Genomic DNA, 45,392 nt, shown 5'->3' on the forward strand with positions numbered 1-45,392 from the left:
ACGCGCAGGTTCATCATGATCAAACTGGCGATGCCGCCAGGTGCATACATCACCATGAACAAAAAGACCAGCCCCAAGTACAACAACCAAGCCTTGGTCAACTCGGACAGCAAGACAAAGGCAATGATCATCAGCACCGCACCGATGATGGGGCCAAAGAAAAACGTGGCCCCGCCCAAAAAGGTGAAGAGCAAATAGGCACCCGAGCGCGCGGCCCCCACCACTTCGGCTGTGACGATCTCAAAATTGAGCGCCGCCAAACCGCCTGCAATGCCCGCAAAAAAGCCCGAGATGATGAAGGCCATATAGCGCACCCGCTGGGTGTTGTAGCCAATGAACTCGACCCGCTCGGGGTTGTCGCGCACGGCATTCAAAATGCGTCCCAGTGGCGTTTGGGTGAAGGCGTACATCAAGGCCACACACACAAAGGTGTAAACGGCGATCAGGTAATACACCTGAATTTGGGGCGCATAAGTGATGCCAAAAAAGGACTCCCCCACCACGCGGTCGCCAGAGACGCCCGCCTCGCCCCCAAAAAACTCGGAAAACATCAGCGACATGGCGAACACCAACTCGGCCACGCCCAAAGTGATCATGGCAAACGTGGTGCCAGATTTGCGGGTGGTGACCCAGCCCAGCAAAATCGCAAAACCCATACCGGTCAAACCACCCACGATGGGCAGCAAGCTGACCGGGATGTGCAGCTTGCCAGCGCTCACGGCATTGAGTGCGTGGATGGCCATGTAAGAGCCCAGGCCCGTGTAGACCGCATGGCCAAAGCTGAGCATGCCGCCTTGCCCAAGCAAGATGTTGTAGGACAGACAAGCGATGATGGCAATGCCCATCTGCGCCAACATGGTGATCGACAGATTGTTGGTAAAAACCAGCGGTGAGATCGCCAGCACCAAAGCAAACAGGCTCCAGATGACCCAGCGACCGACGTTGTAGGGTTTGAATGTGTAAACAGCGGCCATGGTTTCAAGTCTCGCGAGTGCCCAAAAGACCCTTGGGTCGGAAAATCAAAATCAGCACCAAGAACAGGTACGGCAAGATGGGCGCAACCTGCGACAAGGTGAGCTTGGCAAACGAGTTGTCCTGGGTGGCGGCCGACAAGGCCCAGCCCATGTCTTTGGCCAAGGTGAGGAAGGAGTAGTCAATGGCCACCGCAAAGGTCTGGATCACACCGATCAAGATCGACGCCAAAAAGGCCCCAGACAAAGAGCCCATGCCGCCCACCACGACCACCACAAAAATCACCGAGCCCACGGTGGCGGCCATGGCCGGCTCGGTCACGAAAGTGCTGCCCCCAATCACGCCCGCCAAACCGGCCAAGCCGGTGCCAGCGCCAAACACCAGCATGAACACGCGGGGCACGTTGTGACCCAATGACTCGACCATTTCCGGATGGGTCAAAGCGGCTTGGATGACCAAGCCGATGCGGGTGCGGGTGAGCAAGAGCCACAAAGACAAGAGCATGAACAGCGCCACCAGCATCATGAAACCCCGGGTGGCGGGAAAGGTCGAGCACACCAAGCGAATGCTTGCGTCGGCTGCGCTGCACATCTCAGCAGGGGCTTTGCCCCAAACGAAACTCAGGCCGTCGACCGAATGGTTGATCAAGGTGAAGGCCGAACTGCGCAACACCTCGGGCGGCGGAAAATCCACTGCGGTGCGGCCCCATACCAGTTGGACCAGCTCCAACAACACATAGGACAAACCAAAGGTGACCAACAATTCGGGCACATGGCCAAAAGGGTGGACCTTGCGCAGCGTCAGGCGCTCAAACACGGCACCACAGGCCCCGACCAAAAGCGGGGCAATGAGCAGCGCGGGCCAAAAACCCACCCATTGTGATAGGGTGTAACCAAAATAGGCACCCACCATGTAAAAACTGGCGTGGGCAAAATTGAGCACGCCCATCATGCTGAAAATCAGCGTCAAACCGGAGCTGAGCATGAACAACAACAGCCCATAACTGAGGCCGTTGAGCATGGAGATGATGAAAAACTCCATAAAAACTTTCCAGACCCACCCAGGGCCTAACTGCATGACTGGTATTGGCTTGGTTAGCCAGCTCGGACACCACCACAGTGCAAGCACAAACCATTAAAAAAACCCGATGAACCTGCGGTTGATCGGGCCATGACCCTGCCACAGCTTACCCATCAGGCCCTCCCGAGCTGATGGGTGCAGGGGTTTAAGCAGGCCGCTTCATCTGGCAGCTGGTGGGGGTGCTGGAGATGTACGACGGATAGTCCTTGACCGGGGCCAAAGTCATGCCGGTGTTCTCTGGGCTGTAAGGGAACTTCTTGTCCGCCTTTTGCCAGACATTCATCCACAAAGGCTGCTGCAGTTGGTGATCGGTCTTGCGCATTTGCACCTCACCGTGGTAACTGTTGAAGGTCAAACCCGAGAGGGCCGCAGCCACTTTGACCGGGTCGGTCGACTTGGCCTTGGCCATTGCAGCGCCCAAAGCGCTGTAAATTGAAATCACCGAGCCGGTGTAGAAATCGTCGTTGAACTTGGTTTTGAATTCGGCCATCCATTTGCCCATCTCGCCACCCATGTTGTAGTGGTTGTACGAGATTTGAAACACGCGGCCTGCACCGCCTTGGCCCAGTGCAGTGGGCGTCCCGGTCACACCAGTGTAATAGGTGTAGAACTTGCCAGTGTAGCCGCCTTCGTTGGCGGCCTTGACCAGCAAAGCCAAGTCAGAGCCCCAGTTACCCGTGATCACGGTGTCGGCACCCGAGGCCTTGATCTTGGCGATGTAGGGGGCGAAATCACGCACCTGGGCCAAGGGGTGCAGGTCTTCACCCACAATCTTCACGTTCGGCATCTTGCGCGCGAAGTTTTCCTTGGCAAAACGCACCACTTGGTGGCCGTGCGAGTAGTTTTGGTTGAGCAGGTAGACATTCTTGATGTCTTTTTGGTCCTTCATGAACGTGGTCATGGCCTCCATCTTCATGGAGGTGTCAGCGTCAAAACGGAAGTGCCAGTAGCTGCACTTGCTGTTGGTGAAGTCGGGGTCCACTGCCGAGTGGTTTAAAAAGATGATTTCCTTGCCGGGGTTGCGCTCGTTGTGCTTGTTGACAGCCTCGATCAGGGCACCCGCAACAGATGAGCCATTGCCTTGGGTGATGTAGCGCACGCCTTGGTCCATGGCGGCCTTCAGGGCGTTCAGGCTTTCCGCAGGGCTCAGTTTGTTGTCAATGCCAATGACCTCGAACTTGACACCGGCTGGGTTGGTCTTGCTGAATTTTTCGGCAAAGAATTGGAAGCTCTTGAGCTGGTTGCTGCCCACGGGTGCCATCAGGCCCGACAGCGGGTCAATCCAGGCAATTTTGACGGTCTCGCCCTTTTGCGCGTAGGCGCCCAAAGAACAAGCGGCCAGTGCGGCGGCGGCAATCAAACGGGTGGTGGTTTTCATTCAAGGATCTCCAGCATAGTGAATTGGAACCTTATCAGCGTAACCGCTGAAATGGCGAATGGGCTCGGGGTTTGCACCTAAGGCGTATCACCCGTGCGACTTGGCGCAAGCAACTCTGTAGTGCGCGGGCGGGGTAGGCCTCACAAGCCGGGCAAGACGTAAGCGGCCAGCTGCTCGCGCAGACGGGTTTTGAGCATCTTGCCGGTGCCACCCAAAGGAATGGCGTCAACAAACACCACGTCATCCGGGATCTGCCACTTGGCGGTTTTACCTTCGTAAAAAGCCAGCAAGTCGTCTCGGCTGAGCTGTGCACCAGGCTTGGTGACCACGCACACAATGGGCCGCTCGTCCCACTTGGGGTGGCGCATGCCGATGCAGGCGGCCATCGCCACCGCCGGGTGCGCCATGGCGATGTTTTCAATGTCGATGGAGCTGATCCACTCGCCCCCCGACTTGATCACGTCCTTGCTGCGGTCGGTGATCTGCATGAAACCATCGGCGTCGATGGTGGCCACATCGCCGGTGGGGAACCAGCCATCCACCAAGGGGCTGCCACCTTCTTGTTTGTAATAAGAGGCAATCACCCAGGGGCCTTGCACCAACAGGTCGCCTGCCGACTGGCCATCGTGCGGCAGGCTCGTGCCTTGGGCATCGACGATCTTCATGTCGATGCCGAAAATGCAGCGGCCTTGCTTCATGCGCAGCTTCATCTGCTGTTCTGCGGGCAGGCTCAGGTGCTTGTTTTTCAGGGTGCACACAGTGCCTAAGGGGCTGAGCTCGGTCATGCCCCAGGCGTGCAACACATCCACCTTGTAGTTTTGCCGGAAGGCGTCGATCATGGCCGGCGGGCAGGCCGAGCCGCCAATCACGGTGCGGTTGAGGGTGCTGAACTTCAGGCCTGCAGGCATCATGTGGCCCAGCAACATTTGCCACACGGTGGGCACACCGGCGGCAAAGGTCACGCCTTCGGCTTCGATCAACTCGTACACCGATTTGCCGTCCAAGGCCGGGCCGGGAAACACCAATTTGGACCCGGCCATGGCCGCGCTGTAGGGAATGCCCCAGGCGTTGACGTGGAACATGGGCACCACCGGCAAGATGGCATCGCGCGCCGAAATGCACATGGAGTCAGGCAAGGCAGCCGCGTAAGCGTGCAGCACGGTGGAGCGGTGGCTGTACAAAGCGCCCTTGGGGTTGCCTGTGGTGCCGCTGGTGTAGCAAAGGCTGCAGGCGGTGTTTTCGTCGAGTTGTGGCCAGAGGTAGGTGTTGGCTTGCCGGCCCATCCAGGCCTCGTAACTGACCAAGTTGGGGATGCCGGTGTCGGCGGGCAGCTTGTCCGCATCGCACAGCGCCACATAGTGGGTGACTGTTTTGCAGTGCGCGTGCAGGGCTTGAACCAAGGGCAAAAACGTCATGTCAAAACACAGCACCTGGTCTTCGGCGTGGTTGGCGATCCAGGCCATTTGCTCAGGGTGCAGGCGGGGATTGAGGGTGTGCAACACGCGGCCCGAGCCGCTCACGCCAAAGTACAGCTCCAAGTGGCGGTAACCGTTCCAAGCCAAAGTGGCGATGCGCGCACCCTGCGGGATGTTTTGGCCATCCAGCGCGTTGGCCACCTGGCGCGAGCGGCGTGCCACCTGGGCCCAATCGCTGCGGTGGATGTCGCCCTCCACTCGGCGCGAGATGACCTCGCTGTCGCCGTGGTGCTTTTCGGCAAATTCGATCAAAGAAGAAATCAGCAGCGATGGCTGTTGCATCAGTCCCAGCATGGGGTGGTCTCCTGGTTGTAGGGGTGTCTCAAGCGGCACATTGTGCACCGCCAAGCGCTTGCCTTTGGCCCCTCCATCACCCACCCCTGGACATAAATCATTCAAAACCCCGTCAAACCCCGGGTGCTTGTCAAGGGCGTGACAATCAGCGCCATGCCCTTTGATCCATCCGCTGCCCCCTCCATCGTCCCAGACCCTCAGCTCAAGGACATGCCCCTGCTGGACTGGACCCACCGCCTGACCCAGTTGGGCCCCCGCTTTTACACCGCCTTGCAGCCCACACCCGTGGCCGCGCCCCGCTGGGCAGCCCGCAATGAACGCTTGCGCACCGAACTCGGTTGGCCTGAGGCGCTGTTCGACACCGCGCACTTGCAAGCCTTTGCAGGCAACGCACTGATGGCGGGCTCTGAGGCCTTGGCCACGGTGTACAGCGGTCACCAGTTTGGCCAATGGGCCGGCCAACTGGGCGATGGACGGGCCATTTGGCTGGGTGAGGCCCAATCCGCCCAAGGCCCGCAAGAGATACAACTCAAAGGCGCGGGCCGCACGCCCTACTCGCGCGGCGGCGACGGCCGCGCCGTGCTGCGCTCCAGCATCCGCGAGTACCTGTGCAGCGAAGCCATGCACGGTCTGGGCATTCCAACCACGCGGGCGCTGTGCCTGGTGGCCTCACCAGAGCCCGTGCGGCGCGAGACCCTGGAAAGCGCCGCCGTGGTGACCCGCGTGGCCCCCAGCTTTTTGCGCTTTGGTCACTTTGAGCATTTTTCGGCCCAAGGCGACGTGGCCAGCTTGCGCACCCTGGCCGACCACGTCATCGAGCACCACTTGCCCGAATGCTTGGCGCGCGCAGGCTTGTGGCAAGGCAATGTGTACGCAGCCTTGCTGGATGTGGTGCAAGAGCGCACCGCCCGACTGCTGGCCCAGTGGCAGGCCGTGGGCTTTTGCCACGGCGTGATGAACACCGACAACATGAGCCTGCTGGGCTTGACCATCGACTTCGGCCCTTTCCAATTTTTGGACGGCTTTGACCCCGGCCACATCTGCAACCACTCCGACCACCAAGGCCGCTATGCCTATGGCCGCCAGCCGAATGTGGCGTACTGGAATTTGTACTGCCTGGCCCAGGCCCTGGCGCCGTTGATTGACGACCAAGAGCTGACGCTGCAGGTGCTCGAAGGCTACAAGAGCCAGTTTCCGCGCTTTTTGGGAGATGCGATGCGGGCCAAACTGGGCCTGACCGGGGCATTGGCACCGGAGTCCGAGCGCGAGGCAGACTGGACCCTGGTCGAAGACCTGATGCAAATTTTGGCCTCTGAGCGCACAGATTACACCTTGTTTTGGCGTCGCTTTTCTCAGGCGGTGGCGGCCGGCAAGGCCAACATGGATCGCCACGCTTCGCTCGCGATGACGGATCCCGAATTGCCCGTCACTGCGAGCGAAGTTTCCGTCACTGCGAGCGAAGCTACCGTCACTGCGAGTGAATTTCCAGTCACTGCGAGCGAATTTCCCGTCACTGCGAGCGAGGCTACCGTCACTGCCAGCGAAGTTACCGTCACTGCGAGTGAATTTCCCGTCACTGCCAGCAAATTCCCCGTCACTGCGAGCGAAGCGTGGCAGTCCATGGACGACTTGTTCATCGACCGCGCCCGCTGGCAGGCCTGGTTGGCACGTTATGCCGAGCGCACCGACCTGGCCCAATGGCCTGCCATGGGCCAGCAGATGCTGCGCACCAATCCCAAGTTTGTGCTGCGCAACCACCTGGCCGAAACCGCGATTCGCCAGGCCCAAGCGGGCGATTTTTCTGAAATAGAGACCCTGTATAACTTGCTACAGTCACCTTTTGACGAGCATCCGGGCATGCAGGCCTATGCCGACTTGCCGCCCGACTGGGCGGGTCAACTTGAAATCAGCTGTTCATCATGAGCAAAATCACCAAAACCGACTCCGAATGGCGCGAACTGTTGGCTGCCAAAAACGCCGAACCTGTGGCCTATGCCGTCACCCGCCAAGCCGCCACCGAGCGCCCCTTCACCGGCAAATACGAAGGCCATTGGGCCCCGGGCCGTTACCGCTGCATCTGCTGCGCGGCTGAATTGTTCGCCTCGGACACCAAATTTGACGCCGGTTGTGGCTGGCCCAGCTTTTCACAGGCCTCGTCCGAAGGCGCGATCGAAGAGCGCGTGGACATCAGCCACGGCATGCGCCGGGTGGAGACCGTGTGCGCCCAGTGCGGCGCGCACTTGGGCCATGTGTTTGAAGACGGACCCGCGCCCACCGGCCTGCGTTACTGCATGAACTCCGCTTCGTTAGACTTCGAAGCTTCTTGACAGCCCAGGGCCGCTGGCTCCTCAGCGGCCAATCCACCTCATTCATGAAACTTATCCTCGACTTTTTCCCCATACTGCTGTTTTTTGGCGCTTACAAGATGGCCGACATCTACACCGCCACAGCGGTGCTGATGGGGGCCACCGTGCTGCAAACCGCCATCATTTACAAAATAGATGGCAAGCTGCAGACCCTGCACAAGATCACGCTGCTGCTGGTGGTGGGTTTTGGTGCCCTCACTTTGGTCCTGCAAGACGAACGCTTCATCAAATGGAAGCCCACGTTGCTTTACACGGGCTTGGCCATGGCTTTGGCGATTGCCCATTGGTGGATGAAAAAGAACTTTTTGCATCTGCTGTTGGGCCAACAATTGCAACTGCCCGCACCGGTTTGGAACCGGCTGAACCTCTCTTGGATGCTTTATTTCCTGTTCATGGCCAGCATCAATGCCTACGTAGCGCACTACTTCAGCACCGAAGCTTGGGTCAACTTCAAACTCTGGGGTTATGCGTTTCCCTTGGTGTTCATCTTGCTTCAAGGCATTTACGTCTCGCGCCACTTACCCAAAGACGATGACGCTGCTGCACAGGTCGATAAAAAATGAACACGGTTTCCTTGCCTTTGAGCGCGCAAATCCATGCCCGCCTGGTGGAACGTTTGCTGCCCACTGAGCTGCGTGTCACCGACGAAAGCGCCCAGCATGCCGGTCATGTGGGTGCCAACGACAGCGGCCTGGGCACCCACATGCGGGTATGCATAGCCTCTCCTTTGTTTGCAGGACTCGGTCGCGTTCAGCGCCACCGCCTTGTGTATGATGCGCTGCAAGATTTCATTGACCAAGGCTTGCACGCCTTGGCCATCGAGCTGATCTGAACCCGGGCTGCACCGCCGGTGGCAGCCCTTTTTTTAAACCTTAAATTTAATCCTGACCCCAAGTCATTGAGGAAAAAACGATGAAAAAACAAATGCTCAGCGCCGCTTTGGTGGCCCTGCTCGCAGCCCCCGTCCTGGCGCAAAACCTGGCTGTGGTCAATGGCAAGCCCGTGCCCTCTTCGCGTGTCAAAGCGCTGCAACAGCAAGTCGAGGCCTCGGGTCGTCCGGTCACGCCTGAAATTTTGGCGCAAATCAAAGAGCAGGTGATCGCCCGCGAAGTCTTCATGCAAGAAGCCAAAAAGCGCGGCCTCGACGCCTCTGACGACTTCAAAACCCAGATCGAATTGGCCCGTCAATCGATTTTGATCAACCAGCTGCGTACCGAATTTCAAAAGAAAAACCCGGTGACCGATGCCGAGATCAAAGCCGAGTACGATAAATTTGTAGCCGCCAATGGGGGCAAAGAATACCGTGCGCGCCACATCTTGGTTGAAAAGGAAGACGAGGCCAAAGCCCTGATTGCCGACATCAAAAAAGGCGGCAACTTTGAAGACTTGGCCAAAAAAGCCTCGAAAGATCCAGGCTCTGGTGCCAACGGCGGTGATTTGGATTGGGCGGCGGCAGACAGCTATGTGCCCGATTTTTCGAACGCCATGGTCAAGCTGGCCAAAGGTCAAATGACCGACGCGCCAGTCAAAAGCCAGTTTGGCTTTCACATCATTCGCATGGACGACGTGCGCGAAGCCCAGTTGCCCAAGCTGGACGAAGTCAAGCCGCAGATTTCTCAACAGCTTGAGCAGCAAAAACTCAGCACCTTCCAAGAAGGTCTGATCAAAAAAGCCAAGATCCAGTGATCTGCATCTGACCGCCTGAAAAAACGCGACCTCGGTCGCGTTTTTTCATGCATTTGCAATGTCTGAGCTTCACTCTGGCTGTGCAGCCACGGGCCGGGAATCAGAGGCGTTTGGCTTTGCCACATCACCCCAAACCGCTGACGCAAGCCCAGCGCTGCGTGTCTGCCAGAGTGAGCAACTTCGCAAGCTGGGATAATCCCAAGCCATGCAGCCTCACCAACTCGAACTCCTCGCCCCCGCCCGCACCTTCGACATCGGCATCGAAGCCATCAACCACGGGGCGGACGCGGTCTACATTGGCGGCCCCTCTTTTGGGGCACGGTCCACAGCCGACAACTCGGTGCAAGACATTGCCAAGCTGGTGCAACATGCCCACCGCTTTCACAGCCGCATTTTTGTCACGCTCAACACCATCTTGCGCGACGACGAACTGGAAGCAGCCCGCCAACTGGCCTGGCAGTTGTACGACGCCGGCGTGGACGCGCTGATCATCCAAGACATGGGCTTGCTGCAAATCGACATGCCACCGATACAGCTGCACGCCAGCACCCAAACCGACATCCGCACCCCCGAAAAAGCCAAGTTCCTGCAAGACGCAGGCTTGAGCCAAATTGTCTTGGCCCGCGAACTGACGCTGCCGCAAATCAGCGCCATCCGTGACGTGATCGACACCGAACGCACGGTGATTGAATTTTTTGTCCATGGCGCTTTGTGCGTGGCCTACAGCGGCCAATGCTTCATCAGCCATGCGCACACCGGGCGCAGCGCCAACCGGGGCGACTGCTCACAGGCTTGCCGCCTGCCCTACGAAGTCAAAGACGCACAAGGCCGCATCGTGGCACACGACAAACACGTGCTCAGCATGAAAGACAACAACCAAAGCGAGAACCTGCGCGCCTTGGTGGATGCGGGCATACGCAGCTTCAAGATCGAAGGCCGCTACAAAGACATGGCCTATGTGAAAAACATCACGGCCCACTACCGCAAGCTGATGGATGAAGTGCTTTCTGAGCGCCCCGAGTTGGCTGCCGCCTCGCACGGCCGCAGCACCTTCAGCTTCGAGCCCGATCCGAACCAGAACTTCAACCGCGAGTTCACCGACTACTTTGTGCAAGGCCGCAAAGAAGACATCGGCGCTTTCGACACGCCCAAAAACCCGGGCCAGCCGATTGGCTGGGTCAGCAAAATAACGCCCGAACACGTCGAGATCACCACCGACGACCCTGCCTGCGAGCTGCACAACGGCGACGGGCTTTGTTATTACGACCTGCAAAAGGAATTGGTGGGCCTGCAAATCAACCGCGCCGAGGCGCAAAAAGCCAAAGGGGTTTGGCACTTGTTCCCCAAAGACCCGATGGGCGGTTTCAAAGACCTGCGCCAAGGCGTGCAGGTCAACCGCAACCGCGACATGCGCTGGGTGCGCACGCTGGACAAAAAGTCGGCCGAGCGCCGCATGGGCGTCTGGATGCAGCTGGCCGAAATCCAAGGTGACCAGGGCGAAGGCCTGCAACTGACGCTGACCGACGAAGTCGGCCACACCGGCACAGCCCAAATGAACATCGCCTGGCAAGCGCCCAAAGACAGCCCCCAAGCCGAGGACAAACTCCAAACCGCCTTGGGCAAACTGGGCGACACCTTGTTTGAGGCCATCGACGTGCAACTGGCCCCGGGCCGCCCCTGGTTTGTGCCGCCCTCACAACTGAACGCCCTGCGCCGCGACGCCGTGCAGGCCCTCGAAGCGGCCCGTGCCGAAGGCCTGCACCGCTTGCCGCGTGCCGTGCCCATCGACCCGCCCGCGCCCTACCCCGAAGACACCTTGACGTATTTGGCCAACGTGTTCAACCAAAAGGCCCGCGACTTTTATGCGCAACACGGTGTCAAGGTCATCGATGCGGCCTACGAAAGCCAAGAGGAATTGGGCGAAGTCAGCCTGATGATCACCAAGCACTGCGTGCGCTTTAGCCTCAGCCTCTGCCCCAAACAGGCCAAAGGTGTGACCGGCGTTCAAGGCACCGTCAAAGCCGAGCCCATGCAACTCATCAACGGCAAAGAAAAACTCACCCTGCGTTTTGACTGCAAACCTTGCGAGATGCACGTGGTCGGCAAAATCAAAAAGGCTGTGCTCAACGCCGTGCCCGAAAGCCCGGTGCAGTTCTACAAATCACGGCCTGTGGTGGGTTTGCACTGAGGGCTGGGTATCAACTGCCCCACTCTTCGCCCAAGTTCTGGGCCTGCTCCAACACCAACTCCACTGCGTTATCGGCCTGATCGGGCGGGTATTTGTATTTCTTCAAAATCCGCTTGACCATCAAGCGAAGCTTGGCCCTCACACTTTCGCGCTCTGACCAATCCACCGTCAGGTTGTCGCGCAAGCTCTGCGTGAGCTCTTGCACGATTGTCTTCAGTGTTTCGTCTTGCAATTCGCGTATGGCTGGCTTGTTGTTGGCCAGTGCGTCGTAGAACTTCACCTCATCGTCGTGCAGGCCCAGCTGCTCGCCACAGCTGGCCGCCTCGCGGAACTTCTTGGCCATGGCGATCAGCTCTTCCATGACCTGCGCGGTTTCGATGCTGCGGTTTTGGTAACGGCGACATTGAGCGGCTTGTAGCCAACCGAGGCCAGCCAGCCCTGAGCTTCTTGTTCGAGTTGGTCTTCGATCACGAAATCAAGCCGCTTTACGCTCAGGGATCAATGCAGGCTGCTGTTTGGTTTTGGCTACTTTGATTTGGGTCTCCAGAATGTGCTTGAGTTCAGCAGGCACAAAGCGCTGCAACACATCGCGCATCAGCGGCTGGTAGCCCACGCCGTGAAACTCTGCAATGAGTTTGTAGTTGCGAATCAGGTCTTTGGGCAAACGGATCGAGATTGCCTGCAACTCCAGTGCATCTTCCAGAGCCTGTTCGTGGCTGGCATCGGCCAAACCTACAAATTCGACTTCGGCACCCAGTGTGCGGGCATCCCATGCTTGCTCTGTATCTTTGATCTTTTTGGTCATTTGAAATCTCCTTGGTTGCACAGCGCTTTAAGCAGCCATGCCAAAACGCTCATAGATCGCCAACTCCACATCGTTGGGTTCATAAGCTGTTTTGAGTATCACCTGAACACCTTTTTGTATATACGCAATTTTGAGCTTGCGATTCTGGTTCGTCAGGGCAATGAACCACAAAGTGGGTGGGTTGGTTTTGGTCAATGCTCTGTTGTCATAAAGCAATCGTCCCTCTCTGTTAGAAAAGCAATGTTCTACTTCTCGGATGGTCACTTGATGCTTCTTTAGCAGCTTGATTTTGATGGCCTCAGAAACGACCAGGTTCTTCATTTACGCCCCCTATTGTATATACATAACCAAACGCTCTGGTTGCAGCCTCACCCTATTGCCTGGCAGATTCAAAAGTGAAGTGCAACACCTGCCAATTCTGTAAGGTCCGCAGATGCAAATTACGCCATCCAAGCACTATCAACCTATTTCCGGCAGTTGAAGTCTCACCAATCGTCTGCAAGCTAGACTGGTAGCCAGTTTCAACGGATTTACAGAGGTCACCAAATGAGTGAAGCCAAAAGACGCCAACGCGCTGTCCAAACGCAAGCCCTTGAGGCCATGGCGGTGGGCACCAAGATGGCTTTGTTGAGCAGCGAGCCTTTGGCCACGGCCCAGACCACCGGCAATTCGCGGTTGGCTTGAACGCCTGAGACCTGCTGGGCGTTCAGGGCCAGGTCGTCGCCCAACACGCCTGCGGTTTTTTTGGCGGCCATTTTTGTCATGGCGGCCACATCGTCAGCCGCTGCGGCGCTTTGGCGCGCCGCCACTTTGGTCATGGTGGCCACATCGTCGAGCAAGGTGGCGATGTCGTCGATCAGGGTCAGCAAACTGGAGGCGGCCATTCGGTGTCTTTCTTCAAGCTGTTCAAAAGCGCGTCAGCGCAAGAGGTTTTGCAGGGCTTGGCCCTTGCCATCGCGGTAAACGTCGAAATCTCGGTCTATCGACACCACATGCCGAATGCCCAGGCGTTCGGCGGCTTCGGCCACTGAGGCGTCCGCCAAGTCCAGCGGCAAGTCGGCAAAGCGCTGGCAGATGGTCAGCACGCTGGTCAGGCTCCAACCGATGGGCGCATCGAGCTGCACCGCCCCGCGCTGCACCCATTGCAAAAAGTCCAGCGCCGCCGCGTTGTGGATGCGCCGGGCCAGCAAGGCGCAGACCTCGGTCAATACCGGCCAGGTGCTGTGCAAGCGCACTTGGGGGTGGGCCTGCAGCCAGGCCAAGGTGGGCGCATGCCATTTGTCGCTGCGGTTGAACAAGGCCAACAAGGGGCCGCTGTCGATGAGGGCGTCTTGCACCGGCAGATGACGCAAAAACTGGGCATGCGGTTCTTGCGCGCTCAAAGCCAGCGGGGGGGTGGCCAGATCGGCACTCATGTCCGTCGCCCCTTTTTGTCCTCCCAAGCGTCAAGCAACTGGCTTTTGCGGGTTTCGGCCAGATCCATCGGGCCGCTGAATCGCCCAAAAACGCCCTCGCCCAGTGCAAATGCCGATGTGGTGACCGCTGGCTGGGCGAGGTAAGCGGTGAGCGCATCGCGCATGACTTCGCTGATGCTGCGGCCTTCTTGGGCGCAACGCTGGCGCAAGGATTTTTCAAGGGGGTCTGGTAACTTGACGGTGGTGGTCATGCTGGCATCTCCGGGTAATAAAAATATTATTACCGATCAAACCTCGCATGTAAAGCGCTGCATCAGTCCAACCAGTCCCACGAATGAAGGCGATAAGCACCATCGGGTTGTCGCCACACCTTGGCTTTGGCTTGACGAGGTGTGCCATCCATCGTCACTTGGAGTTGCAGTTCAAAGTTGAGACCTGCCACGACTTGCTGGCGTGCCTGGGTCACGTCTTTGTAAAGTACCCGTGCCTTGTTTTGCACTGCAAAGGTCTGCACCGCAAAACGGGCGGCTTCTTGCACCTCGGGGCTGAAAGCATCGGTGGACGCCCAAGCACCCGGCAGGGGGGCGGTCGCTGGCAGGGGCACAGGCGGCTCGGGGCTGCAGGCGCTCAAAGAACCCAAAGCCAAAGCACAGGCCAAAGCCAAGCCAGGCAGGGTTTTCAAGCGCCCAATCATGCCCACCCGCTCAGCCCAAGGGCTTGAAAAGCTCTTTCAAGTCCGACTCGCCAAACAGCGGCTCTTTGCGCTGCACCGCGCCCGAATACATGTCTTGCGCCAGTTGCGCTTTGCGCGCTTGCAAGGCCAGCATGCGCTCTTCAATCGTGCCTTGGGCCACCAGTTTGAGCACCCACACGCTTTGGGTTTGGCCAATGCGGTGGGCCCGGTCGGTGGCTTGGTTTTCCACGGCGGGGTTCCACCACGGGTCGTAATGGATCACCGTGTCGGCCTGCGGCAGGTTCAGGCCCACGCCACCGGCTTTGAGGCTGATAAGGAAGAGCGGCACCTGCCCGCTGGTGAACTGGTCGATGATGGCGTCGCGGTTTTTGCTTTGGCCCGTCAGCTTGACCCAGGGAATGCCCAGACGCGGCAGCTCTTGCTCGATCAGGCTGAGCATTTGGGTGAACTGCGAGAACAGCAAAATCTTGCGCCCCTCGGCCACCATCTCGGGCAGCATGTCCAGCAGTTGCTCCAACTTGGCCGATTGCTTGACCTGACTGGCCGCGCCCAACTTGAGCAGGCGCGGGTCGCAGCACACTTGGCGCAGCTTGAGCAGTGCATCCAAAATGGTGATTTGCGACTTGGCCAAACCTTGCGCACTCAAAGCATCGCGCACGGTTTTTTCCATGCCCAAACGGATGGTTTCGTACAGGTCGGCCTGCTTGCCCTGCAGGGGCACGGGCATCAGGGTCTCGACCTTGGGCGGCAGTTCGCTGGCCACCACGTCCTTGGTGCGGCGCAGCATGAAGGGCGTGATGCGCTTGCGCAGCTGGTCCATCTTCTCGCTGTTGCCTTGACGTTCTATCGGGTTGCGAAACAACTCGCCAAAGCGCTTTTGGCTGCCCAAAAAGCCAGGCATCAAAAAGTGAAACAGGCTCCACAGCTCACCCAGGTGGTTTTCCATGGGCGTTCCCGACAGGCACAAGCGGTGCCGCGCCGGGATGTCGCCCACGGTTTGCGCTGCGTGGGTGGTGGCGTTTTTGATGTTTTGCGCTTCGTCCAGCACCAGGAGGTGCCAGTGGGTGGCCATCCACAATTCGCGGTCGCGGTGCAACAAAGAGTAAGGCGTGAGCACGATGTCAAAACCGCTCAGATCTTGGGCGCTGTCATGCCGCGTCAAACCGTGGTGGATGTGGGTGCTCAAACTCGGGCAAAAGCGCGCCGCTTCGCGTTGCCAATTGCCCAGCAGGCTCACAGGGGCCACGATGAGCGCCGGTTGCGTGAGGCGACCGGCTTCTTTCTCGGTCAGGATGTGCGCCAAGGTCTGCAAGGTTTTGCCCAAGCCCATGTCGTCGGCCAAGATGCCGGCCAGCTGGTGGGTGCGCAAAAACTGCAACCAGTTCAGGCCCTGGTGCTGGTAGGGCCGCAAAGTGGCCTGCAGACTGGCTGGCAGCGCCACCTCGGGCAAGTGGTCAAGCCCGCGCATTTGCTGCACCAAGGCATGCAAACTGTGGGCTCCGGCCCAGGCGACGCCTTCGCCCAAAGAGGCGGCGGTGCGCAAAGCCTCCAGGCGCGATAAGCGCAGTTCATCGCCACCCCAGTCGCGCCCGCGTTCTGCCACCAGCTCCATGAGCGTGGCCAGCCAAGGCTTCATTTTGGCGGTGGGCAATTTCACAAAGCCCTCGCCTTGCAGGTCGGGCAGGTACAAAAACGGCGGCAACTCTGTTTTTTCGCCCTCGGCGCTGGCGCTGCTCAGTTGCGCCAGCGTCTGCAAGATGCTGGGCACCCAAGGCAAGATGTTGACGCGTTGGCCGTCGATGTCCATGCCCAAAGACAAATCAAACCACGCTGAGGTCTCGGGCGCGTCTTTGTCGCTGGACAAATCGATGTGCACTTCGTCCGCGTATCGCAGCCAAGGCGATGGGCCGGCCACAAACCGCACGTCCAAACCTGCTTGGCGCAGGGCAGCAAAGTCAGTTTCCAGCCAACCGATCCAAGTCTGCTGCGAACGGGGCAACTCGGGCGGCAAAATCAGGGTGTTCTCTTCAAAAACAAGCAGACCCAGTGCCTCAAGTGCTTGCCACGTGCTGCCCTCGCTTTGCAGGTCGCGCAGCAACATGCGGGCTTGCGCGCCCTGCCCCACCATGACACGGCTTTGTGTGCCCGGCCAAAAACCACGGTGGCCTGCGTAGTCAAAACTCAATTCGGCCGTGAACAGGCCCAACAGATCCCGCTCATCGGCACTCACCGGCGCGATGTCGAGCACGGCCGTGGGCTTGGCCCCTCGAATCTCGGGCATTTGCTGAATCACGGGTGGCAAAGGCACCGGCCCCAAACGTTCGAGCAATTGGTTTTGAAATTTGAACGCCACGCTCTCGGGCAAAACGGGTGAGTGGGACAAAACCTGCAGCTCGTTGACGCTCAGACCTTGCGTGTCCAGCGGACCGCAAAGGCCTTGCACCATGTCCATGAAAAAAGGCGGCTGGTTCAAGCCGTACACCACACCCGGGCGAAGCGGCTGCATGCACAACTGCCAGCCATCGGGCAAAGGGTCTTGGCCTTTGACCTCGCGCCACACCCCGACCAAAGCTTCGCTGGCGTCTTGCCAGCGCAATGAGATGCCCTGCTCCGACACCAAACGACCGGTTTGGCTGCACAGCTTCAAGAGCAGTTGTCCGGGCATGCCGTGCAGTTTGACCTCGCTTTGAAAACCATAAGAGCTGAAGCTGTTGGCAGCTGGACAGGCCTTCAACAAATCAAAAATATCTCGGTCCAAGGGGCTGCTGGTTTGCCAGATGGGGTCGTGCGCAGGCGGTTCATGGCTCAGCTTTTTAGCCTTAGCCCATTCGCCATTGCGTTTTTGTGAGGCCCGTTTCACTGCCAGGTGAAACACCGGCTTGTAAGCCGTCTGCACCACCGACAAACTGTAGACCAACTGGTCGTGCGTGCCGCCGAGCAGAGCACTGGCGACCGGGCCGTTGGCGTTTTCCAGACGCGTCAACCAGTCACGCACTTGGTATTCAGCATGGTTCAGCGCCCGCTCTTTTTCCATGTGCGAGCGGCGCACCCGAAGCTCGGGCGAAGGACCTTCTGGGCCCCACTCGTTCAACAGGGCCCGACCTTGCATCGAGGCCAAAATGCCCAAAGCCGCGCCGTGCTTGCAGTAACGCCCCACCGGGCAAGTGCAACCACTGCGCCACTCGGCCAGATTGCCCCCGGCACTCACGCGCAGTTCGGCATTGACCGCATAGGGCTGCACATCGTTGCCTTGCACCTGACCTTGCAAACGCCAGCCGTCGCCGTCAGGCGACAGCTGGGACGACAGCACCTTGTCTTGCAGGTACAGCGTGGTGCCGCGCGACCAAGCGCCTTGGTCAAAATAAAACGCCAGCTGCGAGGGCGGAAACCACTGGGCTGGGTTGTTGGACTTCATGTGTTGCACACGTCAACCCACCCACCGGCGGGCGTTTTGCCAGACGCGCAGCCAAGGGCTGGTGTCGTCCACGTTTGCGCTGGTCCAACTCATTTGCACATTGCGGAACACGCGCTCGGGGTGCGGCATCATGGCCGTGAAGCGGCCATCCAAGGTGGTCACCGCCGTGAGGCCCCCCGCGCTGCCGTTGGGGTTGAAGGGGTACTGTTCGGTGGCCTGGCCGTGGTTGTCCACAAAACGCATGGCGGCGATGGCTTGCGCTGGATTGCCCCGGTGCTTGAAGTTGGCAAAGCCTTCGCCGTGTGCCACCGCAATCGGCAATCGGCTGCCTGCCATGCCTTGCAAAAACAGGCTGGGTGATTCGAGCACCTCGACCATCGACAGGCGGGCCTCAAAGCGCTCGCTCTGGTTGGTGGTGAAGCGCGGCCAGTCTTGCGCACCGGGGATGATGTCGGCCAGTTCGGCGAACATCTGGCAGCCGTTGCACACGCCCAGCGCAAAACTGTCGCTGCGCCCAAAAAAGGCCTGAAACTGTTCGGCCAAAACCGTGTTGAAGGTGATGCTGCGCGCCCAGCCCATGCCTGCGCCTAAAGTGTCGCCGTAGCTGAAGCCGCCACAAGCCACCAAGCCCTTGAAGTCGGCCAATTTTGCACGGCCAGACTGCAGGTCGGTCATGTGCACATCGTGTGACTCAAAGCCCGCTTTGTGGAAGGCATAGGCCATTTCCACATGCGAGTTGACGCCCTGCTCGCGCAGGATGGCCACTTTGGGGCGCGACAAATTGAGAAACGGCGCGGCCACGTTGTCCATGGGATCAAAGCTTGGTGCCACATGCATGCCGGGGTCATCCGCACGGCCTGCGGCGGCGTGCTCGGCGTCGGCACATTCAGGGTTGTCGCGCTGCTGGCAAATCTTCCAGCTCACGCTGTCCCAGACCTGGTGCAGGTCGGCCAGCTTGGCGGCAAACACCTCTTGGGTGTCGCGCCAGATGCTGAGCTCGCCCACGCCTTTTTGGATGGTCGATTGCACCGGACGGGTCTTGCCAATGACGTGTGTGTGCTTGGACAAGCCGTGCTCGCGCAGCGTCTGCAGCACCGCATTGCGCTCGGCCGTGCGCACTTGCAGCACCACGCCCAGCTCTTCGTTGAACAGCGCCTTGAGGGTCAGTTCTTCCCGGCGGGCGCTGACTTGGGTCCCCCAATTCTTGGCGTCACCATGCTCGGCGCGGCTGTCGATGATGCCGTCGCCTTCGGTGACCAGCATGTCCACATTCAGCGCCACGCCCACATGGCCTGCAAAAGCCATCTCGGCCACAGCTGCCAGCAAGCCGCCGTCGCTGCGGTCGTGGTAAGCCAAGATTTGGCCCTGTGCACGCAAGCTGTTGACGGCTTTGACCAAACTCACCATCGCCTGCGGGTCTTCCAGGTCGGGCACGCTGTCGCCAAACTGGCCCAGCACCTGGCCCAGCACACTGCCGCCCATGCGGCTTTGGCCTTGGCCCAGGTCGATCAGCAGCAAACTGGTGTCGTCCTCTTGCGCGTTCAGTTGCGGTGTGAGGGTGCCACGCACATCGGCCAAGGTCGCAAAGGCTGTGACGATCAGGCTCACCGGCGAGGTGACCTTGTGTGTTTGACCGTTGTTGTTCCACTGCGTGCGCATCGACAAGCTGTCTTTGCCCACCGGGATCGAGATGCCCAGCGCCGGGCACAGGGCCAAGCCGACGGCCTTGACGGTTTCGTACAAAGCGGCGTCTTCGCCCGCCTCCCCGCAAGCGGCCATCCAGTTGGCGGACAGCTTGACGCGGGGCAGTTCTATGGGCGCGGCCAGCAAATTGGTGATGGCCTCGGCCACGGCCATGCGGCCAGACGCGGCAGCGTTGAGCGAGGCCAACGGCGTGCGCTCGCCCATGCTCATGGCCTCACCCGCAAAGCCCGCGTAGTCGGCCAGGGTCACGGCCACGTCGGCCACGGGCACTTGCCAGGGGCCAACCATTTGGTCGCGGTGCGTCAGGCCCCCCACGGCGCGGTCGCCGATGGTGATCAAAAAGCGCTTGGATGCCACGGTGGGGTGGCTCAGCACGTCGATCACGGCTTGTTGCAAGGACACGCCCGTCAAGTCCATGGCGGGTGACTGGCGTTCCACGCTTGTCACGTCGCGGTGCATTTTGGGCGGCTTGCCCAGCAGCACGTTCATGGGCATGTTGACGGGCATCGAAGGCGATTGCCGCGCTTCGCTCAATGAGGAAGCTGTGGATTGCCGCGCTTCGCTCGACGAGGAAGCTGTGGATTGCCGCGCTTCGCTCGATGAGGAGGCTGTGGATTGCCGCGCTTCGCTCGCAATGACGAGGTACTTGTCATCGCGAGCGGAGCGTGGCGATCCATGCATTGAAGGGCCTGGCGATCCATGCATTGAAGGGCCTGGCGATTCATGCATTGAAGGGCTTGGCGATTCAGTCTCGGCATAACCCGCAGGCCCACGCAAAGCTGGATCGATGGGCAGCCGCTCATCCGCCAAAACCAACTGGCGTTCTTCGGTGGCCACGCCAATCACCGCAAACGGGCAGCGCTCGCGCTCACAAAAGGCGGTGAACTGCGCCAAAGACTCGGGTGCGATCGCCATCACATAGCGTTCTTGGCTTTCGTTCGACCAGATTTCTTTGGGCGACAGGCCGGACTCTTCGAGCTGCACGGCACGCAAATCAAAGCGTGCACCGCGACCGGCGTCGTTGCTCAGCTCGGGGAAGGCATTGGACAATCCGCCCGCGCCCACGTCGTGGATGGCCAAGATGGGGTTTTGTTGGCCCTGCGCCCAGCAGTGGTTGATGACCTCTTGCGCCCGGCGCTCGATCTCGGGGTTGCCGCGTTGCACCGAGTCAAAGTCCAGGTTGGCGGCGTTGGTGCCGGTGGCCATGGAGCTGGCGGCGCTGCCGCCCATGCCAATGCGCATGCCGGGGCCGCCCAATTGAATGAGCAAACTGCCCGCAGGGAATTCGATCTTTTGGGTTTGCTCGGCGTCGATCTGGCCCAGACCGCCCGCGATCATGATGGGCTTGTGGTAGCCGCGCAGCACACCGTCCACGGTCTGTTCGTATTCGCGGAAATAGCCCAGCAAATTGGGTCGGCCGAATTCGTTGTTGAAGGCCGCAGCGCCCAGCGGGCCCTCGGTCATGATCTGCAGCGGGCTGGCGATGTGCTCGGGCTTGCCGCCTGCTTGGTCGGACATGCCGCCCCAGAGTTTGGACACGGTGAAGCCCGACAAACCTGCCTTGGGCTTGGAGCCTCGGCCAGTGGCGCCCTCGTCGCGGATCTCACCGCCCGCGCCCGTGGAGGCGCCGGGGAATGGCGAAATCGCGGTTGGGTGGTTGTGCGTTTCCACCTTCATCAGCACATGGTGCAAGGCGTGTTCTGTTTGGTAAGCCGCGCCCTGCCCTGAAGTCCGTGCCACAAAACGCTCCAGGCTGTGGCCTTCCATCACCGAGGCGTTGTCGGAATAGGCCACCACCGTGTGCTGGGGGCTGTGTTGGTGGGTGTGGCGGATCATGCCAAACAGGCTTTGGGGCTGGGCCACGCCGTCGATGGTGAACTCGGCGTTGAAAATCTTGTGGCGGCAGTGCTCGCTGTTGGCCTGCGCGAACATCATCAGCTCCACGTCGGTGGGGTTGCGCTTGAGGCCCGTGAAGGCGGCGACCAAATACTCGATTTCGTCATCGGCCAGGGCCAGGCCCCAATCTTTGTTGGCGTCTTCCAATGCCCTTTTTCCCTTTTCTGGGCCACCGCTGAGCACGTCCACATGCGCCATGGGCGCTGGCTCGAGGGCGGTGAACAAGGCCGCTGCTTCATCGCTGCTGGGCATGGCCGACTCGGTCATGCGGTCGTGCAACACGGCCGCGACTTGAGCCCATTGCTCGGGCGACAGTTTGGCGGAGCTGAGCAAGCCCGATTTCATCAACAAGCGGTATTCGGTCAGGCGCTCCACCCGGCGCACATCCAAACCACAGTTGTGCGCAATGTCTGTGGCCTTAGAGGCCCAAGGCGAGACGGTGCCCAAGCGGGGGCTGACCACGATCACCGGGCCGTCCACCGGTCCGGCATAGGGCTCGCCATAAGTCAGCAAAGCAGAAAGCGTTTGTGTTGGGGCATCGGCCAATGGCGCTGTCGTGGCGACCAGGTGGACAAAACGGGCCGAAATGCCCTGGATTTGCGGCGAAATCTGGGCCAATCGGGGCAGAAGTTGGGCCATGCGAAAGTCGCTGAGGGCTGTACAGCCTTCAAAAGTCGTGATGTGCAGGGACACAGGGTGGCCTTGTAAAGAGACAGAAAACCGTCATTCCGGGGCCGCTGACTGGGGCTTGCCGGCAAAGGCGGTATTTTAACGGTGTAAACCCTGATCTGAAGGCGAGACGGACCGATTCAGGACGCTCTTTTTCAAGAAGCAAAAAGCCGTGCAGCTGATGCAACACGGCTTTTTTGGATGCCCGACAGATGGACAGGTCAACCCAGCACCGAAGTCGCCTCCATCTCGCGCCGGATTTTGTAGGCGTGGGTGCTGGTGTCCATGGCCACATCGTCCCAGCACAGGCTTTGGCCTTTGGCCACGGGGCGAATGACTTTCACACCGTGCGCCAAGCCCAGCGGCAGGCCGCCCATGCGCTTGGAAGCAGCGGCGGGCAGCAGCTTGCCCCACACCGTGTAACCGCCCTCGCCGTCCAGCATGTCGCCAGGCTTCAAGTCGCGCTTGGCGGTGGCCACCACGTCGGCGTTCCAGCCTGTGGCCACGCCCGTGGGTTCGTTGCGCAGGGCGACGCTCGCCACACTCACGCCCACTTCCAAGCCAATCAGGTGCCAACGTTTGTACAGCGTGAAATACCGGCCCGAGGGGTCGGTGTGGGCGTTGTACTCTTCAAAGCAATTCTTGATGTAGTCGGTCTCGGCCTCGACCGTGACCCACACGCCCATGCGGATGTCGTAGGGAATCTTGCGGCCATCGGTCTCCAGGCTGGAGATCACCTCGACCATGCCTTTGCGTTCGAGCACGCCGCCTTCCGAGATCGGGCGGGTGACATAGGGGATGTCTTCGACGCTGGCGGGCGGGTAAAGCAAGCCGTTGCTGGGCACGCCCAAGCCCGTTGCGTTGGACACGGCAGTGCTTTCGATTGAGGGCTTGGAGCCATCCAAAAAGCTGTTAAACATTTTGGGGTTGAGGCCCCCGCGTTCGGCTTGTTCGGGCGTGAGGCCGTAATAGCCCCACACGGTCTCAGGCGTGGATTCGCTGAAGTGTGGCAACCATTTGTGGCCCCGGCCTGCAGCCACCACCGGAAAACCGCAGGTGCGGGCCCAGTCCACCAAATCGCAAATCAATGCGGGCTGGTCGCCAAAGGCCAGCGAGTAAACCACGCCTGCCGCTTGCGCACGGGTGGCGAGCAAGGGGCCGCAAAACGCATCGGCTTCCACCGTCACATTGACCACGTGTTTGTGGTGGGCAAAGGCTTCCAAAATGTGGTCCACCGCGTGCAGGGGCGAACCGGTGCACTCCACAACCACGTCCACCGCCGGGTGGCGCACCAGGCTTTGCCAGTCGTCGCCCACATGGGTGCTGCCGTTTTTCACGGCTTCGTCCAGGTTTTTGGCCGTCAGGCGCTCGGGGCTCCAGCCCACCCGGGCCAGGTTGGCGCGGGCGGCGTCGGGTGACAAATCGGCAATGCCCACCAGGTGCACGCCCGGGGTGCGCGGAATTTGCGCCAAGTACATGGAGCCGAATTTGCCCGCACCGATCAGGCCGATGCGGATCGGACGGTTCTCAGCGGCGCGTTGCAGGAGTTTGGCGTGCAGGTTCATGCGGCTTCTTTCAACACGTCGAGCGAGGTTTTCAGGGCGCTTTCGGGCATGCCGTTTTTCCAAGGCATGTCGACCGGGTAACTGTTCACCAGGCAGTCGTCGGGCAGGCAGCTGATGGGGGTGAAGTCGCGGTGCGCGATGTATTCGGGGCGCTTGTGGCGGCGGACATGGTTGGACACAGCACACAAGCTCAGGTATACGCTCACCCGGTTCCAGGGCGACAGGTTGCTGGCCGAGGCGTGCACCAAGCAGCTGTGGAACAAGATCATCGAGCCCGCTGGCCCGGTGGGGCTGACGATGCCGCCGTCTTTGTCACCGGCGCGTTGCACCAATTGTCGGATCAGGTCGTTGTCGACTGTCCACAAGGGGTAACTGGTGGTGGACAAGTCGTGTTTGGCCTCGACCACGCCCTTTTTGTGGCTGCCGGGGATGAACATGAGTGGGCCATTGAAGGGGTTCACATCGTCCAGAAAAATCGCCACGTTCATGGCCCGCTCAGTGGGCATCAGGTCGTCGTTGAGCCAGGTGCCGTAGTCTTGGTGCCACTGCCACACGTCGCCTTCAAAGGCCATCTTGCCGTTGATTTTGAACTGGTGCATGTACAGCGCTTCACCCAACAGGTCTTGCACCGGCTCGATCATGCGCGGGTGACGCGCCAGCTTGGCAAAGGGCTCGCTGTACATGTGGGCGGCAAAGTTGGTGCGCACGGCGTCGCTGCCTTTTTCGCGCACGTTGTAGGCCTCGCGTCGGCTGTACAGCTCGGGCACGGCGTCGGTCAGGTTTTGGGTTTCTTCGGGCGTGAACAGGCCGGGAAAAAACAAATAGCCCTCGCGCTCAAATTGTTCCAGTTGTTCGGGTGTCAGTCTCATGGTGTGCTCCTGTTTTGCGGTGGTGAATTTGTTCGACAAGTCGGGCCGTGAGTTGCACGCTGGCCTCGTGGGCGTGTTCTTGCACCAAACGCACAGCCAAATCGGCATCCCCGGCTGCAATGGCTTGGGCAATGGCCTCGTGTTCGTCCCACACGGTTTGCCGCTGGTGCGAGGACTGCAGCACCGCGCCCATCACGCGCTTGAGGTGGTGCCAGTGCAGCGCTATGCTTTGCTCGATCAGGCGGTTGCCCGATGCTTGGTAGATGGCGCGGTGAAAAGCCAAATCGGCCAGGATCATGGCCTGCACATCACGCGTTTGCTCGGCCTGTCGGCCGTGCTGCATCAAGGCCGCGTCCAGCACGACTGCGCGTTCGGCCGCCAAGCGCACGGCCAACGCGTCCAGGCTGCCGCGCACTTGGTAGACCTGGGCGATCCAATCCACATCGAGCTGTGTGACCTGCACCCCTCGGCCGGGGGCGTCTTCGACAAAGCCGTCTTTTTTGAGCAAACGCAGGGCTTGCAAGACGGGTTGCCGCGACACAGCAAAGCGTTGGGCCAAATCCTCTTGCGTCAAACGTTCGCCGGGCACCAGCGTGCCCTCGCTGATGGCGTCAAGCAAGCGGGCATAAATCTGCTCCACCAGGTCGGGCGCGCTGCGCAATGAAAGAAGGGTGTTTGTCATGTTTGTATACAGAATACAAACATCAGGGCTGCAAACCAATAAGGGTTTTCACTGCGTAAGGGCGTCGAGGCAGAAAAAACCGTCTTGCGCATGAACGGGGTGAGCGAAGCCGGGTCTGGGGTTGTTCTTTCGCAGACAGCTGGAGGCCAGAGCGCAATGGGATAATCCGAGGCTATGACGATCACTCTTAAAACCGCCCAAGACATCGAAGGCATGCGGCTGGCTTGCCGCCTGGCCTCGGAAGTCCTTGACTACATCGAGCCCTTTGTCAAACCGGGCATCACCACCAATGAGATAGACAAGCTCTGCCACGACTACATGGTCGATGTGCAGGGCTGCATCCCGGCGCCGCTGAACTACGCTCCCGGGGGCTACAAACCCTACCCCAAGTCGATTTGCACCTCCATCAACCACCAGGTCTGCCACGGTATTCCCAACGACAAGCCGCTCAAAAAAGGCGACTCGGTCAATATTGACATCACCACCATCAAAAACGGCTGGCATGGCGACACCAGCCGCATGTTCCATGTGGGCGAGGCCTCCATCGCCGCCAAGCGCCTGGCTCACATCACCTATGAGGCCATGTGGAAAGGCATCGAGCAGGTCAAGCCCGGTGCCCATTTGGGCGACATTGGCCACGCCATTCAAAAATTCGCTGAGGGCCACGGCTTTTCTGTGGTGCGCGAATTTTGCGGTCACGGCATTGGCCGGGTCTTTCACGAAGACCCGCAAGTGCTGCACTACGGCAAACCCGGCACACTGGTTGAGTTGGTGCCCGGCATGGTTTTCACCATCGAGCCCATGATCAACGCGGGCAAGCGCGACATCAAAGAAATGGGTGACGGCTGGACCATCGTGACCAAAGACCATTCGCTCTCTGCCCAATGGGAACACACGGTGGTGGTGACGCAAAGCGGCTACGAGGTCTTGACCTTGTCAGCGGGCAGCCCCGCCACGCCTGCTTTCATCACCCACGCGGCCACCGCCTGAGATGAGCGCTCTGGCCTCGTCCACAGCCCAGGCCGATGTGGCCAATTTGGCGCAGTTGCGCGAAACCTACCGGCGCGACAAAGCCGCCGTTTTGCTCAGTTTGGCCCAAAGCGGTGCCCTGACCCGAGGGCTCAAGCAGAGCCTGCGCCAGTTGTCGATTTTGGCCGACGGCCTGTTGATCAAACTTTGGAAGAGCGCGGGCTTGTCACCCGAGGCGTGCTTGGTTGCGGTGGGCGGTTTTGGCCGGGCCGAGTTGTTCCCCTACTCCGATGTGGACGTGCTGGTGCTGTTGCCCGACGGCCAGTTGCCCGAATCTTCTCCCGCCTTGCAAGCCCAGCTCGAACGCTTCATTGGCAGCTGCTGGGACACGGGCCTGGAAATCGGCTCCAGCGTGCGCACTCTCAGCGAGTGCCTGGCCGAATCGGCCAAAGACATCACGGTGCAGACCTCGCTCTTAGAGTCACGCCGCGTGACGGGCAACACCCGTTTGTTCACTGAGTTTCAACAGCAGTACCAAGCGGCCATGGACCCGCAGGCCTTTTGGGTGGCCAAGACCCTCGAGATGCGCCAGCGCCACACCAAATTTGAGGACACGCCCTACGCGCTGGAGCCCAACTGCAAAGAGTCTCCCGGCGGCTTGCGCGATTTGCAGGTGATTTTGTGGGTGGCCCGTGCCGCAGGTTTGGGCCACAGCTGGGATGATCTGGCCCGCAAAGGCTTGGCCACACCCTTGGAGGCGCTGCAGATCAAGCGCAACGAAGCCCTGCTGGGGCTGATCCGTGCCCGCTTGCACCTGCAAGCCAAGCGCCGCGAAGACCGGCTGGTGTTTGACCTGCAGACCCATGTGGCCGAATCGTTTGGCTACGCGTCTGACATCACGCCAGAGGGCCGATTGGCCCTGCGCGCCAGCGAAAAACTGATGCGCCAATACTATTGGGCGGCCAAGGCGGTGACGCAGCTCAACCAAATTTTGTTGCTCAACATCGAAGACCGACTGCAAGCCGATCGGGGCGAATCGTCCACCGACTTTGTCCCGCTGAACGAGCGCTTTTATGAAAAAGCCGGCCTGATCGAAGTGGCCAGCGACGATTTGTACCAAAAGCACCCGCACGCCATCCTTGAGACCTTTTTGCTGTACCAAACCACGCCAGGCGTGAAAGGTTTGTCGGCCCGCACGCTCCGGGCGCTGTACAACGTGCGTGCCATCATGAATGGGCGTTTTCGCACCGACCCGGTCAACCGGCAAAGCTTTTTACAAATTTTGCAACAGCCCCAAGGCATCACCCATGCGCTGCGCTTGATGAACAACACATCGGTGCTGGGCCGATATTTGTGGGTGTTTCGGCGTATCGTGGGGCAAATGCAGCACGATTTGTTCCACGCTTACACGGTGGACCAGCACATCATCATGGTGCTGCGCAATGTGCGCCGCTTCTTCATGGCAGAACACTCACACGAGTACCCCTTTTGCTCGCAACTGGCCAGCGGCTGGGACAAGCCTTGGATTTTGTACACCGCCGCCTTGTTTCACGACATCGCCAAAGGCCGAGGCGGCGACCATTCTGTGCTGGGCTGCGCCGAAGTGCGCACCTTCTGCCGCCAGCACCTGATCGACAAAACCGATGCCCAGTTGATCGAGTTTTTGGTCAGCGAGCACTTGACCATGAGCCGTGTGGCCCAGAAAGAAGATTTGGGCAACCCGGATGTGTTGGCACGTTTTGCCCAGCGTGTCGGCAACGAGCGCCGCCTGACCGCGCTGTACCTGCTCACGGTGGCCGACATCCGAGGCACCAGCCCCAAAGTTTGGAATGCCTGGAAAGGCAAGCTTTTGGAAGACCTGTACCACGGCACCTTGCGCGTTCTGGGCGGCAGCGCCCCGGACGCCAACACCCAGGTGCAAACACGCAAGCGCGAAGCCTTGATCGAGTTGGCCCGACACGCTGAGCCGTTCGAAGGCCACAAAGCGCTCTGGGATACCCTCGATGTGAGCTACTTCATGCGCCACGATGCCTCAGAGATCGCTTGGCATGCGCGTCAGCTTGCGCGGCATGTGGCCCAAGCTGAGCAGACCCAAACCATCGTGCGCGCAAGGCCCTCGCCGATCGGTGAAGGCCTGCAGGTGTTGGTGTTCACACCAGACCAAGACGATTTGTTTGCCCGCATTTGCGGCCATTTCGACCAGTCGGGCTTCAGTATTTTGGATGCGCGTGTGCACACCACCCGCGCAGCTTGGGCGCTTGACACCTTTCAGATCGTCACCACCATGCTGCCCGAGCATTACCGCGAACTGATGACCATGGTGGAGTCTGGACTGACACAAACCTTGGAGCAGCAAGGCAGCTTGCCCACACCCTCCAAAGGCCGCATCTCGCGCCGCGTGAAAAGCTTCCCCATCGCACCCCGGGTCAGCTTGCGGCCTGACGACCAGGCCCAAAAATGGTTGTTGAGCATCTCAGCCAGCGACCGCATGGGCCTGCTCTACAGCATCGCCTTGGTGCTGGCGCGACACCAAATTCGCCTGCACCTGGCCAAAATCAGCACCCTGGGTGAGCGGGTGGAGGACACCTTTTTGATCAGTGGGGCCAAGCTGCAGCAAAACAGAGCACAAATCGACATAGAAACCGAGTTGCTGCAGGTCTTGCAACCCACTTGATCGAGGTCCAACCCGGCCTGCTGCAAGCCTTTCACCACCGGTCCATGCGTGTGCGCTGCAGTTGCTACTTCCCCTTTTTTGCCCCTTCTTTTTGCCCTTCTTTTTGGCCCTCTTTTTGGCCCCCGGTTTTTTGAAAGCTTCACATGTGCCCAGCACCCCAAGCCCTGCCCCTTGAGCAGGCACGACCGCCGACACCGGACCCGACCGATTACCGCAACGCTTTGTCATGCTTTGCCACGGGTGTCACGGTCATCACCACCCACTGGCAAGGCACCGATTGGGGCATGACCTGCAGCTCCTTTTCGTCCGTCTCATTAGAGCCACGGCTGGTGCTGTGGAGCATCCGCAAAAGCGCCAACAGCTTGGAAGCCTTCACCCGTTCCGCGGGCTTCACGGTCAGCGTTTTGTCTGGCCAACAAGAGGCACTGGCCCGTCAGTTCGCCTCGGGCGACATGGTTCAACGCTTTGCACAGGTGCCCACCGTGCGCCTGCCCAGTCAACGCCAACGACTTGACAAGGCTTTGGCCTGGTTTGACTGTGGGCTGCACCAACTGGTGGACGCGGGCGACCACCACATTGTGATCGGCCAGGTGCACGACTTTGGCTGGCACGCCAAGGCCAAGGCTCTGACTTACTGGCGCAGCCGCTTCGGCCAATTTGACAGCACTGCGGCGTGATCTGAGGAGCGCTTGCAGGCTATGCGCCCATTGAGCCGGTCTCTCACACCCTGAGCACAGCACCCATCACGCACCGGTGCCCAGCACCGCCAGCAAGGCCGCATGAAAGGCCTCGGCCGCCTCGTACTGCACCCAATGCCCTGCGTTGGGCACCAACTGCCAAGCACCCCAGTGCGCCGCCATCTGCGGCATGGCCACCGCCAACTCGGACAAACGCCCCCGGTACAAGGCATCGTGTTCCCCAAAAATGGCGCTGACACGGGCTTGCACCTGTGGCAACACCCGCGCCACGATGTCTGTCGAGGACAAGCGTCTGCGCGGCATGCGGTCGCGCTGCACATTGGCCGCATGCAAGCGCAGCGCCAAAGCGTCCAAAGCTTCTGGCGCGTGCAGCATCAGGGCCATCAGGTTGTGCCGGTGCACCGCCGTTTGCGCATCCGCGCTGGCCAGGTGCCGCCAAGCTTTGAGCGGTATGCGCTCGGGCACTGTCAGGCCCATGCCTGGGGCGCCCACCAACACCAATTGGGTGGCATCTTGCGGATGCTCAGCCAACCACAAAGCCCCGGCCATGCCACCAAATGAAAAGCCCACCACGCCCACCCGCACAGCGCATTGCCCCGCGCTTTGCAACTGCTGCAGGCCGCTGTGCAAATGCGCCGGCAGTTGGTCCACATCGGAACAGCCCGCAGGCAAGTCAGAGTCGCCAAAACCCGGCAAGTCGGGCACCAGCACGCGCCAACCCGCGTCACGCAAAGGCGCGATGTTGCGCACCCAATGCGTCCAGCTGCCACTGCCGCCGTGCAACAAAACCAACGCAGGCCTCTCGGGCGGCCCCCAGGCGTGCCATAGCGTGTGCGCTTGCTGGCAACAGGTGGTCAAGCGCTCCGCCCCCGCCAAAGCCAGGGCCAGCTCAGGCGTCAACGCGTCGGGCAAAACCGTGTGCAACATGGCGTTCAAGCGACAGGCATCAGGTGCGCGTCAACGACTTGGGGTGTTGCAAACGCCAAAGCTTGTAAGCGGCGGCTGTGGCCACGGCGCTGGTGGCCATGCTGAGCCAAAAAACACTTTGCAAGCCCCAACGTTCACTGATCAAACCGCCCAGCAAGGCCCCAATCACCCCCGGAAACCCGTAAGCCGCAACGGTGTAAAGCGCTTGGCCGCGACCGCGCAAGTGGCCCGGGAAATAGCCCGAGATCAAGGCGATGCAAACGGTGTGGTGGGTGGCAAAGGTGATGGCATGGAGGGTTTGTGCCAGCAACAAAACCCAAAGCACATCGGCCCAAGCGGCCGTCAAGCCCATGCGCATGCACATGATGACCGAACACGCCACGAGCCAAGCCGTCAAAGGCACGCGGGGCAGCCACCGCGACTGGGTAAAAAACCACACCACCTCCACCGCCACCGACACCGCCCACAGCGTGCCAATCATGGTTTTGCTGTAACCCAGTGCGTCAAGGTAAAGCGAGAAAAAAACGTAAACACCAATGTGCGACAGCACATGGAAAAACGTGGAAGCAAAAAACCACTGCACCTGCTTTTGCCGCAGCACAGGCATGACCGACACATGCTCGCGCACGCTGTGCGTTGACTCTTTGAGGTCAGGCATCCACCCCACGCTGAGCAACACAGCCGCCAAGGTGAGCACCGTCCAACCCGGAAAGTGCTGCATGCCAAAAGCTTCAAACCACGCCCCTGCCGCGAACACCGTGAGCAAAAAGCCCAAAGAGCCAAACAACCGGACGCGCCCATAAAGCTTGGTGTCGAAAGCGCCACCCCGGCTCACTAAATGCGCCATGGCCGCCTCGCTCATGGGCATCATGGCGCTGGTGTGGCTGAACATCAGCAACAACACCAAGCCCAGCCCGACTGGCCCCCAATCCCAAAACAGCAAACACGCCGAGGCAAAAGCCACGCCAGCCCCAATGCGCAAGAGCTTGACGCGCTCGCCTGTGCGGTCGCTCAAGGCACCCCAGGCATAAGGCGCAAACAAGCGGGTCCCGGCCTGCACCGCAGTCAGCACGCTGATGGTCAAGAGGCTCAAGCCCATGTCTTGCAACCACAGCGGCAAATACGGGTTGAAAAAACCGATGTGGGCAAAGTAACTGGCCGACAAAGCGGCAAAGGGCCAAAGCTGTCGGCGTGGCGTCATGCCTTAAGGCTTGGCCGCAGCAATGGGGGCCAGGTCGTGCGCAACATCGCCGCATTGCGCACGGTGCTGCAATGCATGCTCCATGACCACCAGGGCCAGCATGGCCTCGGCAATCGGCGTGGCGCGTATGCCCACACAGGGGTCGTGACGCCCTTTGGTGATGACCTCGGTGGGCTGGCCCGCCGCATCGATGGAATCGCGGGCAATCAAGATCGAGCTGGTCGGTTTGATGGCAATCGACACCTCCATGTCTTGCCCGGTGCTGATGCCGCCCAGCACACCGCCCGCGTTGTTGCCCACAAAACCCTCGGGCGTCAGTGTGTCGCCAGCCGTGCTGCCTTTTTGCGTGACGCAGCCAAAGCCCGCGCCAATTTCCACGCCCTTGACGGCGTTGATGCCCATCATGGCGTAGGCGATGTCAGCATCGATCTTGTCAAACAGCGGCTGGCCCAGGCCCACCGGCACGCCGCGTGCCACCACCCGCAGCCGCGCACCGCATGAATCGCCCGACTTGCGCAGCGCGCTCATGTAGTCCTCCAGCGCAGAGACATCGGCCACCGGCGCAAAAAACGGGTTGTTGGGCACATGCTCCCAGCTCTCAAAGCCAATCGGCACCTCGCCAATTTGGGTCATGCAGCCCACAAAAGTGGTGCCAAACTTTTCTTTCAGCCACTTCTTGGCCACCGCACCCGCCGCCACCATGGGGGCCGTCAAGCGGGCCGAAGAACGCCCACCACCACGCGGGTCGCGCAAGCCGTATTTGCGCCAATAGGTGTAATCGGCATGGCCCGGGCGAAAGGTCTGCAAGATGTCGCCGTAATCCTTGCTGCGCTGGTCGGTGTTGTTGATCAGCAGGCAAATCGGCGTGCCAGTGGTCAGGCCTTGGTACACGCCCGACAAAATTTGCACCGCGTCGGGCTCGTTGCGCTGGGTGACAAACTTGCTGGTGCCGGGGCGACGCCGGTCCAGGTCGGGCTGGATGTCGGCCTCGCTCAAAGGCATGCCCGGCGGACAGCCGTCGATCACGCAGCCAATGGCCGGGCCGTGGGATTCACCAAAGTTGGTGACGCTGAATAGGTTTCCAAAGGTATTGCCGCTCATAAGGGTGGATTATCCCAGAGCGGCGACAGTACACTGTTCGAATGCAATTTGACAGCACCCATCACCCTGCATGGCCTAACCAACAGACACCATCCCATTTGCAGCGCTTGGCCGCGCTGGGTGAGCCGTGCCATTTTGAGCCCGATGCGGTGTTGCTCCATGAGGGCGAGGAAAGTTCACATTTGTATGTTTTGCTGGCCGGGTGTTTGCGGGTCTTCACGTCCAACGAGCAAGGTCGCCAACTCGTTTTGAATGACATTCATCCCGTTGAATGCGTGGGCGAAATGTCGCTCGATGGCGGCCCACGCAGTGCCACCGTCAAGGCCATTCAAACAAGCCATTGCGCCCGCATTGACCGGCAAACCTTGTTGAACTACTTTCGGCAAGAACCTGAGTTTGCTTTGGAACTTTTGCAGCAAGTGATCTTCAAGGCGCGCATGGCATCCAGACAAGCGGGGGATTTGGCATTGCTCGACACATACCGCCGCCTGAGTTTGTGGATCCAAACCCATGCCGTCCATCTCAACGCTCAAGGTTTTCGCACCACCACGGCCGTGACGCACACCGAACTGGCGGAACACATCGGCTGCACCCGTGAAATGGTCAGCCGCTTGCTCAAAGACCTGCAGGCGGGTCAATACATTCGCATGGAACAGCGCAGTCTGGTTTTGCTGCGGCCTTTGCCGCCGAGGTGGTGACAAAGGCCCCTTAGGGTGACGCTGAGGGGCGCTCATGGCCCTGAGACTTGCCAACGCTGCAATCAGGGCATCCCAAACTTTGGAGTCACAGCAAACGAGGTTCACCGTACTCGCTGCGCAGTTGACTGATCCCAAAATAGGGCGGAGGCAATGGCAGCACCCCCTGATAGGCCAAGGGTGGCGAAAGCCAAGCCCTGGCCCATTGCGGTGCGGCAAAACTGGTGCCCGATGCTCTGTACCATGGCCCAGAAACGGCCCCCATCGTCAAAACCCCAGGCAGACTGCTGACCTCATTGACCACACACAACACATCAGCCCCACGCACAGCGTGCCGACCGCCACGGGCTGGCCCTCCGCCAGAGTACGCAGCGCGGTAGTGAGGTCGCCACTTTTCATACCCACCCACCATGGTGGTACTTTGGCCGCAGGCCGAGCCCAAAAGGCTGCCCGAGCCGTCCATGGTTGGAAGAATGTCTTGGGTCTCAATTTGAGCCGACTCGAATCTGCATGGCCACAGGCGTTGCACAAAACCAGGGTTTCGTCCACCCCATGCTGTGTACAGACAAACGGGGGCTTGTTGTGCTTTTGGGGAAAAGATGCCGATACACCAACGACCTGCCAAGCTGGGGATTGTTTCGGTCGCGCCCACCTCCAGCAGCACGCAAGGCTGGCCGTTTTGAAGCGTCACCGTCAAGGTGCCACCTGCAAATGCACTGACCAGTGGACCGATGCCGGGCGTCAGGGCCAGCTGCACGGGTATTGTGTGGCCGGGTGCCGTGACCGACACCATGAAAGCCTGCATCTTTGGGGGAAACCAGATTTCGGTGGAAGCCGCTGCACCGTTGCCATAAGGCACATCCAGGTACACACTGGATGTGGTGCCTGCTGCCACAAACTTCATCTTGGCATGGCGCTGATCATCGTGGCTGTTGCCCGATGGGAAAACGACCTTCAATCTGATGCCGTGTTTGTTCTTCGCCCAGGACACCAACTGATCCACCGCGCGTTCAAACCAAGAGCTGCCATCGTGCGGCCCCAGTTCGGTGCCGTAGTCCAGCACCACCACCACATCTGAGCCATTTTGTGCACAGGCCAGCATGTAACGCAAAGCGTCGTAACTGATGCGATCAATGGCGCCACGGCTCGGACACATCCCCACGGCGCGTGGAATCTGCACAAACACAATGTCCACGTCATCCATGTCCTGTCCCGCTTTGAGTTCACCCAAGCCTGAGCCTTGAGCCAGCGACGGAGAAAGGTATTGCCCAGCCAACAAGCCCAAGGTCAAGGTGCCATGGGTAAAGTCGTTTTCAAGGGCCGAATAGCGGGCAGCCCGGTAAACTTCGCGGTCTGAACCAGCGCCGAGGTAAGTTTTCAGTGCAGCACGGTCCATCTGACGCCCGTACTGCAAGCCCGCCACTTTGGGCCGACTGCCTCTTGCAGGGTCAAATTCAGGGCTCGGGTCTTGATCCCAGATCGCCAATACACGGGTGCTTGTTCGACCCACATCACACAAATGCTGGTGCGCGAACGCGCAACCGTGGTCCATCAAGCCAATGATTTTTTTCTTCTTGGATTGAGGTGGCGCATTTGAATTGAAAACGGAGGCATCACCAAATCTGGCGACAGGCATTGGCCGAGTCGTTTTGGCGACCGCACACAGTTGCAGCTCCCTGATGCCGGGCAGCAACATCAATCTGGTCAGCTGTGTTTTGCTGACATCGGCGGTGAAATACCTTGCTTTGTCATTTGGGTCAAAGCCATCATCCGTAAACAAATCATGCACTGGTAGGTTTAGATAGTGGATGCTTGCTTGATCTTCTTCAGACAAGGGCCACGCCAATGCACCAGCAATGGCATAAAGAATTTCACCACAGGCATCCATCGCCAAGTGATGGTCAGCAAAATCATTGGCCAATCCAGCCAGAAAATAGGGGTCAAGCTTGGCAAAGTCCTCTGGTTGAACACCCAAGATGGCAGCCAGCTTTGAAATAGGGGTCTCAATCATGGATGCACTCACTGCGCTTGCTCTGTCGCGGGAACGTTAGGCGACTTGGTGGTAGCAATGCGCGCCCACTCTTTTGTGGCGACCTCCAAAAGCGCTGCCCATGCATCCGTTTTCACGGCTTGATTCTTTTGCAATGATGATTTTTCGATGACGACGTCCTCTGTATCGCCAGGCTGGAAACTCTGAGGCGAAGGCGCTGATTCGGCAGGCGCAGCACCCACCAAAGCATTCCCAATGGCGTGCCCGAGCCATTCCCCAGCGGTCATGTCTACAGGGAAATGCACACCCGCGACAATGCGGTTTTCTCCAATGCGTTTGACCAGGCGATCGAGTGCAGCATTCAATCCTGTGGGCAGAGCACCGCTTGCCGCCACCACATGTTTCAACACCTGGGCCATCACGCGCGCTTCGACCACATGCCCCATGGGGTAGGCACTGTGCCGGGGCGTGCGAATCAGCGGCTGCACCTGAGGCGAATAATCCACCGGACGGGCGCAGGCAAAAGCGTGCTTGAACTGAAAGTGCACGTACTGTGCCAACTGGGTGGCAATGGTCAGCACCATCATGGTGGCTGGGGTTTTATCAGGGCCAAGGGGCAAGATGCCAGCAAAAAACGCACCGATATCGTTGGTTTGCACCAAGATTTCATCAAACCGATCAGGGCGCAGATGGGCAGCCGCCAGCACAGCAGGAATTTCATTCAAAAAACGTTTTATGGGGGGGCGATGCAAAATGAGTGCGGGCGTACTACCGACATTCAAAGTGACTGAGCTAGGGGCACCACCAGTGTTCACAACAAACATGCGCAGCAAATCGGGTATCACCGCATAAGGCACTGTCCATTCATCCCAGTGTTTCAATCGATTTCCAATATCTTCGCCCGTGGGGAAGTCGGGTTGGTATGTGGCCTCCAAGTCGGGTTGGTATTTGTCGTCCACATAGGTACGTATATCTGAAGGATTTGCAACAGCATCGCGTGATTTGATGAGGCCGGCGTAAGCATTGGCACCGCCAAAGCCACCGCCAAAGCCACCGCCAAATCCGCCACCGAAGCCGCCGCCATACTGAGAGCCACCTCCGTTGATGAAGCCACCTCCCAAGGGTTTAATCATTTGCATGTCCGTACCTTTCATTGAGTTGAGTAAGTGCTTGTTTCATGCGGGTTCGCGCATGACTGACGTCGTTGCCCAAAGATGGGTAGTGTGAAAGAGGCAGGGCATTGCCACTTTGATTTATCCATTGGGACAACTGCTGAGCCTCAGGCCACCGTTGACATTCAACCAGAGCGCACAAGTGGGCACGCAACGCGGGCAAATGGTTGAGGTTCATTTTCTGAATCGCGTTCATCAATGAAAACGCTTGTTCGTACTCACGATTGAGCACCAAGGCAGAAAGCAAAATGGTGCCAAAAAAATACGGCTGATTGTTCAGTGGCGCCAATGCGCAGGCCTGTCGGGCATGGTTCAGTGCCTTTGGTGCATCGCCAAAGTGTGACTCCCACACACTTTTGAAGGCCCAGGCCGTTGGACTGTTGGGAAATAACGCAATGGAGCTGTCCAGCAAGTCCCGCGATTGTGCGAGCTCGTTACTCGTTTGGCAAAGGATGTACCCCTTCATGGCCAAGGCTGCGGTGTTGTTGTGGTTTTCTTGAAGGATCCGGCTGCACAACTGGATCGCCATGCTGGTGTCATGGCTTGCGTTTTGGCTTTCCTGTTTGATGACGCGAAGCAAGTACCAGTTGGCCAAATGGACTTTGAAATCTGGAAATCTTTGATGCCTGTCGATCAAGTGTTCAAAGATCAATTTGCCTTTGTCAAATTCATCGCGACTGGCACGGTGCATCAAGCCAATACCGCTCATTTTCAAGGTGTATGACTTGAGATTGGGTGCGGGCGCGTGCAGCGCATTTTTGATTTCATGGTTCGAAATTTTTAATGCGAACAAAGCGGTCAAACGCATGACCGCCTCAGACTCCAACTCGAACAACTCGGCCAAAGAAAAATGGAACCGCTCACTTGCAATCACCCTTTTGGTGCTCACTTCCACGAGTTCTGCCATGACCATGGTCTTGGGCGAGTCTCCAATACCAATCACCGCATAACTGCCTGTCAACAAATAATCCGCATTCAACAACTTTTTCTCAATCAGATCGTTGAGATGGGATTGCCTGAAATGCGTTGTGCTCAACCGCGATAAAACATGCAATTCTTCCGAGCGCCCCAGACTGGAGATGACCGCATCTGCGATCAAATCGCCTACTGCAAAATGTTCTGGATGGTTGCTCCGCGCCTCAAAAGGAATCACCGCAACACAGGCCTTGAATGCGCCGGGGTGCATCTGCAAATGATGGGGTGACTGGGTCGTCACTGCGGCAAGTCGGAACACACGAACCGAGCCCTCCACATGCTTGAAATAGCACTCCCCCATGTCGGTCAAATCCGCATCCAGCCCATCCACCAGCAAATCACGCACTTGCACGCTGATCACCGTCTGCCCCGGCCCTGCCAAACTGGCAATACGGCTGGTCAGGTTCACACCCGCGCCGTAAATGTCTTGATCGGCAGCAAACACATCGGCCACGTGACAGCCGATGCGCAGCCACATGTGTTCTGACTCGGGCAAACCGGTATTGAGTTGCGCAAAGTGCGCGTGCATGCGGCAGGTCAGGCGTTCCAGCTGCATCGCGTCGCTCAGCTGCAGCAGCACACCATCACCCAGGCTTTTGACCAACTGGGCTTGGTGTGCAGGCAGCAACTCGGCTTGAAGAAACCGTGTGAAGTCCAACCAACGCGTCAGCGTGGTCTGTTCGTCGCTTTGCATCAAGCGCACCGACTCCATCAAATCAGCCACCACGATGAGGCGATTGGGCAGGCGAAAAATTGGCAAATCCGACGCCAATTTTTCTTCCAAAGAGACAGGTTGTTGGTGTGACTGCATACCGCGAAATGTTCGTCTTATGAAAATCGTTTCACCATTGGGGTTTTCCATCGATGGCGGGACGGCAAAGCTGTGAAGGCCACCTCACTGAGTCGAATTGGAGGGTGCGGACGCGGTCTTTGCAAGGTAATTATTCACCTCTGCCCATGGAATCTTTCTGTCATCACGCCCTGCTGCCTGTTGGTGTTAAGTCAATACGGACCTTGGTGAATATTTACGGTGACAAGGATCCTGGCATCCAAGACGATTGCGGCCTGTTCAAGCCATCCAGTATGGCCTGAATGCAGCAGCGGTCATTTGTTCAACCTTCAAGGCAACTTCTATGAAAAATTTCAAGCGCTTCGGTTTTTGCACTGCAACAGCATTGGATTTGAGCGCCTGCGGCGGCGGGGGTGAAACACCCTCCAGCGCCATCGTGCTGTTGGGCACAGCAGCCAAGGGGCAGCTCCTGTCGGTAGCCACTGCGGCCTTGCCAACGCCCGCTTGCAAGTTCTGACTTCACTCAACCTAGGAGATATCTCGTGATACGACAACAAGCTGAATTTTTGATGAAACAAACCTTACCTGTCGCGGCAGTCACGCTGGCCGTGGCGGCCTTGGTCACTGCCTGTGGTGGTGGTGGTGGTGGCGGTGGTGGCGGTGGTGGCGGCATCGCCAGCGATCAACCCATCACATTGACGGGCACCGCCGCCACGGGCGCCCCCATGTCTGGAGCCACGGTGGTGGTGAAAGACAGCACGGGCACAGCCGTAGAAAACTGCACGGCCACTTGCACCGTGGGGAGCGATGGCAATTTCAGCGTTCCCCTCCAACCCAGCGCCAAAGGCCCGTTCGTATTACTGGTGACACAAGAAGAGGGCGATGACCCCCAAGTGAGCATGATCGACACCGCCACCTCTGCCCGGGTGAACGTGACCCCCATCACCACCATGATCGCAGCGCGGCTGGCACCCGACGGTAACCCGGCTGAATTGAAGTCCTCCGACTTGAGCCAAGAAAAAATTACTGCGCAAACCGCCGTCATCAAAACCATGCTCAAGCCCCTGCTAGAGGCCGCAGGTGTGCCCGATGGCGATGACCCGTTGAGCAAAGCGTTTGCGGCCGACAGCACCGGCGTCGACAAAGCACTGGACATGCTGGGCAAGCCCAACCTCACGAAAGACGCTGCGGGCAAAACCACCCTGGAATTCGCAATCAAAACCAGTGGTTCCGATGAAGCACAGGGCGCTGACAATGAGCCCGTCAAATTCACCCTCATCCCAAGTGTTGCGCCCGAGACACCCGCCAACATCACGGTCGCCTCCATGACAGCCAGCCTGCCAGCCGATGGGGTCAGCAGCAAAATCCAAAACCTGATCCAACGCATGCAAGACTGCTACGCCACGGCCCCTGCTGATCGCCGTCCAATGGGGGCCACCTTGGGCTCGCAAATCACCGCCGAGGTCTGCAAGGGCATTTTTGTGGGCAACAACCCCAGCAAATACCTGCACAACAACGCTGTGGTCAGCCAGGCCGGCGCGAGTTTGCCTGCTGGCACAGGTGGGCGTTTCACTGGGGCCTTCAAAGGCATTTTCAACAACGTTCAAGGTGTTCAGCACGACCAGCCGGAGTACCGCTACTCCATCAAAAACGGCAACACCACAGACCCCACCAAACCCATGGAGGGCGATGTGGTCTTCACCGCACGCTGGACCGTGACCGACCCCAAGGCCGGGGAATTTTTGGGTCAAAGCGACGTGGGCGAGTACCACGCCCGCCTGCAAGATGGCGTGCTCAAATTGATTGGCAACCAGTCCAAACACGATCTGAGCGTCAACGCCCAAGCCCGCCGCGAGGAAATGCCGGGTGTGCCGGACTTTGCTTACATGGCCACGGGCTATACCATTGGCATCTCTGAGCGCCGATGGGACCACGACAACAGCGTCAACACGCCCAAAGTGTCTATTTATCAAGAAGTGAAGGTCGCCTCGCCCAGCGGCAAGACCTTCACGTTCAGGCCCCATCCCAGCAACAACCTCGATTACTTGGGACTGGTCAACACCTCCAACACCACCACCAAATCGGCCACGGTCAGGCTCAATGGGGCTTACCTCAATGCATCGACCTCAGGTCACCCCAGTGAACGTTTCACCAACGAGTTTTGGGGTTCCAAAACCGAATGGACAGAGGCCGCCATCCAAGCCATTCCAGCGCAAGGCAACTGGAAATTTGAGGTCACCCTCACCGATGCGTTTACCAATGAGCCTGCCAATAATGTGGCGAACAAAACATTCACCCAATTTCGCCGCACCATCAACCGCGCGCCTACCCTGGCTGAACTCCAAACAGTGAAGTGGCCAGCCGTCAAAGACCCGGTCAAAAGCACTTTGGCCACGGCGGCCAGTGCCAATGGCCAAGGCTTTGTTGCGCTGGGCGCCAACAACACGGCGCAAAGCTTGAGCATCGACGGCTGGGACGTACCAACGGGCGCTTGGTCACCCACGTACGTCAAGGTTTACAGCTCAAACTGGGACGAAGGTGCTGATGTGAGGTCTACGGCACGCAAGGTGATCCTCGCCTGCAAAGGCACAGGGTCTCATTGCGAAAAAGCAGCGGCGAGCAACACCGGCAAATTCATCAACACAGGCTACGGCTACCTGCAGATCACCGGGCGTGACAGCAAACGCATGCAGATGTCGCTGAACTACAGCACGCGCAAAACCAACAGTGATTTGTGATGATGCGGCTCACGCGGCCTTGCCTTTGAGGCGGGGCCGCGTGCTGATGAGGCCATCTCAATGACAGGCGAAAAACCACGGTGAAATGGCCGCTGCACACCAAGACCATGCACCGAAAATCTTTTGACACAAGTGGGGACACACCTTGAAAAATATTTCCCAACATCGTTATTCAAAATCAGCGGTGGCTGTCATGGTCAGCGCTGTGCTTGCCAGTGGTTGCGCAACCAATCCCTACGTGATGACAGAGGGCTTAAAAACCAGCTTAAATACCAAGAAAAACAACACTACTCAGTATGTTCCGGAACAAGCCAAGCTGGATAATTCTTCGTATGGTGGTGATCTTGAGCAAGCCATTTCTGACGTTGATGCGCAGCGCAACGCTTACATGGATGCGGTGGTCAATCGCACGAATCAGCGGAATTTATTGAGTGCTGGCTTGATCACCTTGACTGCTGCCGCTTTGTACAAAGGAGTCAATGCCGCCGACGGTGGATCGAGTCGCGCAGTGGCCAATCTGGGTGCCGTTGCCGGAGGGGCGTATGCACTCAACAGCTATTCAAATAGCCCCAATACCGAGTTGGCCTATCTCAATGCTGCCAACGACTTGACCTGCCTCATCCTGAAGACCCGCCCATGGTTGGTAAAGGAAGCTGATTTCCAAAAATTTAAAACTAGTATTGAAACGCTTTCTACTGCGATAAACGCTCTTGACAAGGCGTTTCAGGCGCAAGCTGCCCAATCGGGCAACACAAAAGCGTACGTGAGGAACCATCCCTTTGAAATGAAAATGCTTTACAACGCACGTGTGACTTTGCGCAAGGCGCACAACTTTCATGGCTACGTGACGAGCGCAGGTTTCCATTTGAGACAAGAAGCGATTTTGGTGGCCAACAACACCCATCTTGAGATTCATCGCCTCCAGCCTGACTTGGTCAACCCTTCTATGGCGCTTTCGGGTTTGCGCAGCACCAGTCAAGCGTTCAGAGAAATTAAACCCCTGGATGTGCCATCAGCAGACTCCCAAAAAGAGCCCGCAGATGAAGGGGTAGGCTCAATGTCAAACAACTCCAGTGGCGAAACAAAAACAGGCAAGCCACCATCTGCTAACGAAGGGAACAATGGTAAGTCAGACGAAACAACAGCCAACAGTGACATGGGTAGGGCTGCTGACAAGCTCAATGACCTTGTCCAAGAGCAAACCAAATTGTTGCAGCAATACAAAAAAACCGCCGCAACAGAATCCCAAAAAACCAAGGCCGAGATAGATGCACTGAATAAAAAATTAATGGGCGTTTCTAAAGCCATTGCAGACATCAAGGAAGGCAAAAAAACAGATGTGCAGCTGATGGTCCCTCAGCTCACCGCTACCGATGCAAAAGATTTAGCAATCAAATTGTCAAACCTGCTTGAAAAAATGCGCGAGATCAATACAACGCTCACACGCGCTTACTCACTCAAGCCCTACGTCAAAAACATCGCCCAATGCCAACGCAACCCAGCCGACGACTTTGGCTTCACGTTCGAGGATGACACGGTACAGCTTTTTCCGGGGCAATCGTTTGAAGTGGCCGTCAAAGGTGGTGTGGGCGTTCCTCAAATTTGGCTTTCTGGAGCCAAGAGTTCATCTCAGGATGAAAGGCCTACGTTCACCACATCCATTGATGGTGGCATCCCCCGCGCCAAGCTCGAATTGAAACCAAAAACGCCACCCGGTGATCTTTACATCATGGCTGTTGATGGTTCAGGCAAGCGTCAAGATCAAATGAAAATTACCGTGTTGGAGCCTAAAAGGTAAGGAGACGATATGACCACCCGTTTCCAAACCCTCACCCTGGCCACATGCACCAGCGCACAGGCTACTACCCCTGTGCAAGTCCGCATGATCGACAACGTCATCAGTCTGCCTTTTGATGAGCAGCTGCATTCCGCTGCGATGCCGCCCTGCGCCAGTTCCGATGTCCGCCATGTCTGGCGAATGGCGGTGCTTGATGTGCTTTTGCCCACCGCCACGCGCAGGCCCTTTGTGGTCAACGTCAATGCCGCCTTGCACGCCCTTCACGGGCATGCCCTGGTGCGCCTCAGCGCCGATGGACGCACCACCAGTCGCCAAGTTTTGGCGGGGGCGGCGATGAAATCGGTTGATTTGACTTTCAGCTTGCACATTCACCGCAGCACCCAAACCCGTGACCGCTTGCGTCTGCATTTGTGGACAGAAGCCAAGGCCAGTGCCGAAAACGGCGAAGCCCAGGCCACCGTGGATGCAGTGGATGTGCTGGCACGTTGAAGAAACCCAATCAAACTGAAAGGAATCACCATGACATCTCATGTCGTTTTGGCCACCTCGCTCAACTTGCGCACCGAACCTCGCGTCAAAAGCAAAAAACTTGGGGATTTTCCCTTGGGCACCTTGGTTGAAGAGCTAAATGCCAAACCTGACCGCTCATGGCTACGGGTTCGCATTGGCACCGTGGAGGGCTGGATGAACAACGGCTATTTGTTGCGCACCGAAAGCTATCGCGCTCGGCCTTGGTTGCCGATTGCTGTGCGTGAATATGGCGTTGAGGAAGTCGTCGGCAAGGTCAGCAACCCTCGTATCGATGAGTACCTCACCACAGTGGGTGCCACAGACGACGAAACCTCTTGGTGTTCAGCATTTGCAAAATGGTGTGTCTTGCAAGCCCGCGCCAGTCACCCAACAATACCCAACCTCAAAAAGGTGAATGCAGCCGCACGTTCTTGGCATCTTGGCAGTTGGGGTGCTGATGTCACTGCCACAGCTCCCTTGGCCAGCATTGTGGTGCTTTGGCGCAGGCGCAAAGCCACAGAACCGGGCTTTACCGAAGCCGACAGAAGCGGCACGCCTGAACAAGTACAGGCCAAAGGCAGTGGCGGGCACGTTGGTTTTCTGGCATCCCCTTACCGGCCCGGCGATACCCAGATCAGCTTGCTGGGCGGCAACCAAAGCAACCGGGTTTGCAAAGCAACTTATCAGCTCGGCCATGACTACGGCCTCCTGAGTATCAGAGGGTATTGACAATGAACCGTTCATCCATCCATTTCATAGCCACTTTCTGTACAAGCGCTTTCTTGCTGCTGTTAGCGGGGCCTTCCAACGGGGAGACACCTGCCACAACCAAGGCAAATGTAGATCACTGCGGATCGAGTTTCACAGAAGACTTCGTCCCTGAGCAAATGTTCGGCTGCAAGATGGCCGAAGCTTGCAAGGCACACGACATTTGTTATGGCGCTTGCGATCCGGGCGGCAGCAAGCATGGCACTGACTACTGCAAGAAAAATGAATTTTCAGGAGAGCGGGTTGCGGCCAAACAAGCATGCGATACACAATTTTTTTGGGCCATTGCCAAAACCAATGGCAACAAGTGGCAATGCCGTGCTGTGGGCGCTATTTACACCGCGGCGGTGGCGATTGCAGGCCAAGGCCCTTTCAACGGCAAAACCATGCCGCCGCAGGCCATGAAAGCCTTGGTTGAAACTTCAGCCACACCTGAAGAGGCGATGAGCAAGTTCAAGGCTTTGGCATTGGAAGCCAAGTCAAGGCAATTGGATTTAAGTCAGCTGCAACGCAAAGGCAAGACCATCACCGCAACGGAGTTGCAGGCGAACTCAGCCCAAAACGGTGCCACTTTGCAACTCAAACACGGCTCATCCAACCAAGAAATTGCACAAGCGCTGCAAGCATGGCAACGCAGGCCGTCTGCCTCGCCATTGCTTTTGAAGAAAGTGGATGGCACATCTGGAGAAACAAAATGAACACACACCTCTGGTTTTCAATCTTGGATCTGGGCGGCTTACTTCTTACTTCCAGGGCAATGGCGGTGCGATTCATCAAACAAGGTGCTCTGGCGGTAGGGCTACTGATTTCGGTACAAAGTGCTTGGGCGGTTTGCGAGGCAGAACTTGAAGCGGCCATTAGCGCTTCAGACGCAGATGGTGACAAATACCTAGGAGGACGAATGAGACGTGAACATGCAGAAAGACATAAAAATCCAAGCGGTTCAACAACAGCAGATGTGTTTATTCGAGCCATTAAACATAATGAAGTTGGTATTTCGAGAGGTCAAGTTGTATCAAATACTTTCGGTCAGTAGTGTCCGGTTAAAAAGTGAACAAATTCAACTGCTTAGCACAGTCAGGTGGTGCGGTTGTGTGAGCATCGGGCTGCAAGGCGCATGAAATCTGGGTTTTCTCGAAAACAGACACCGACAAAATCTGTAGAAAAGTGTAGAGCGAGGCCTTCAATTGCAACTCCTTCTTAACAATGGCAATCAGCACGTAAGTGGCCACG

Annotated in this window: 38 protein-coding genes and 3 pseudogenes; 16 read left to right on the top strand and 25 right to left on the bottom strand. The window is 58.5% G+C overall.

From position 1 onward, the window contains the following. The 4 genes from ACIQ39_RS03580 to ACIQ39_RS03595 all read right to left on the bottom strand — a co-directional run. On the bottom strand, positions 1 to 974 hold a 974-nt coding region (locus tag ACIQ39_RS03580; protein WP_396433243.1), incomplete at its 3' end, for a branched-chain amino acid ABC transporter permease. 4 nt (positions 975 to 978) lie between these two features. Beyond that, the gene (locus tag ACIQ39_RS03585; protein ID WP_396433244.1) at positions 979 to 2,013 is read right to left on the bottom strand and encodes a branched-chain amino acid ABC transporter permease; all 1,035 of its coding nucleotides are present in this window, start codon (positions 2,011 to 2,013) and stop codon (positions 979 to 981) included. A 184-nt stretch (positions 2,014 to 2,197) separates the two neighbouring features. Then, a complete protein-coding gene (locus ACIQ39_RS03590; protein ID WP_396433245.1) occupies positions 2,198 to 3,430 on the bottom strand; it encodes a branched-chain amino acid ABC transporter substrate-binding protein in 1,233 nt (410 codons plus the stop codon). Between the two features lie 140 nt (positions 3,431 to 3,570). Next, positions 3,571 to 5,199: a 3-(methylthio)propionyl-CoA ligase gene (locus ACIQ39_RS03595; protein ID WP_396433246.1), complete on the bottom strand. Its 1,629-nt coding sequence runs from the start codon at positions 5,197 to 5,199 to the stop codon at positions 3,571 to 3,573. A 210-nt stretch (positions 5,200 to 5,409) separates the two neighbouring features. On the opposite strand from ACIQ39_RS03595, the gene ACIQ39_RS03600 reads away from it, so the two are divergent. The 6 genes from ACIQ39_RS03600 to ACIQ39_RS03625 all read left to right on the top strand — a co-directional run bounded on the left by ACIQ39_RS03600 (position 5,410) and on the right by ACIQ39_RS03625 (position 11,439). Continuing rightward, positions 5,410 to 7,122 (top strand): YdiU family protein, encoded by a 1,713-nt coding sequence (locus tag ACIQ39_RS03600; protein WP_396433280.1) that lies wholly within the window; start codon positions 5,410 to 5,412, stop codon positions 7,120 to 7,122. Continuing rightward, entirely contained in the window at positions 7,119 to 7,526 is a 408-nt protein-coding gene (gene msrB / locus ACIQ39_RS03605; protein ID WP_396433247.1) for a peptide-methionine (R)-S-oxide reductase MsrB, read from the top strand. Before ACIQ39_RS03600 ends, msrB begins: the two co-directional genes overlap by 4 nt. A gap of 44 nt (positions 7,527 to 7,570) precedes the next feature. Next, complete coding sequence (locus tag ACIQ39_RS03610; RefSeq protein ID WP_396433248.1) at positions 7,571 to 8,128, top strand: septation protein A; 558 nt, start codon at positions 7,571 to 7,573, stop codon at positions 8,126 to 8,128. Further along, the gene (locus tag ACIQ39_RS03615; protein WP_396433249.1) at positions 8,125 to 8,397 is read left to right on the top strand and encodes a BolA family protein; all 273 of its coding nucleotides are present in this window, start codon (positions 8,125 to 8,127) and stop codon (positions 8,395 to 8,397) included. The genes ACIQ39_RS03610 and ACIQ39_RS03615 overlap by 4 nt, the downstream gene beginning before the upstream one ends. Before the next feature lie 80 nt (positions 8,398 to 8,477). Then, the gene (locus ACIQ39_RS03620) at positions 8,478 to 9,251 is read left to right on the top strand and encodes a peptidylprolyl isomerase (protein ID WP_396433250.1); all 774 of its coding nucleotides are present in this window, start codon (positions 8,478 to 8,480) and stop codon (positions 9,249 to 9,251) included. A 205-nt stretch (positions 9,252 to 9,456) separates the two neighbouring features. Further along, positions 9,457 to 11,439 (top strand): U32 family peptidase, encoded by a 1,983-nt coding sequence (locus ACIQ39_RS03625; protein ID WP_396433251.1) that lies wholly within the window; start codon positions 9,457 to 9,459, stop codon positions 11,437 to 11,439. Positions 11,440 to 11,449: 10 nt separating this feature from the next. Here ACIQ39_RS03625 and ACIQ39_RS03630 read toward each other — a convergent pair. The 13 genes and pseudogenes from ACIQ39_RS03630 to ACIQ39_RS03690 form a co-directional block, all read right to left on the bottom strand. Then, positions 11,450 to 11,839, bottom strand: a pseudogene (locus tag ACIQ39_RS03630) (type I restriction enzyme endonuclease domain-containing protein); the annotation flags it as partial. Continuing rightward, complete coding sequence (locus ACIQ39_RS03635; RefSeq protein ID WP_396433252.1) at positions 11,788 to 11,910, bottom strand: hypothetical protein; 123 nt, start codon at positions 11,908 to 11,910, stop codon at positions 11,788 to 11,790. The gene ACIQ39_RS03635 and the pseudogene ACIQ39_RS03630, both read right to left, overlap by 52 nt. A 4-nt stretch (positions 11,911 to 11,914) precedes the next feature. Next, positions 11,915 to 12,244, bottom strand: a complete 330-nt coding sequence (locus tag ACIQ39_RS03640; RefSeq protein WP_396433253.1) for a hypothetical protein — start codon at positions 12,242 to 12,244, stop codon at positions 11,915 to 11,917. A 27-nt stretch (positions 12,245 to 12,271) separates the two neighbouring features. Then, positions 12,272 to 12,565: an ADP-ribosyl-(dinitrogen reductase) hydrolase gene (locus ACIQ39_RS03645; RefSeq protein ID WP_396433254.1), complete on the bottom strand. Its 294-nt coding sequence runs from the start codon at positions 12,563 to 12,565 to the stop codon at positions 12,272 to 12,274. 278 nt (positions 12,566 to 12,843) lie between these two features. After that, positions 12,844 to 13,128 (bottom strand): annotated as a pseudogene (locus ACIQ39_RS03650) (DUF808 family protein); the annotation flags it as partial. Positions 13,129 to 13,161: 33 nt separating this feature from the next. Further along, positions 13,162 to 13,659 carry a type II toxin-antitoxin system VapC family toxin gene (locus ACIQ39_RS03655; protein ID WP_396433255.1) on the bottom strand — a complete coding sequence of 166 codons (498 nt, stop codon included), beginning with the start codon at positions 13,657 to 13,659 and terminating at the stop codon, positions 13,162 to 13,164. Continuing rightward, positions 13,656 to 13,910, bottom strand: coding sequence for a ribbon-helix-helix protein, CopG family (locus tag ACIQ39_RS03660; RefSeq protein ID WP_396433256.1), 255 nt, complete (start codon positions 13,908 to 13,910; stop codon positions 13,656 to 13,658). Before ACIQ39_RS03660 ends, ACIQ39_RS03655 begins: the two co-directional genes overlap by 4 nt. A gap of 62 nt (positions 13,911 to 13,972) precedes the next feature. Further along, a complete protein-coding gene (locus ACIQ39_RS03665) occupies positions 13,973 to 14,341 on the bottom strand; it encodes a cystatin domain-containing protein (RefSeq protein WP_396433257.1) in 369 nt (122 codons plus the stop codon). A 22-nt stretch (positions 14,342 to 14,363) separates the two neighbouring features. Then, the gene (locus ACIQ39_RS03670; protein WP_396433258.1) at positions 14,364 to 17,768 is read right to left on the bottom strand and encodes an SNF2-related protein; all 3,405 of its coding nucleotides are present in this window, start codon (positions 17,766 to 17,768) and stop codon (positions 14,364 to 14,366) included. A 12-nt stretch (positions 17,769 to 17,780) separates the two neighbouring features. Next, positions 17,781 to 22,061, bottom strand: coding sequence for a phosphoribosylformylglycinamidine synthase (purL, locus tag ACIQ39_RS03675; RefSeq protein WP_396433259.1), 4,281 nt, complete (start codon positions 22,059 to 22,061; stop codon positions 17,781 to 17,783). A 197-nt stretch (positions 22,062 to 22,258) separates the two neighbouring features. Then, positions 22,259 to 23,602, bottom strand: coding sequence for an NAD(P)H-dependent oxidoreductase (locus ACIQ39_RS03680; RefSeq protein WP_396433260.1), 1,344 nt, complete (start codon positions 23,600 to 23,602; stop codon positions 22,259 to 22,261). Then, on the bottom strand, positions 23,599 to 24,471 hold the full coding sequence (locus ACIQ39_RS03685; protein ID WP_396433261.1) for a phytanoyl-CoA dioxygenase family protein: 873 nt from the start codon (positions 24,469 to 24,471) through the stop codon (positions 23,599 to 23,601). Before ACIQ39_RS03685 ends, ACIQ39_RS03680 begins: the two co-directional genes overlap by 4 nt. Next, on the bottom strand, positions 24,437 to 25,153 hold the full coding sequence (locus ACIQ39_RS03690; RefSeq protein WP_396433262.1) for a GntR family transcriptional regulator: 717 nt from the start codon (positions 25,151 to 25,153) through the stop codon (positions 24,437 to 24,439). The genes ACIQ39_RS03685 and ACIQ39_RS03690 overlap by 35 nt, the downstream gene beginning before the upstream one ends. A 174-nt stretch (positions 25,154 to 25,327) precedes the next feature. Here ACIQ39_RS03690 and map point away from each other — a divergent pair, with 174 nt between their 5' ends. The 3 genes from map to ACIQ39_RS03705 all read left to right on the top strand — a co-directional run bounded on the left by map (position 25,328) and on the right by ACIQ39_RS03705 (position 29,473). Next, positions 25,328 to 26,143 (top strand): type I methionyl aminopeptidase, encoded by an 816-nt coding sequence (gene map, locus ACIQ39_RS03695; protein ID WP_396433263.1) that lies wholly within the window; start codon positions 25,328 to 25,330, stop codon positions 26,141 to 26,143. 1 nt (position 26,144) lies between these two features. Continuing rightward, positions 26,145 to 28,796: a [protein-PII] uridylyltransferase gene (locus ACIQ39_RS03700; RefSeq protein ID WP_396433264.1), complete on the top strand. Its 2,652-nt coding sequence runs from the start codon at positions 26,145 to 26,147 to the stop codon at positions 28,794 to 28,796. Positions 28,797 to 28,939: 143 nt separating this feature from the next. Then, positions 28,940 to 29,473 carry a flavin reductase family protein gene (locus ACIQ39_RS03705; protein WP_396433265.1) on the top strand — a complete coding sequence of 178 codons (534 nt, stop codon included), beginning with the start codon at positions 28,940 to 28,942 and terminating at the stop codon, positions 29,471 to 29,473. A 66-nt stretch (positions 29,474 to 29,539) separates the two neighbouring features. Here the strand turns inward: ACIQ39_RS03705 and ACIQ39_RS03710 are convergent, their stop codons facing one another. Genes ACIQ39_RS03710 through aroC form a run of 3 tightly spaced genes read right to left on the bottom strand, consistent with a single transcriptional unit; the run spans position 29,540 to position 32,723 of the window. Then, positions 29,540 to 30,421, bottom strand: coding sequence for an alpha/beta fold hydrolase (locus ACIQ39_RS03710; RefSeq protein WP_396433266.1), 882 nt, complete (start codon positions 30,419 to 30,421; stop codon positions 29,540 to 29,542). A gap of 19 nt (positions 30,422 to 30,440) precedes the next feature. Next, positions 30,441 to 31,622 carry an MFS transporter gene (locus ACIQ39_RS03715; RefSeq protein ID WP_396433267.1) on the bottom strand — a complete coding sequence of 394 codons (1,182 nt, stop codon included), beginning with the start codon at positions 31,620 to 31,622 and terminating at the stop codon, positions 30,441 to 30,443. A 3-nt stretch (positions 31,623 to 31,625) separates the two neighbouring features. Beyond that, a complete protein-coding gene (gene aroC / locus ACIQ39_RS03720; RefSeq protein ID WP_396433268.1) occupies positions 31,626 to 32,723 on the bottom strand; it encodes a chorismate synthase in 1,098 nt (365 codons plus the stop codon). A gap of 41 nt (positions 32,724 to 32,764) precedes the next feature. On the opposite strand from aroC, the gene ACIQ39_RS03725 reads away from it, so the two are divergent. Then, positions 32,765 to 33,421: a Crp/Fnr family transcriptional regulator gene (locus tag ACIQ39_RS03725; RefSeq protein ID WP_396433269.1), complete on the top strand. Its 657-nt coding sequence runs from the start codon at positions 32,765 to 32,767 to the stop codon at positions 33,419 to 33,421. Positions 33,422 to 33,506: 85 nt separating this feature from the next. On the opposite strand, the gene ACIQ39_RS03730 is transcribed toward ACIQ39_RS03725, so the two are convergent. From ACIQ39_RS03730 to ACIQ39_RS03745, 4 genes are all read right to left on the bottom strand, one after another. Then, entirely contained in the window at positions 33,507 to 34,970 is a 1,464-nt protein-coding gene (locus ACIQ39_RS03730; protein ID WP_396433270.1) for a hypothetical protein, read from the bottom strand. A 467-nt stretch (positions 34,971 to 35,437) separates the two neighbouring features. Further along, on the bottom strand, positions 35,438 to 36,547 hold the full coding sequence (locus tag ACIQ39_RS03735; protein ID WP_396433271.1) for a hypothetical protein: 1,110 nt from the start codon (positions 36,545 to 36,547) through the stop codon (positions 35,438 to 35,440). Then, entirely contained in the window at positions 36,534 to 38,417 is a 1,884-nt protein-coding gene (locus ACIQ39_RS03740; RefSeq protein ID WP_396433272.1) for an adenylate/guanylate cyclase domain-containing protein, read from the bottom strand. The genes ACIQ39_RS03735 and ACIQ39_RS03740 overlap by 14 nt, the downstream gene beginning before the upstream one ends. Before the next feature lie 207 nt (positions 38,418 to 38,624). Beyond that, positions 38,625 to 38,804, bottom strand: coding sequence for a hypothetical protein (locus tag ACIQ39_RS03745; RefSeq protein WP_396433273.1), 180 nt, complete (start codon positions 38,802 to 38,804; stop codon positions 38,625 to 38,627). A 110-nt stretch (positions 38,805 to 38,914) separates the two neighbouring features. On the opposite strand from ACIQ39_RS03745, the gene ACIQ39_RS03750 reads away from it, so the two are divergent. The 6 genes from ACIQ39_RS03750 to ACIQ39_RS03775 all read left to right on the top strand — a co-directional run bounded on the left by ACIQ39_RS03750 (position 38,915) and on the right by ACIQ39_RS03775 (position 45,195). Further along, positions 38,915 to 41,083 (top strand): Ig-like domain-containing protein, encoded by a 2,169-nt coding sequence (locus tag ACIQ39_RS03750; protein ID WP_396433274.1) that lies wholly within the window; start codon positions 38,915 to 38,917, stop codon positions 41,081 to 41,083. A gap of 145 nt (positions 41,084 to 41,228) precedes the next feature. Beyond that, positions 41,229 to 42,881 carry a hypothetical protein gene (locus ACIQ39_RS03755; RefSeq protein ID WP_396433275.1) on the top strand — a complete coding sequence of 551 codons (1,653 nt, stop codon included), beginning with the start codon at positions 41,229 to 41,231 and terminating at the stop codon, positions 42,879 to 42,881. Between the two features lie 9 nt (positions 42,882 to 42,890). Continuing rightward, positions 42,891 to 43,370, top strand: a complete 480-nt coding sequence (locus ACIQ39_RS03760; RefSeq protein ID WP_396433276.1) for a hypothetical protein — start codon at positions 42,891 to 42,893, stop codon at positions 43,368 to 43,370. A gap of 30 nt (positions 43,371 to 43,400) precedes the next feature. Further along, positions 43,401 to 44,120 carry an SH3 domain-containing C40 family peptidase gene (locus tag ACIQ39_RS03765; protein ID WP_396433277.1) on the top strand — a complete coding sequence of 240 codons (720 nt, stop codon included), beginning with the start codon at positions 43,401 to 43,403 and terminating at the stop codon, positions 44,118 to 44,120. Positions 44,121 to 44,278: 158 nt separating this feature from the next. Further along, on the top strand, positions 44,279 to 44,857 hold the full coding sequence (locus tag ACIQ39_RS03770) for a hypothetical protein (RefSeq protein ID WP_396433278.1): 579 nt from the start codon (positions 44,279 to 44,281) through the stop codon (positions 44,855 to 44,857). Beyond that, entirely contained in the window at positions 44,854 to 45,195 is a 342-nt protein-coding gene (locus ACIQ39_RS03775) for a hypothetical protein (RefSeq protein ID WP_396433279.1), read from the top strand. The genes ACIQ39_RS03770 and ACIQ39_RS03775 overlap by 4 nt, the downstream gene beginning before the upstream one ends. A gap of 7 nt (positions 45,196 to 45,202) precedes the next feature. On the opposite strand, the pseudogene ACIQ39_RS03780 reads toward ACIQ39_RS03775, so the two are convergent. After that, positions 45,203 to 45,392: pseudogene (locus ACIQ39_RS03780) on the bottom strand (IS4 family transposase); the annotation flags it as partial.

It is taken from the genome of Limnohabitans sp. (genome assembly GCF_044361645.1).
Lineage (GTDB): Bacteria > Pseudomonadota > Gammaproteobacteria > Burkholderiales > Burkholderiaceae_C > Limnohabitans_A.

Coding starts and splice junctions, on each gene's coding strand:
- ACIQ39_RS03585 (WP_396433244.1), bottom strand. CDS start 2,013: ATGGAGTTTTTCATCATCTCCATGCTCAACGGCCTCAGTTATGGGCTG.
- ACIQ39_RS03590 (WP_396433245.1), bottom strand. CDS start 3,430: ATGAAAACCACCACCCGTTTGATTGCCGCCGCCGCACTGGCCGCTTGT.
- ACIQ39_RS03595 (WP_396433246.1), bottom strand. CDS start 5,199: ATGCTGGGACTGATGCAACAGCCATCGCTGCTGATTTCTTCTTTGATC.
- ACIQ39_RS03600 (WP_396433280.1), top strand. CDS start 5,410: ATGCCCCTGCTGGACTGGACCCACCGCCTGACCCAGTTGGGCCCCCGC.
- msrB (WP_396433247.1), top strand. CDS start 7,119: ATGAGCAAAATCACCAAAACCGACTCCGAATGGCGCGAACTGTTGGCT.
- ACIQ39_RS03610 (WP_396433248.1), top strand. CDS start 7,571: ATGAAACTTATCCTCGACTTTTTCCCCATACTGCTGTTTTTTGGCGCT.
- ACIQ39_RS03615 (WP_396433249.1), top strand. CDS start 8,125: ATGAACACGGTTTCCTTGCCTTTGAGCGCGCAAATCCATGCCCGCCTG.
- ACIQ39_RS03620 (WP_396433250.1), top strand. CDS start 8,478: ATGAAAAAACAAATGCTCAGCGCCGCTTTGGTGGCCCTGCTCGCAGCC.
- ACIQ39_RS03625 (WP_396433251.1), top strand. CDS start 9,457: ATGCAGCCTCACCAACTCGAACTCCTCGCCCCCGCCCGCACCTTCGAC.
- ACIQ39_RS03640 (WP_396433253.1), bottom strand. CDS start 12,244: ATGACCAAAAAGATCAAAGATACAGAGCAAGCATGGGATGCCCGCACA.
- ACIQ39_RS03645 (WP_396433254.1), bottom strand. CDS start 12,565: ATGAAGAACCTGGTCGTTTCTGAGGCCATCAAAATCAAGCTGCTAAAG.
- ACIQ39_RS03655 (WP_396433255.1), bottom strand. CDS start 13,659: ATGAGTGCCGATCTGGCCACCCCCCCGCTGGCTTTGAGCGCGCAAGAA.
- ACIQ39_RS03660 (WP_396433256.1), bottom strand. CDS start 13,910: ATGACCACCACCGTCAAGTTACCAGACCCCCTTGAAAAATCCTTGCGC.
- ACIQ39_RS03670 (WP_396433258.1), bottom strand. CDS start 17,768: ATGAAGTCCAACAACCCAGCCCAGTGGTTTCCGCCCTCGCAGCTGGCG.
- ACIQ39_RS03680 (WP_396433260.1), bottom strand. CDS start 23,602: ATGAACCTGCACGCCAAACTCCTGCAACGCGCCGCTGAGAACCGTCCG.
- ACIQ39_RS03685 (WP_396433261.1), bottom strand. CDS start 24,471: ATGAGACTGACACCCGAACAACTGGAACAATTTGAGCGCGAGGGCTAT.
- ACIQ39_RS03690 (WP_396433262.1), bottom strand. CDS start 25,153: ATGACAAACACCCTTCTTTCATTGCGCAGCGCGCCCGACCTGGTGGAG.
- map (WP_396433263.1), top strand. CDS start 25,328: ATGACGATCACTCTTAAAACCGCCCAAGACATCGAAGGCATGCGGCTG.
- ACIQ39_RS03700 (WP_396433264.1), top strand. CDS start 26,145: ATGAGCGCTCTGGCCTCGTCCACAGCCCAGGCCGATGTGGCCAATTTG.
- ACIQ39_RS03705 (WP_396433265.1), top strand. CDS start 28,940: ATGTGCCCAGCACCCCAAGCCCTGCCCCTTGAGCAGGCACGACCGCCG.
- ACIQ39_RS03710 (WP_396433266.1), bottom strand. CDS start 30,421: ATGTTGCACACGGTTTTGCCCGACGCGTTGACGCCTGAGCTGGCCCTG.
- ACIQ39_RS03715 (WP_396433267.1), bottom strand. CDS start 31,622: ATGACGCCACGCCGACAGCTTTGGCCCTTTGCCGCTTTGTCGGCCAGT.
- aroC (WP_396433268.1), bottom strand. CDS start 32,723: ATGAGCGGCAATACCTTTGGAAACCTATTCAGCGTCACCAACTTTGGT.
- ACIQ39_RS03725 (WP_396433269.1), top strand. CDS start 32,765: ATGCAATTTGACAGCACCCATCACCCTGCATGGCCTAACCAACAGACA.
- ACIQ39_RS03730 (WP_396433270.1), bottom strand. CDS start 34,970: ATGGACCACGGTTGCGCGTTCGCGCACCAGCATTTGTGTGATGTGGGT.
- ACIQ39_RS03735 (WP_396433271.1), bottom strand. CDS start 36,547: ATGCAAATGATTAAACCCTTGGGAGGTGGCTTCATCAACGGAGGTGGC.
- ACIQ39_RS03740 (WP_396433272.1), bottom strand. CDS start 38,417: ATGGAAAACCCCAATGGTGAAACGATTTTCATAAGACGAACATTTCGC.
- ACIQ39_RS03750 (WP_396433274.1), top strand. CDS start 38,915: ATGAAACAAACCTTACCTGTCGCGGCAGTCACGCTGGCCGTGGCGGCC.
- ACIQ39_RS03760 (WP_396433276.1), top strand. CDS start 42,891: ATGACCACCCGTTTCCAAACCCTCACCCTGGCCACATGCACCAGCGCA.
- ACIQ39_RS03765 (WP_396433277.1), top strand. CDS start 43,401: ATGACATCTCATGTCGTTTTGGCCACCTCGCTCAACTTGCGCACCGAA.
- ACIQ39_RS03770 (WP_396433278.1), top strand. CDS start 44,279: ATGTTCGGCTGCAAGATGGCCGAAGCTTGCAAGGCACACGACATTTGT.
- ACIQ39_RS03775 (WP_396433279.1), top strand. CDS start 44,854: ATGAACACACACCTCTGGTTTTCAATCTTGGATCTGGGCGGCTTACTT.